Here is a 56,523-nt window from a genome sequence, read left to right as displayed (position 1 = left end):
GACATCGACCCGCCGCCGCTTCCGCCGACGCCCCGGGCGGCGGCCGGGCCGTACGGCGGCGCGTGGCCCTGGGCGTCGGCGGCACCGCGGTCCTGCTCGCCGCGCTGGACGCCTACGTCGTGGTCACCGTCCTCGTCGACATCGCCAAGGACGTCGACGTCCCGCTCAACCACATGGAGCGGGCCACGCCGATCGTCACGGGCTTCCTGCTCGGCTACGTCGCGGCCATGCCGCTCCTCGGCCAGCTCTCCGACCGGTACGGCAGGCGCCCGCTGATCCACCTCTGCCTGGCGGGCTTCGCGATCGGCTCGGTCGTCACCGCGCTCGGCGAGACGGTCCCCTGGCTGGTCGCGGGCCGTACGCTCCAGGGCCTGGCGGGCGGTGCCCTGCTGCCCATCACCATGGCGCTCGTCGGCGACCTGTGGGACGAGCGCGGCCGCCCGGTGGCGCTCGGCGCGGTCGGCGCCCTCCAGGAGCTCGGCAGCGTGCTCGGCCCCCTGTACGGCGCGGGTCTGGCCGCCCTGGTCCCGGTCACCCTGAGCCTGGGCGACGTCCCGCTCGGCGGCTGGCGCTCGATCTTCTGGCTGAACCTGCCCCTGGTGGCCGTCGCCGCGATCGCCGTCCAGCGCTCGGTGCCGCCGCCCCGGCGGGCGGCTCCCGCGGAGGGCGCGCCCGCGGAAGGCATGCCCGCGGCCCGGCCGCCCGGATCGACGCGGGCGGCCCCGGCCGCCCGGATCGACGTGGGCGGCGGCCTGCTGCTGGCCCTGGCGCTCGGCCTGCTCGTCGCCGGGCTCTACAACCCCGACCCGAGCACGTCCGTGCTGCCCTCCTGGGGCCTGCCCGCGATCGTCGCCGGGACCGTGGCGGGCGCCGCGTTCGTCGTCTGGGAGGCGCGGGCCCGCACCCGGCTGATCGACCTGGCCGGGGTGGCGCGCGGCCCGTTCTTCGCCACCCTCGCGGTCAGCTTCCTGGCCGGGTCCGCACTGCTGGTCACCCTCGTGGACGTGCAGCTGTCGGCGCAGACGCTGCTCGGCCTGGAGACGCTGGACAGCACGCTGGTGCTCTCCCGCTTCCTCATCGCGCTGTCCGTGGCCGCCCTGCTCGGCGGGGTCATGGCCCGCCGGTACGGCGAGCGCCTGGTCACGGTGCTCGGGATGGGGGTCGCCACGGCCGGTTACGTCCGCATCGGCCAGTGGCCGCTCGACCTGGCCTCCGCCGGCCACCGGATGGACGCCGACCTGATCACCGCCGGTCTGGGCCTCGGCCTGGTCATCGCGCCGGTCTCCTCCGCGGTGCTGCGCGCCGTACCGTCCGACCGGCACGGCGTGGCCTCGGCGGCGGTGGTCGTGGCCCGGATGATGGGCATGCTGCTGGGCGTGGCGGCCCTGTCCGCCTGGGGCTTCCACCGGTTCCAGTCGCTCACCGCCCACCTGGACACGCCGCTGCCGTTCGGCGTCGAGGCCGACGTCTACGCCCGGCGCCTGGCGGAGTACGAGGCGCGGGTGAAGGCCGCGCTGCACACCGAGTACAGCGAGATCTTCCTGATCACCGCGGTCCTGTGCGCCCTGGGCGCGCTCGCGGCGCTGTTCCTGCCGCACCGGCCGGGCGCGCAGGGGACGGGGTGACCCGGCCCTCCGCTCACCCCGGCGGCACCGGAACGGCCCCGCTCAGCAGGTCGAGCGCGGCCGCGGTGGCGTCGTCGGCCGGGAGGTGGACGACCAGCCTCTGCTCGTCGGTGCCGGGGATCTCCAGGCTCTCGTAGGCCAGCAGCAGTTCGCCCACCCGGGGGTGGGCCCACCGCTCGACGCCCGTACGGCCGGGCAGGGCGGCCGGCGCTCCGAAACGGTCGCTGAAACAGGAGCCGGCGGTGACGGCCAGTTCCTCGGCGAGGGCCGCGGCGTGCTGGTCGCCGAGGGCCGCTGCGGCCCGCAGGTCGGCGGCCCGCGCGTCGGCGACCCGGTCCCAGTCGGGGAAGACGGCCCGCGCGCGGACGTCGGTGAAGACGAACCGGGTGAGGTTCGGCGGGCGGGCGTCCAGCAGGCCGACGGGGCCGGCGAGCCGTTCGTAGCCGTCCGTGCGGGCGAGTATCTCGCCCAGCCGGTCGGCCACCAGCGCCGGGGCCGGCTCGAGCCGGTCGAGCAGCGCCCTCACCGTGGGGCGCACCGAGCGGACCTGCGGCGCCCCGCCCTGGCAGGCGCCGCCGGTCACCGCTTTGACCAGGCGGTGCAGATGGACCCGCTCGTCGGCGGAGAGGTTCAGCGCGTCGGCGAGCGCGGCGAGCACCTCGGCGGAGGGGCGGCGGTCGCGCCCCTGCTCCAGGCGGGTGAGGTACTCCACGCTGACTCCGGCGAGCGTGGCCAGCTCGGCCCGGCGCAGCCCGGGGGTACGGCGGCGCGGTCCTCCGGGGAGCCCCGCCTCGGCGGGGGTGACGGCCTCCCGCCGGGCGCGCAGGAACACACCCAGCTCGTTGTCGCCCATGAGGGGAGTCTACGCGGCGCACGCCGCCCCACCGCGATCATGGCCCTGCCGGGACCAGTCTCACCGCGGTCTCCCCGGACGGCGCCCGGCCCGGCAGGCTCGGATCCATGAGCGTATTCACCGACGATGAGGTCTCCTACCTGACCGGTCAGCCGCTGGGCCGTCTCGCCACGGTCGGCCGCGACGGCAGACCGGCGGTCAGGCCCGTGGGAGTCATCTACGACCCCGAGGCCGAGGCGATCGTGATCGGCGGGGTCGCCGGCTCCGGTATGGCGGGGAGCAAGAAGTTCCGCGACGCGCGGCACAACCCCGACGTGGCGTTCGTCGTCGACGACCTCGCGGCCGTGGATCCGTGGACGCCGCGCGGGATCGAGATCCGCGGGCACGCGGAGCCCCGCGCCGAGGGCGGGGAGCGGGTGGGCGAGCGCCTCGGCGCGCCGTTCCCGTTCGACCCCGCGTGGATCCTGATCCGCCCGCGGCGGATCCTGACCTGGGGCATCAGCACCGGCTCCTTCGAGATGTCGGCACGCGACGTGCCCTGAAAGCGCAGGCGCCCCGGAGCCCCGCCCGCCGGGACCGGCCACGGCGGTCCGGGGCGGCGGGGCCGGGGACCGCTCACCCCGAACACGACCGATCCTGAGAGGACCCTCCTTGCGTTACCGACTGCTGGGCCGGACCGGCCTGCGGGTGTCGGAGTTGTTCTTCGGCGCGATGACCTTCTACGAGCGCGGCGGCCCCGACGCCGCGCGGGAGTACCGCGCCATGCTCGACGCCTACGCCGGCGCCGGAGGCAACGTCATCGACACCGCCTCGGCGTACGGCGAGAGCGAGGACGTCCTCGGCGGGCTCCTCACCGGCCGCCGCGACCGCTTCGTCGTCTCCACCAAGTACACGCTCTCCCGCGACCGCACCGACCCGAACGCCGCAGGCAACCACCGCAAGAACCTCACCCTGTCGCTGGAGCGCAGTCTCCGGCGGCTGCGGACCGACCACATCGACCTGTACTGGGTGCACGTCTGGGACCGCCACACCCCGGTGGAGGAGACGATGCGGGCGCTGGACGACGCCGTGCGCGCCGGGAAGATCCTCTACGTGGGCGTCTCCGACGTCCCCGCCTGGCTGGTCGCCCGCGCCAACACGCTGGCGGAGTGGCGGGGCTGGACGTCCTTCGCGGGCCTGCAGGTGCCGTACAACCTGCTCAGGCGCGACATCGAGCGGGAACTGCTGCCGATGGCCGAGGCGTTCGGGATGAGCGTCGCCGCCTGGGGCCCGCTCGCCGGCGGGGTGCTGTCGGGGAAGTTCACCGGCCCGGAAGGAGCCGCCGGGACCGGCGGGGCCACCCGGGTCGACCCCGGCTCCCTCACCGCCCGCGAGCACGCGGTCGCGGGCGCCGTGCGGGAGGTCGCGGGCGAACTGGGCGCCACGGCGGCCCAGGTGGCGATCGCCTGGACCCGCGCCCGGTCCGCCGCCGTGCATCCGATCGTCGGCGCGCGCGACGCCGTGCAGCTCGAGGAGAACCTGGGCGCGGCCGATCTCCTCCTTCCCGGGGAGGCGGTGCGGCGGCTGGAGTCGGCCGCGGAGTTCGCCCTGGGGTTCCCCGGCGACTTCATCGCCGAGTGCGAGGCCGACCCGTGGGTGTTCGGCGAGGCGTACCCGGGAATCGCCGCCCGGTCGTAGGCCGCCTGGAGGCGCGGGAGCGCCGCGGCCGGGCGGGTCCCGGAACGCCGTACGGCCCGGCGGGCCGCCGGGCCGTACGGTGTCGCTCCCCGCGGCGTCACGCGCGCACCCGCCGGGTGCCCGCCGCGGCGCCGCCGCTCGCCGCTACTTCTTCTTCTGCGCCTGCTTCTTCTCCCGGATCCGCATCGTGACGTCGATGGGAGAGCCGGCGAACCCGAACTCCTCGCGGATCCGGCGCTCGATGAAGCGGCGGTAGGTCTCCTCCAGGAAGCCGGAGGTGAACAGCACGAACTTCGGCGGCTCCGTCGACGCCTGCGTGGCGAAGAGGATCTTGGGCTGCTTGCCGCCCCGCACCGGCGGCGGGGTCGCCGCGACCAGGTCGGACAGGAAGGCGTTCAGGCGGGCCGTCGGGACGCGGGTGGACCAGGAGTCCAGCGCCTTCTCGATCGCCGGGACCAGCCGGTCGACGTGCCAGCCGGTCTTGGCGGAGATGTTGACGCGCAGCGCCCACGGCACGCGGACGAGCTGCCGGTCGATCTCCTTCTCCAGGTAGTAGCGGCGGTCCTCGTCGAGCAGGTCCCACTTGTTGAACGCCACGACCATGGCCCGGCCGGACTCGATCACCAGCGAGATGATCCGCAGGTCCTGCTCGGTCAGCACCTCGCTGGCGTCGATGAGCACGACCGCCAGCTCCGAGCGCTCCAGGGCGCTCCGGGTCCGCATGCTGGCGTAGAAGTCGGCGCCCTTGAGCTCCCGGTCACGGCGGCGGATGCCCGCGGTGTCCACGAAACGCCAGGTCTTCCCGCCGAGCTCGATCAGCTCGTCGACCGGGTCGCGCGTGGTGCCGGCCATCGGGTCGACCAGGACGCGCTCGCTGCCCGCGAGCTTGTTCAGCAGCGAGGACTTGCCCACGTTGGGCTTGCCGAGCAGCGCGATCCGGCGCGGGCCCCGCTCGGCGCCGAAGCGCTGCGGCGGCGTCTCGGGCAGTTTGTCGAGCACCACGTCGAGCAGGTCGCCGCTGGAGCGGCCGTGCAGGGCCGAGACCGGCTGCGGCTCGCCCAGGCCGAGCGACCAGAGCGCGGCGGCCTCCAGCTCCATCTGCTGGTTGTCGACCTTGTTCGCGGCCAGGATGACCGGCTTGCCGGAGCCGCGCAGCACATGGCCGACGATCTCGTCGGAGTCGGTCACCCCCACCACGGCGTCCACCACGAACAGGATGACGTCGGCCAGCTCGGCGGCGATCTGCGCCTGCTCGGCGATCCGCTGCGCCATGCCGGTCGCGTCGGGGTCCCATCCGCCGGTGTCGACCACCGTGAACCGGCGCCCCCGCCAGGTGGCCTCGTAGGTCACCCGGTCGCGGGTCACGCCGGGCACGTCCTCCACGACCGCCTCCCGGCGGCCGATGATCCTGTTGACCAGGGTGGACTTGCCCACGTTGGGGCGGCCCACCACGGCCACCACCGGAAGCGGGCCGGAGTCCGGCGCCTCCTCCTGCGAGCTGTCGTCGGTACCCAGATCGGCGAGCTCTGCGTCGATCCAGCCGCGGTCTTCGTCGTGTTCCGTCACGCCTTTTCCTTGATCACGCGTAGTACCTCGGCGATGACCTCGTCGAGGTTCAGCGCCGTGGTGTCGAGTTCGACGGCGTCGGCCGCCATCGCCAGCGGGTCGGTCTTCCGCGTCGAGTCCAGGGTGTCGCGCCTGGCCAGCGCGGCCTTCTGCGCCTCCACCGTGGTGCCGGCCAGCTCCGCGCTCCGGCGGGCCGCCCGGGCGTCCGCGCTCGCGGTCAGGTAGATCTTGACCGGGGCGTCCGGCGTGACCACGGTGCCGATGTCCCGGCCCTCCACGACGATGCCGCCCGCCCCGATGATCTCCCGCTGCTCGGCGACGAGCCTGCGCCGCACCTCGGGCACGGCGCTGACCGCGGAGACGGCGGCGGTGACCTCGGCGGTGCGGATGGGGCCGGCGACGTCGGTCCCGTCCACGGCCACCGCGGGCGCCTCGGGGTCGGTCCCCATCGTCAGGACCGGCTCCAGCGCCCTGGCCGCGATCGCCGCCGGGTCGCCCAGGTCGACCTCCTGCCGGAGCATCCACCAGGTGACCGCCCGGTACATCGCACCGGTGTCGAGATAACGCAGCCCCAGCGTCCGGGCGACCCCGCGCGACACGCTCGACTTGCCCGAGCCCGAGGGCCCGTCCATTGCGACGACCAGCCCGGTCACCGTGTTCATCTGTGGCTCGCTCCGCTCCTGAACGCCCCGTCCGGGCCCGGTCCCGTGCCCCGGGGCGGCTCACCGCCCGCTTGAGTTGTCCGTACGAGGCTACCGGGAGTCGGGGACCGGCCGCGCACCGCGTCAGGGCAGATGCCACCCGTGGGCGCGCAGCGCCTGCGTCAGCGCCTCCACCGCCTCCGGCTGCACCGACAGGTCGGCGGCGCCCAGCGGCAGGCCGGGGGCGTGCTCCAGGCGGACGTCCTCGATGTTGACGCCGGCCGCCTGGGCCACCTGGAACAGCCTGGCCAGCTCGCCCGGCCGGTCGCCGATGATGACCTGGACGGTCGCGTAGGCACGCGCCGGGCCGCCGTGCTTGCCGGGGATCCGGCCGGTGCCCGCGACCCCGCGCTGGAGCAGGCCGGTCACCGTGCCCATCGCGGAGGATTCCGGCGCGGCGTCCCCCGCGGTCTCCGGCGCACCGCCCGGGGAGGTCGCGGCGCGCAGACCGGCCGCCGCGGCGGCCAGGTCGGCCGCCAGTTCCTCCAGGACCTCGGCCACCGGGAGCGCGTTGCCCGACAGGATCCCGGTCCACAGGTCCGGGTCCCCGGCGGCGATGCGCGTGACGTCGCGGACCCCCTGACCTGCCAGGCCCAGCGCGGCGGCGGGGGCGTCGGCGAGCCGGGCGGCCACCGCGGCGGCCGCCACGTGCGGGGCGTGCGAGACGAGCGCCACGGCCCTGTCGTGCTCGACGGCGTCCACCTCGACGGCCTCGCCGCCGCAGAGCTTGACCAGGGCGCGCAGGACCTCCACCGCGTCGGGCGAGGTCTCCTCCGCCGGGCACAGCGCCCACGGACGGCCGAGGAACAGGTCGGCCCGGGCCGCGGCGGGCCCGGAACGCTCCCGCCCCGCCAGGGGGTGCCCGGCGGCGTAGACGGACAGGTCGCAGCCCAGTTCCCTGGCCTGCCGGATCGGGAGCGCCTTGACGCTGGCCACGTCGGTGTAGAAGCGCGCGGCGCCGGCCCGCTGGAGCTCCGCGAGCCGTCCGGCGACCACGGGCGGCGGGACGGCGACGATCGCGAGGTCCACCGGCCGCCCGGGATGCCACACGGCGTCCGCCGGCAGGTCCGCGGGGCGTCCCGGGGTCCACTCGATGCCCGCCCCCAGCTCGCTGGCCAGCCGTACGGCCGCCGGGTCGCGGTCGGTCAGGTAGACCGTGACGCCGTGCTCGCGCAGGGCCAGGGCGATGGAGGTGCCGATCAGGCCCGTGCCGACGACGAGGACGGACTCCAGGCCGCTCATGTGTCCTCCCGGGACGTGCTCGCGCATGAGGGAATCATTGAGCGATGTCCACCCTCAGGGCCACCGCGCCACGCAGGTAGACGTGCTGGATCGCCTGGCGGGGCTTGTCGGTCTCCACGTGCGCCATCAGCCGCACGACGCGGGGCAGCGCGCCCGGGACGTCGATCTCGGTGCAGCAGATCAGCGGCACGTCGTGGAAGCCGAGCTTGCGGGCGGCCAGCGCGGGGAACTCCGCGGTCAGGTCGGGCGTGGCCGTGAAGATGACGCTGATCACGTCGTCGGTGGTGAGCCCGTTGCGCTCCATCACCTCGGTGACCAGCTCGGTGACCCCGGACAGGATCGCGTCCCGCTCGTTGCCCTCGACCTGGATCGCACCGCGGATCGCCCGCACCATCGTCGTTCCTCCGTACTGTTCACGCCGGATCGCCCGTCGCGACCCGGCGTGTCCCGAACGTCTGTATCCAGGAAGGTTACAGGCCGACGGCGGCGTACAGCTCTCCGACCTCCTTGGTCGTCAGCGCGCGGACGGTGCCCGGCTTGAGACGGCCCAGCTTGACCGGGCCGAACTCGATGCGGGCCAGGTCGATGACCGGGTGCCCGACCTCCTCCAGCAGACGCCGGACGATGTGCTTGCGCCCCTCGTGCAGGACGACCTCGACCAGGGCCTGCTGCCCGTGCTCCTGGACCACGGTGAAGGAGTCGACCTTGACGACGCCGTCCTCCAGCTCCACGCCCTTCTTCAGGCGGCGGACCAGGTCGGGCTTGATCCGGCCGGGAACCTTCGCCCAGTACTTCTTCTGCACGCCGTAGCTGGGGTGGGTCAGGCGGTTGGCCAGTTCCCCGTCGTTGGTGAGCAGGATCAGGCCCTCGGTCTCGGTGTCGAGCCGGCCCACGTGGAACAGGCGCTCGGTCCGGTCCGCCACGTAGTCGGCGAGCGACGGGCGCCCCTCGGGGTCGGACATGGTGCTGACCACGCCGATCGGCTTGTTGATGGCGAAGTAGACGAGGTCGGGCATGGTCGGCAGGCGCTTGCCGTCCACGTGGATGACCTGCTTCGACGGGTCGACGCGGGCGCCGAAGCGGCGGACCACCTGGCCGTCGACCGTCACCCGGCCCTGACCGATCATCTCCTCGCAGGCGCGGCGGCTGGCGACCCCGGCCTGGGCGAGCACCTTCTGCAGCCGGACGCCGTCCGGGACCTCGGTGGTGTCGCGCACGTCGGTGTAGTCGTCGCCGTAGAAGTCGAAGTCACGCTTGGGCTGGCGGGCGGTCTTGAACCTGTCGTTCTCGACCGTGCCCGGCCTGCGCCCGGGCTTCGCCGCGGGAGCCCGCTCCGGCGTGACGCGGCCCCGCTGGGGAGTGGCGCGGCCCCGCTCCGGACGGCCCTGGCCGTACCCGGAGCGTCCGCCGCCGATCGTCTGGACCCCGTCCCGGCCTCCGGAGCCCCTGCCGTACCGGCCGCGCGAGCCGCCCCGCTCGTCCCGGCGGGGGGCCTCGACGCGGAGGTCCTCACGGTCCTCACGACGCCCGGTCCCTCCGCGTCCGGCGCGGAAGCCGCCGCGCTCGCCGCCCCGCTCGGAGCGGAAACCACCGCGCTCGCCGCGGAAGCCGCCGCGCTCGTCACCCCGATCGTCACGGCGCTCGGGCCGATCGTCACGGCGCTCGGGCCGATCGTCACGGCGCTCGGAGCGGAACCCGCCGCGGTCCTCGCGGAAACCGCCCCGCTCGGCGCGGAAGCCGGAGTCCTCGCGGTCCTCCCCGGAGCGGAAACCCGCGCGCTCGTCCCCGGACGGCCTGCCGTACCGGCTGCGCGAGCCGCCGCGCTCGCCACCCGGCTCGGCGCGGAAGCCGCCGCGCTCGCCGCCCCGCTCGGCGCGGAAACCACCGCGCTCGTCACGGCGCTCGTCACGGAAGCCGCCGCGCTCGTCGCGGAAGCCGCCCCGATCATCGCGGAAGCCGCCGCGCTCGTCGCTCCGGTCGTCACGGCGCTCGGAGCGGAAACCGCTCCGGTCGTCGCGGCGCTCGGAGCGGAAACCGCCCCGGTCGTCGCGGCGGGGGCCGCCGGAGCGGAAACCACCCCGGTCCGCCCGGAAGCCGCCGGAGGACGAACCGCCTCGGGACCCGCCTCCGCGGGGGGCGCCGCCACGGCCTCGACCGCGTCCATCACCGGACGGGGTACCACGCCTGTCGTTCACTTCTGCTCCTCTAAGGTTTCCACGTCGTCGGGCAGGAAGGGCGCCAGTTCGGGGAGTTCGCTGAGATCCCGCAGGCCCATCCGCTCGAGGAAATACGAAGTTGTCCGGTAGAGCACCGCCTGGCTCTCCGGGTCGGTGCCGGCCTCCTCGACCAGGCCCCTGGTCACCAGGGTGCGCATGACACCGTCGCTGTTGACGCCTCGGATGGCCGCCACCCTCGCCCGGCTCACGGGCTGGCGGTAGGCGACCACGGCCAGGGTCTCCAGCGCGGCCTGGGTGAGCCGCGTCTGCTGGCCGTCGCGGACGAACCGCTCCACCACGGGCGCGTACTCGGCCCGCGTGTAGAACCGCCAGCCGCCCGCGACCTCTCTCAGATCGAAACCCCGCCCGGCTCCGGTGTATTCCGCCGACAGCTCGCGGAGCGCGGCGGAGACCTCGGGCACCGGCCGCTCCAGCACCTGGGCGAGGGTCATCTCGGTCACCGGCTCGTCGACCACCAGCAGGATCGCCTCCAGGTGCGCGCGCAGGTCGGATCCGGGCGGCACGTCAGCCATCGGCGGGCTCTTTCCTCGTTCGGTCGTCGTAGTCGTCGGCCACGGCGACGTCCCCCTCGTCGCTGCCGGTCCAGGTCACGTGCAGCTCTCCGAGAGGCTCCACCTGCTCGAAGGAGACCGCCGCCTCCCGGTAGAGCTCCAGGACGGCCAGGAACCGCGCGACCACCTCGAAGGTGCCGGCGCAATCAGAGGTGAGCGCCCGGAAGGTCGCCCGGCGCAGCCGTCGCAACCGCTCGACAAGGATAGCCGCCTGCTCGCGGACGTTGGCGAGCGGTTGGTAGATGTGGGCGACCGAGACCGTCGGCGGGGCCTTGGGGGCGAAGGCCCGCCGGGCGATCTCGGCGAGACGGTCGGGGCCGATACCGAGGACCAGCTCGGGCAGGAGACCGGCGAAGCGGGCCTCCATCGGCACGGTCCTGGGGAAGCGCAGCGCCTCGTCCGCCAGGCGCTGGGCGAGGACCTTCCCGACCTCCTTGTAGGCCCGGTACTGCAGCAGGCGGGCGAAGAGCAGGTCGCGGGCCTCCAGCAGGGCGAGGTCCTCCTCGTCGTCCACCTCTCCGGAGGGGAGCAGCCGGGCGGCCTTGAGGTCGAGCAGGGTCGCGGCGACGAGCAGGAAGTGGCTCGTCTGGTCGAGGTCCCACTCCGGGCCCCGCGCCCTGATGTAGGCGATGAACTCGTCGGTGACCTTGCTGAGCGAGACCTCGGTGATGTCGAGCTTGTGCTTGGCGATCAGGCCGAGCAACAGGTCGAAGGGGCCCTCGAAGACCTCCAGGTGCACCCTGAAGGCGTCGTCGCCCGCGCTCTGCGGCTCCTCGCTCATCCGGCCATTGTCCCGCACTCACGGCGGTCTCGGGCCGGGCGCGGGCCGGTACGCGCCGGTGCGGGCCTTCCCCGGGCCCAGGCCGGGTCAGGCCGGGGTCAGCCCTCCGCGTCCCAGCGGGCGAGGACCTCCCGGGCCAGCTCGCGGTAGGCGCTCGCGCCGAGCGAGGAGGAGTCGAAGGTGGTGATGGGCTCACCGGCCACGGTCGCGTCGGGGAAGCGGACCGTCCGGTTGATCACCGTGTGGTAGACCTTGTCGCCGAACGCCTCGACCACCCGGGCCAGCACCTCGCGGCCGTGCAGGGTGCGCGCGTCGTACATCGTGGCCAGCAGGCCCTCGATGACCAGCTGGTCGTTGATGCGCTCCTGGACCTTGGTGATGGTGTCCATCAGCAGGGCGACGCCGCGCAGCGCGAAGAACTCGCACTCCAGCGGGATCATCACGCCGTGCGCGCAGGCCAGGGCGTTGATCGTGAGCAGGCCCAGGGAGGGCTGGCAGTCGATCAGGCAGACGTCGTAGTCGGGCAGGAGGGGCTTGATCACCCGGCCGAGCACCTGCTCGCGGGCGACCTCCGTGACGAGCTGGACCTCGGCCGCGGACAGGTCGATGTTGCTGGGCAGCAGGTGCATGTTCTCGACGCCGGTGTCCAGCAGCACCTCCTCGGCGGTGACCTGGCGGTCCATGAGGAGGTTGTAGACCGTCAGGTCGAGCTGGAGCGGGTTGATGCCGAGGCCCACGGAGAGGGCGCCCTGGGGGTCGAAGTCGACCAGCAGCACCCTCAGCCCGGCCTCGGCCAGGGCCGCGCCGAGGTTGATGGTGGTGGTCGTCTTGCCGACGCCGCCCTTCTGGTTGACCATGGCGACGACGCGGGCCGGTCCGTGGACCGTCCGCGGGCGCGGCTCGGGGAAGACCGGCCGGGGACGACCGGTCGGACCGAGGGCTCCCCCCACGACGGGAGTGCCGGCGGTCTTGGTGTCGCCCCAAGGGTTCTCGGGGGTGCCGGGCGCCCCCGCCCGGATGGAACCGTCGGTGGTCGCAGTCACCAGTCGAACCTCCCTGACGGCCTCGGACCGGACCGTCCGGACGGAAACTATGGCATGAACCCCCCGGACTGGAAAGTCGGGGCCTTCTCCCGTGTCCGCCTCGGCAGGCCACGGCGCGGACCTTGCTGTGTCCTGCCCCCTCCCCGCGGACGGGGCGCCGGTTCCCGCTGAGCGTGTCACTACGGCGGTGACCGCGGCGACACTCGTGACAGTATCTCAGGAGGCGCGGCCCGTCGCACTACTCCGTGTCCCGCCGCCCGACTTCCATCCCGCCGCGTCCAGGTTCATCCCGTTCTGCCCCATTTTGCGAAGGCGGCGTGCTCCGCCGAGGCGCCCCGCTCCGTGGAGGCGGGCCCGCATCGTGGAGGCGCGACCGCGCGGCGGACCGCTCTGCCGGTACGGCGTGCCGCACGGGGCCGCACGGGGCCGGGCCCCGCTCAGCGCCGGGCGCGCGGATGGGCCGCGGTGTACGCCTCCCGCACTCCGCCGCCGGTCACGCCCCGGCGGCCGCCCGAGGCGCCCGCCGAGGCGTGGCCGAGCAGCTCCTGCACCAGCCGGGCGTCCGCGCCGCCCGCCAGCAGGTGGGCGGCGAACGAGTGCCGCAGCACGTGCGGCGAGACCCCGTCCAGCCCGGCCCGCTCGGCCGCGGCGTGGAGGACCTCCCAGGCGCCCTGCCGGGTGAGCCGGCCGCCGCGGGCGTTGAGGAACAGCCCGCCAGTGCCCCGGCCGGAGGCGGCGATGCCCGGCCACGCCCCGGTGACGTAGGCCTCCAGCGCGTCCCGGGCGGGGTCGCCGAGCGGCACCACGCGGATCCGCCCGGCGTTGCCGGAGAGTCTCACCTGGGGGCTCCGCGGGGACAGGTCGACGTCGTCCACGGCGAGGCCGACGGCCTCGGAGATGCGCGCGCCGGTGCCGTACAGCAGTTCCAGCAGGGCCCGGTTGCGCAGGGTGAGCGGCGCGCGCTCGGGGCCGGAGGCGGCGATCAGCCGCTCCACCTCGCCGACGGCCAGCGCCCGGGGCTGGTGGCGGAGCCGGCGCGGCGACCGGACCCGGCCGGCGGGGTCGTGCCCGGCGACGCCCTCGCGCAGCGCGAAGCGGTGCAGGCCGCGCACGGCGGAGACGGCCCGCGCCGCCGAGCCCGCGGCGAGGGCGGCGTGCTCGGCGTCGCCCTCGCTCAGCACCGTCAGGAACGCCGTGACGTCGGCCTCCGCGACCTCGCCGAAGGTGACGCGCCCCCGGTTCTTCAGATGGCCCACGTAGCGCGTCAGGTCACGGCGGTAGGAGGCCAGGGTGTTGGCTGCCAGCCCCCGCTCCACCGCCAGGTGGGCGAGGTACCGGCCGAGCACGGCCTCCGTCTCGCTCAGGATGCCCTCCCGTCATGCCTCCGGCGCGTCGGCGGGCCGGAGTGAGGCGAAACCGTCCGCCGAGGCGGCGTACGCGGCGAGGATACCCGTCACGGCCTGGGAATTGTGGATCATTCCCGCCAGGGCGCGCCGGACCGCGTCGGCCAGGGGGACCCAGACCACCGGCATGTCGGCCTCCTCGTGCCGGCGCACGTAGGACAGCTCCCCCGCGGGGATCGGGCCGACGTCCCGGGCCAGGAAGATCCGCGTCCGCTCGTTGCTCATCCCCGGCGAGACGAGGGTGTCGACGAGGGTGTGCCAGGTCGCGGCCCGGTAGCCCGTCTCCTCGGCCAGCTCGCGGGCGGCCCCGAGGTGCAGCGGCTCGCCCTCGACGTCCCGCAGCCCCGCGGGCAGCTCCCACAGCAGGCGCCGGGCGGGGTGGCGGTACTGCCGCAGGAGCAGCACCCGTTCCCGGTCGTCCAGCGCGACCACGGCCACCGACCCCGGGTGCAGGACGTAGTCGCGGTCGACGACCTCGCCGTCCGGCATGGTGACGGCGTCGGTGACGGCGGTGATGACCCGGGCCTGGAAGTGGCGGGCGCTGGAGACGACCTTCCACTCCTCGGGGACGTCCTCGACGTCCCCGAAGCCGAGGGCGCTCACTTGCCCCGTCCCGCCCTGGCGACGGTGCCGCGGCCGTCGGCGTAGACCAGGGCGGCGTTGATCAGTCCCTTGAACAGCGGGTGCGAGCGGGTCGGCCGGGAGCGGAACTCCGGGTGCGCCTGGGTGCCGATGAAGAACGGGTGCACGTCGGTGGGGAGCTCGGCGTACTCCACCAGGCGGCCGTCGGGCGACAGGCCCGAGAAGACCAGGCCGGCCTTCTCCAGCTGCTCGCGGTAGGTGTTGTTGACCTCGTACCGGTGCCGGTGGCGCTCGTCCGCCTTCGCCTTGCCGTACAGCTGGCGGGCGAGTGAGCCCTCGGCGAGCTTGGCGGGGTACAGGCCCAGCCGCATGGTGCCGCCCATGTCCCGCTCGCCGGAGACCACGTCCTTCTGGTCGGCCATGGTCGAGATGACCGGGTCCGGGGTCTCCGGGTCGAACTCGGTGCTGCCGGCGCCCTCGACGCCGGCGAGGTTGCGGGCCGCCTCGATGACCATGCACTGCAGGCCCAGGCAGATGCCGAGCAGCGGGACGCGGTTCTCGCGGGCGTGCCGGATCGCGCCGACCTTGCCCTCGATGCCGCGCACGCCGAAGCCGCCGGGGATGAGCACGCCGTCGACGCCGTCCAGCTCGCGGGCGGCGCCCTCGGCGGTCTCGCAGTCGTCGCTCTTGACCCAGCGGATGTTGACGCGCGCGTCGCAGGCGAAGCCGCCGGCGCGCAGCGCCTCGGTCACCGACAGGTAGGCGTCGGGCAGGTCGATGTACTTGCCGACGAGCGCGATGGTGACCTCCTTGGCCGGGTGGTGCACCCGGCGCAGGAGCTGCTCCCACTCCTTCCAGACCACGTCGCGGAAGGGCAGGCCGAGGCGGCGCACGACGTAGGCGTCCAGGCCCTCGGAGTGCAGCACCTTGGGGATGTCGTAGATGCTCGCCGCGTCGACGGCGGAGACCACGGCGTCCTCGTCGACGTCGCACATGAGGCTGATCTTGCGCTTGATCGAGGCTCCGACCGGCCGGTCGGAGCGGAGCACGATCGCGTCGGGCTGGATGCCGATGCTGCGCAGGGCGGCCACCGAGTGCTGGGTCGGCTTGGTCTTCAGCTCGCCGCTCGGCCCGATGTACGGCAGGAGCGAGACGTGCAGGAAGAAGACGTTGTCGCGGCCGACCTCGTGGCGGACCTGGCGGACGGCCTCCAGGAAGGGCAGCGACTCGATGTCGCCGACCGTGCCGCCGACCTCGGTGATGACCACGTCGACGTCGGGGCCGGCCATGGACCGGATGCGGTCCTTGATCTCGTTGGTGATGTGCGGGATGACCTGGACGGTGTCGCCGAGGTACTCGCCGCGGCGCTCCTTGGCGATGACGTTCGAGTAGACCTGGCCGGTGGTGACGTTCGCCGAGCCGTGCAGCTCGGTGTCCAGGAACCGCTCGTAGTGGCCGACGTCGAGGTCGGTCTCGGCCCCGTCGTCGGTGACGAAGACCTCGCCGTGCTGGAACGGGTTCATCGTCCCGGGGTCGACGTTGAGGTAGGGGTCGAGTTTCTGCATGGTGACCCGGAGGCCGCGCAGCTTGAGCAGGCGCCCCAGGCTCGACGCCGTCAGCCCCTTCCCCAGACTGGAGGCGACGCCGCCGGTGACGAACAGATGCTTGGTTTGTGCGGCGCTGCGCAAGGAGTCTCCCGTGGTCGTGACAGATCAGCCGGCTCCGCCCTGGTGGGGGGCCTACAGGTCCACGGGCTCTCAGAATATCAAAGCCCGCCCGCCGGTCTCCCGGCGGTCCCTCCCGCGTTCCATACCCGTGTGACCAAGCGGTAACTTTGCCTCTTATGTCGCTTCGTGGCGTGGTACGGCGTGCCGCCGGCACCCTCATCCACCGTGGCTGGAACGCGATCCGCGCGGCCGGCACGGTCAGTTCGGCCAGTCCGGCCGGTTACCGCTTCCGCCGGCTCGGCGAGGGCGCCTGCCTCGCGTTCCCCGTGGGGGCGATCTTCGGCGAGGCCTGGATCGAGATCGGCGACCACACCCTGGTCGGCGAGCGCGTGTCCATCTCGGCGGGCATGGGCCCGGGGGTGGACCTGGGGCCGGACTCGATCGTGCGGATCGGCGGCGGCTGCTCGATCGGCCGCGGCAGCCACATCGTCGGGCACCAGTCGATCGACATCGGCGACCACGTCTTCACCGGCCCGTACGTCTACATCACCGACCAGAACCACGTCTACGACGATCCGGAGACGCCGATCGGCCGGCAGTGGCCGCGCAACAACCCGGTCTCGATCGGCGCGGGCTCCTGGCTCGGCACCGGCGCGATCATCCTGCCGGGCACCAGGATCGGCCGCCAGAGCGTGGTCGCGGGCGGCGCCGTGGTCCGCGGCGAGTTCCCCGACCACAGCGTCATCGCGGGCGTGCCCGCCCGGGTCGTGCGCCGGTACACCCCGGGCGAGGGCTGGCAGCCGCCGCAGCTCGCCGGGACGGCGCACCCGGCCGCTCCCGGACCTCTCGCCGGACCCGGTGGGGAGCCTGTCGGCGTCCCTCTCGGCGAGGCGCTCGGCGAGATCGCCCACCCAGAACAGAACGGGATTCGGCAGCCCCTGGACCGAGCGTCGTTCGGGGAACTAGGGTCGCGGCATGCGGACCGCGATCTGTGACAGATTCGGCATCGACCTCCCCCTGTTCGCCTTCAGTCACTGCCGCGACGTGGTCGCCGCGGTGACCAACGCGGGCGGGTTCGGCGTGCTCGGCGCCGTCGCCTACTCCCCCGAGCAGCTCGACACCGAGCTGACCTGGATCGACGAGCACGTCGGCGGCAGGCCGTACGGCGTGGACGTGCTCGTGCCCGGCAAGATCGACGTCTCGGCCGCCGGGCGGGGCGCCCGCCTGGCCGACGCCGTCCCCGACCGGCACCGCGACTTCGTGGCCCACCTGTTCGCCAAGTACGGCGTCGGCGGCGGGGAGGCGGTCTCCGCCTTCGCCGAGGGAGTGGGACGGCGGGTGACGGCCGAGGGCGCGACCGGGCTCGTCGACGTGGCGCTGAAGCACCCGATCGGCCTGATCGCCAGCGCGCTCGGCCCGCCTCCGCCCGAGATGGTGGGCAAGGCCAGGCAGGCCGGGGTGCCGGTCGCCGCGCTCGTCGGGACCGTCGAGCACGCCCGGCGCCAGGTCGCCGCCGGGGCCGACCTGATCGTGGCCCAGGGCTCGGAGGCCGGCGGGCACACCGGCGAGATCTCCACCATGGTCCTCGTCCCCCAGGTGGTGGACGCCGTGGACGTCCCGGTGCTGGCCGCGGGCGGCATCGCCGACGGGCGACAGATGGCCGCGGCACTGGCCCTGGGCGCCGAGGGCGTGTGGTGCGGCTCGGTCTGGCTCACCACGCAGGAGGCCGAGACCCCGCCCGTCATCCGGGAGAAGATGCTGGCGGCCACCTCCTCCGACACCGTGCGCTCCCGGACGCGGACCGGCAAACCCGCCCGGCAGCTCAGGTCCGCCTGGACCCAGGAGTGGGAGAGCGCGCCGGAGAGCCCCGGCCCGCTCCCGATGCCGCTGCAGATGATGCTCTCCGAGGGGGCCCTGGCCCGGATCGGCCGGGCGGCGGAGAGCGGCAACCCCGGGGCGCGGGAGCTCGCCACCTACTTCGTGGGCCAGGTCGTCGGCCAGCTGAACCAGGTCAAGCCCGCCCGGCAGGTCGTCTACGACATGGCCGAGGAGCTCGCCGCCGCCGTCGAACGCCTCCGGGCCGTCACCTCGGACGAGCCGCGCGGCTGAGTCCTCGCCGCTCCCCGGGACGCCGCGCCGTCCGGGATCCATTCCCGGCCCCCGGTCGTTGGAGGACGTGGGAACGGTGACGGAGGTGCGATGCTCGCGGCGATGACCGGCCTGGGCCTGTCCACGGCGGCCGGGCTGAACGCCTACATACCCCTGCTCGTCGTCGGCCTGCTCGCGAACCTCACCGACCACGTACGGCTGCCGCAGGAGTTCGCCTGGCTCTCCGACGGGTGGGTGCTGGCGATCATCGGGGTGCTGTTCCTGGCCGAGGTCGTGCTCGACAAGGTCCCGGTGGTGGACAGCGTCAACGACATGGTGCAGACCGTGGTCCGGCCCGCCTCCGGTGGCGTGGTCTTCAGCGCCACGGAGGCCGCGGCCCGGCTCGACGGCTCCGACTGGATGGCCCGGCAGCCCTGGGTCGGCTGGGCGCTCGGCATCGGGATCGCGCTGGCCGTGCACGTGATGAAGTCGGCCGCCCGGCCCGCGGTCAACGCTTCGACCGCCGGGGTGGGCGCGCCGGTGGTGAGCACGCTGGAGGACGCCGGGTCCCTCGGCATGAGCCTGGCCGCGGTCTTCCTCCCGGTCCTGGCCGCCGCGGCGGCGGTCGTCCTGGCGCTGCTCTCCTGGCGGCTCGTGCGCCGGCTGCGCCGGCTTCGCCGCAGCCGTCCACCCGGGCGACCGGGATATGCTCGAAGAATCCGAACATCCCCGCGAGGAGGTGGCTCCGATCGGTGAGTTTCTCGCCATCGTCATGGTGATCCTGCTGTTCCTCCTCCTGCTGGGGGCGGCCGGCGTCTACCTGCTGGTCAAGGCCGGCAAGAAGGCCACGAAGAAGGCCCGGAAGGTGACCAAGCGGGTCGTCTCCCACGTGGCCGCCATGGATCCCGGCGCGGCCGGGGAGGCCGAGCGCCTCCGGCTGGACCTGCGCCGCGAGGTCTCCATCACCCGCCAGGCCGTCGACGCGGCGCTGCGGGACCGCTGGGGCCTGGGCGAGCTGCCCCAGCTGGTGGCCGAGATCGCCGCGCACGCCGAGCAGCTCGACGGCCAGCTCGGCATGTACGCCCAGCAGAGCCGCGTGTCGGCCTACGTCGACCACGCCTCGCTGGCCCGGCTCCGCGAGCACCAGGCCAAGCTGACCACGGCCTGCGCCCGCATCCGCGCCGACCTGATCAACGACCAGATGGCGCACTCGGCGACCGGCATCGAGGAGATCCAGGGCCGTACCGACCTGGAGATCGAGGCCCGCCGCCAGGCGCCCGCCCTCGACCCGCTGGATCAGATCGACGAGCTCTACCGGCGCACGATGATCGACCGGGCCCGCCCCGAAGAGCCCCGCTGACCCCTCACCCGCTGTGTCATCATGAACACGTCGCGTTGATCCCCGTTCACGTCACCAAGGAGGCCGAGGATGACCACGGCGCTTCCCGAGTGGTTCTACCCGGGCCCGCCCGGCGGATGGACGGCCGACATGCTCGACCATCTCCCCGCCGACGCGCCCCGGCACGTCGAGTTGATCGACGGAGCACTCATCATGATGCCGCCGCAGACAGCGTTCCACATGCTGGTCATCAACCTGCTGATCGACAAGGAGCACGGGATCAGGCCTCCCTCGGACCTCATGGTCGCGCGGGAGATGACGGTGACCCTCGGACTGCGGCAACGCCCCGAACCTGATGTCATGCTCGTCAAGAAGGCCGCCCTGACGAGCCTTCTCACGACCTCCTTCAAACCTGAGGACGTACATCTCGTCGTCGAGGTGGTCTCCCCCGAATCCGTTGAGAGAGACCGGACCACCAAACCGAGCAAATACTCCGACGCGGGAATCAAGTACCTCTGGCGGGTCGAGCAGGAGGACGAGCGGCCCGTCGTCTACACCTTCGAGCTCGAACCGGCGGTGAGGGCCTACGTCCCCACCGGGATCCACCGGGGGCGGCTGCGCACGCACATCGGCTTCGACGTGGACGTCGACCTCGACCTGAGCACGTTCATCCGCGGCTGAGATCCCCGAACTCCCCGGCCGGCTCCTCGTAGTCAGCCGGTCCAGCGCGCCGTCCACGACCCGCCAGTCGTGCCGCTCCGGCTCGTCGGCGACCATCGCGGCGATCGCCGCCTCCTCCCCGGCGGACCGCTCCGCCGGGCCGAACTCGCGGCGCAGGAACGCGCGCCAGCCCTGGCCGACGAGGTCGTCGACCAGGGCACGGCACCGGGCGCACTCCGGCGCCCCGCCGTACTCCCAGCACCCGCACGCGGAACACCTGCGCATCCGGCCCCCCTCCGTTCCGCGGGCCGCCCGGCCCGACCGATCAGGACCGGGTCAGGAGACGCCGGCCTCTCGCATGTCGCGGACCTCGCGCTTGAGCTCCTTGATCTCGTCGCGGAGCCGGGCCGCGACCTCGAACTGCAGGTCGGCCGCGGCCTGGTGCATCTGCTCGGTGAGCGACTCGACCAGCTCCTCCAGCTGGGCGCGGGGCATCTCCCCCGCGATCGCCTTGGCGTGCTGCCCCGCCGCCGTGCCGGAGGCGCGGCTGCCGAAGCCGGGGACCGGGGCCTTGCCCCGCGACTGCTGGCGGCCGCCTCCGCCGAGCAGCTGGGCCGTGTCGGCGTCCTCCCGGTTGAGCGAGTCGAGGATGTCGGCGATCTTCTTGCGGAGCGGCTGCGGGTCGATGCCGTGCGCCTCGTTGTAGGCGATCTGCTTGGCCCGGCGCCGGCTGGTCTCCTCGATCGCCCGCTCCATCGAGGGGGTGATCTTGTCGGCGTACATGTGGACCTGGCCGGAGACGTTGCGGGCGGCGCGGCCGATGGTCTGGATCAGGGAGGTCTCCGAGCGCAGGAAGCCCTCCTTGTCCGCGTCGAGGATGGCCACCAGCGACACCTCGGGCAGGTCCAGGCCCTCCCGCAGGAGGTTGATGCCGACCAGGACGTCGAACTCGCCCATCCTCAGCTCCCGCAGCAGCTCGATGCGGCGCAGGGTGTCGACCTCGCTGTGCAGGTAGCGGACCCGGATGCCGAGCTCCAGGAGGTAGTCGGTGAGGTCCTCGGCCATCTTCTTGGTCAGCGTGGTGACCAGGACCCGCTCGTCCTTCTCGGCGCGGGTGCGGATCTCGTGGACCAGGTCGTCGATCTGCGACGTCGTCGGCTTGACGACGACCTCGGGGTCGACCAGCCCGGTCGGGCGGATGACCTGCTCGACGACCTCGCCCTTGACCCTGCCCAGCTCGTACGTGCCGGGGGTGGCGGACAGGTAGACGGTCTGGCCGATCCGCTCCAGGAACTCCTCCCACTTCAGCGGGCGGTTGTCCAGCGCCGACGGGAGCCGGAAGCCGTGGTCGACGAGGGTGCGCTTGCGCGAGGCGTCGCCCTCGTACATCGCGCCGATCTGCGGGACGGTCTGGTGCGACTCGTCCAGGACCAGCAGGAAGTCCTCGGGGAAGTAGTCGAGCAGCGTGTGGGGCGGGGTGCCGGCGGCCCGGCCGTCCATGTGCCGGGAGTAGTTCTCCACGCCGGAGCAGGTGCCGATCTGCTGCAGCATCTCCAGGTCGTAGGTGGTGCGCATGCGCAGCCGCTGGGCCTCCAGGAGCCTGCCCTGCCGCTCCAGCTCCGCCAGCCGCTCGGCGAGCTCGGCCTCGATGCCGCCGACCGCGGAGGCCATGCGCTCGGGACCGGCGACGTAGTGGGAGGCCGGGAAGATGAAGACCTCCTCGTCCTCCCCGAGCACCTCGCCGGTGAGCGGGTGCATGGTGGACAGGCGCTCGATCTCGTCGCCGAACAGCTCGATCCGGACGGCGAGCTCCTCGTACTTCGGGATGATCTCGATGGTGTCGCCGCGCACCCGGAACGTGCCCCGGGTGAAGGCCAGGTCGTTGCGGGTGTACTGCATGTCGACCAGGCGGCGCAGCAGCCGGTCGCGCTCGATCTCCTCGCCCACCTTCAGGCGGGTCATGCGGTCGACGTACTCCTGCGGGGTGCCCAGGCCGTAGATGCAGGAGACCGAGGCGACCACGATCACGTCGCGCCGGGTGAGCAGGGAGTTGGTCGCCGAGTGGCGCAGCCGCTCGACCTCGTCGTTGATCGAGGAGTCCTTCTCGATGTAGGTGTCGCTCTGCGGGACGTACGCCTCGGGCTGGTAGTAGTCGTAGTAGGAGACGAAGTACTCGACCGCGTTGTTCGGCATCATCTCGCGCAGCTCGTTGGCGAACTGCGCGGCGAGCGTCTTGTTGGGCTGCATGACCAGGGTGGGCCGCTGCAGCCGCTCGATCAGCCAGGCCACCGTGGCGGTCTTGCCCGTGCCCGTGGCGCCGAGCAGGACGCTGTCCTTCTCCCCCGCCCTGATCCGCCGCTCCAGCTCGGCGATCGCGGTCGGCTGGTCACCCGAGGGCGTCATCTCTGTGACGACCTTGAAGGGCGCCACCTTGCGCTGCAAATCTGTTACCGGCCTCACCTGTCCCACTGTAGGCGGGGTCACCGACAATCCTTGTTCAACCGTTCGGCAAGCGGGCCGCAAGGCGACCGGCGTTGACTGTCCGGAGCGCCCACACCTGCACGGCATGATGTGAATATGTCCGATTTTTCCTAATCAACTCCCCTCGGAGGTGTGATGTCCCGGCCAAGAGAGGCCGTCAGGCAGGCCGCCATGACGGCCGCCCAGACGATCAGGCAGGGAGGCGACCTGCGCCAGGCCGCCGGGCAGGCCGTGGGCCAGTTCGCCGGCCAGGTGGCCGGGCAGGACCCCGGGGGGCAGGGCTTCGCGCTCGATCCGGGCGACTTCATGGCCGCCCGCGACCAGGGCATGTCCGTCGGCACGGTCATCGAGGCCCGCGGCTCGTCGCTGAACGAGGCCGGCGAGGTCGTCAACCGCAGCTTCAGCGAGCGCGGCCCGAACGGCGAGGCCGTCCACGTCATCTCCCCCGTCGTGATCCCCAAAGGGACCACGGCCCGGGTCGTCCTCCCGCTGGTCCTGCTGGCCGGGCTCGGCCTGGTCGGCCTGGTCGCCACCGGGCTCCCGGAGGGCGCCCGGGTGCTGTTCGGCGTCCACTACTGGGTCGTGCTGGCCCTGGCCGCGGCGTTCCTGTGGTGGCGGCGGAGCGTGGTCATGGTGCCCGAGGGCTGCAAGGCCCTGATCACGAAGTTCGGCAAGCTCGTGCAGATCGCCGAGCCCGGCCGGGTGACGCTGCTCAACCCGTGGAAGCGGGTCAGCTACATCGTCAACACCACCCGCGAGTACCCGTTCAACGCGCCCATCCGCGAGGCCCCGACCCAGCAGGGCGTCAAGGCCAGCGTGGACCTGTTCCTGCAGTTCCGGATCGAGGACCCGGCCGAGTTCATCTTCGTGCTCGGCTCGGTCGGCGGCTTCCAGGCCAAGCTGCAGAACGCCATCAGCGAGGTCACCCGCTCCCTCATCTACGCCCAGCGCGCCGAGGACATCTACGACCTGGTGGGCGAGAGCACGCTCGGCATGCTGGAGAGCCTCAACCAGCAGTTCCTGCCCGCCGTGCGGCTGACCGACGTGAACATCACCCACGCCGAGCCGTCCAGCCAGGAGTACCGGATGGACCTGGCCGCCCCGGAGATGATCCGGGTCGCCAAGGAGGCCTACACCTACGAGTACGAGCTGCAGCTCCGCAAGGAGCAGAACGAGGGCGACCTGGTCCGGGAGCTCGCCGGACTGCAGGAGCAGCTCTCGGCCATCCAGGCGGAGATCGCCGGCTACCAGGCCCAGATGGACACCGCGCTGGAGCGCGCCAGCCACCAGGCCAAGGCCCAGGCGAGCCAGCGGCTGGTCGAGGCGGAGTCCACCGCCAAGGCCAACGCCGCGCTGCTGGAGGCGCAGGCCCTGGACATCCGGGCGCTGAGCGCCGCCGAGGCCCCGGAGATCCTCGACTACCGCTTCCAGCAGGACCTGCTCGACAAGCTGGAGGCCGTCGCCGCCCACCTGCCCCGCGTGGTGCAGGTCGGCGAGCGGGTCGACATCGACCTGCTCGCCCTGGCCCAGCAGCTCGTCGGCGGGCGCGAGACCGCGCTGTTCTCCCCCGAGGACATGGCCGCCATCCGCGCCCGCATCACCGAGATCGGCCGCCGGATCGGCGAGCGGGAGGCGGAGATCTCCGCCCTGCTCAACCCCGCCCCGCGGGGAGCCGCCGCCCAGGCCGCGCCGCCCGCCGCGGCACAGCCCGCCCCGCAGGCCGTCCCGCAGGCCGTCCCGCAGGCCGCGCCGCCCGCCGTACCGCACGTTGAGGAAGAGGTCTGACATGAGCCGTGAGTTCTCCAAGATCAAGGAGTCGCTGGCGGCCTGGTCGGAGATCCGCCAGCTGCTGCGCGGCGGCGAGTCCGGCCAGCTCGTGCCGGTGGTCATCCCCAAGGACCGCCGGGGCTTCGCCTGGGTGACGCTGCTGTTCGTCGCGCTCTACCTGGCCGGGACGGCGGTCTTCGCCGGCGGGGCGTTCGGCCTGCTGGCCGCGCTCGGCGCCGCGTCCTTCCTGCTCCTGGCCGCGCTCTGGCTCTGGCGCCGGGCGATCATCGAGATCGAGGAGGGCACCACCGGCGTGCGCAGCCGCTGGGGCGCGATCACCGGCACCCTGCCCCCGGGCCGCCACTACCTGTGGCTGCCGTGGGACCGGGTCGACGCGGTGGTGGACACCTCCACCGAGATCCCCTACTCCGCGCCGATCGTGGCCTGCCCGACCGCCGAGAACGTGCCGCTGAAGTCCATCGAGTTCTTCCTGAAGTTCCGCATCGTCGACCCGGTGGCCTTCGTCCGGACGATCGGGGCGGGCAACTTCGACCTCGTGCTGAGCAGCGCCGTGCAGGACGCCATCCGCCAGCGCAGCCGCAGGGTGCACACCGAGCGCGCCTACGACCTGCGCGGCTCCGACGTGGGCGACATGCAGGACGCCCTCAACCGCCAGCTCGGCCGGTACGGCGTGCGGATCACCGGCGCCAACATCCCCGACGTGCAGTTGCCCGACGCCTACCAGCAGCACCTGGCGACCCGCGAGAAGGTCGCCAAGGAGATGTCGGCCTTCGAGCGGGAGTGGGAGCTGACCCGCAAGCGGCGGATCGACACGCTGCTCATGGAGATCGAACGGGCCAAGAAGACGCGGGACGCGCGTATCGTCGAGGTGCGAGCAGCCGCCAACACCGCACGCAAGGACGTGGCCCGCATGCTGGAGGAGCACGAGACCGAGGCCCAGCGGGTGCGCTGGGAGATCGAGGCCCGGGGCCGGGCCGAGCTCACCTCGGCGGAGAACGAGGCCAAGGCGCTGCGCCGCCTCGCCGAGTCCTACCGCGACAACCGGGCCGTCCTCCAGTACGAGCTGGCCCGCCGCCGCCTGGACGTGGGCGCCCGGCTCGCCGAGAGCGCCCCGCGCCCCGTCGTGGTCCGCACCACCGGCGGATCCGGCGACTCCTCCGCGCTGTCCACCCTGCTCATGGCCCAGCTCCTGCCGCAGCTCGGCGCCGGGAACGGCCAAGTCAAGCCGTCCGTTGTGCTCAGCGGTGGCACCGGTGACCCCACCGGCACCACCGCCCACTGACAACACTCGACGAACACGCAAACCGTCTACCCTGGGGAGTCTCCCGATGGTGTTCCGCAAGCTGAAGGCCGCGTTCGGTGCAGGTGTCGAGGTCGACACGATCCTGCAGAACTCCAACGTCCGCCCCGGCGAGGTCCTGCGCGGGCAGGTCAACTTCCGCAGCAGCAGCAACGAGTACCGGGTCGAGGGCATCTCCATCGACTTCACCGCGGTGGTGGAGGTGGAGAGCGGCGACGAGGAGTACAAGACGACCTACAGCTTCCTGCGCCACCAGGTCTCCGGGCCGTTCCACCTCGCCGCGGGCGCCGCCCACATGGTCCCCTTCGAGATCGAGGTCCCGTGGGAGACCCCGATCAGCGCCATCGGCGGCCACCCGCTCCACGGCATGAAGCTGGGCGTCGCCACCGAGCTGGCCCTGGCCGGCGCGCTCGACAAGGGCGACCTCGACCCGCTGTTCGTCAACCCGCTGCCCGCCCAGGAGCACGTGCTGGCCGCCCTGGACCGCATGGGCTTCCGCTTCAAGAAGGCCGACCTGGAGCGCGGCACCCTGCACGGCTCCACCATGCCGTTCTTCCAGGAGATCGAGTACTACGCGGGCCCCGAGTACAGCCGCCACTTCAACGAGCTGGAGCTGACCTTCATCGCCAGGCCGCACGCGATGGACGTCATCCTGGAGGCCGACACCCGGGGCGGCTTCCTGACCTCCAGCCACGACACCTACAACCGCTTCACCGTGCACTACACCGACCACCCCGGCCAGGTGGAGCAGTCGCTGCGCGCGGGCCTGCACGCCATGGCCCAGAAGCGCGGCTGGTTCTAGGCCCGTCCCGGCGGCCTCCCCGCCTCCCGGAGGGCTCCCCGCCCTTCGCCGGCGGGGCTCTCACGGCCTTCTCCGGTACGGCCTTGTACGGCCTTCTCCGGTACGGCCCGCGGCGCCCGCCGCGGGCCGTACCGCGTCGGGGCCGGGGCCGTGGCCGCGCCCGGCGAGGCCGTCTCCCGGGCCGTGCCCACCTGCCACGATCCGGCGGGGACCACGCCCGGTCCGCGTCCATCCTCGGGACCCGGTGGGGTCACGCCCGGGCGGACAGCTCCGCCCAGACCTCGTCCACCCGCGCGTCGAGGTCCTCCAGCGACCCCTCGTTGGGGATCACGATGTCCGCGACCGCCAGCCGGTCCTCCCGGCCCACCTGGGCGGCGATGCGCGCACGGGCGTCCTGCTCCGACATGCCCCGCACCCCGGTCAGCCGGGCCAGGCGCGTCCTGTCGGACGCGTCGACGACGACCACCACGTCGTACATCGGGGCGAGCTTGTTCTCCACCAGCAGCGGCACGTCGTAGACGACGATCGCGCCGGGGTCGGCCTGCTCCTGCAGTTCGGCGACCCGTGCCCCGACCAGCGGGTGGACGATGGCGTTGAGCGCGGCGAGCTTCTCGGAGTCGGAGAAGACGATCGAGCCGAGCCGCTCCCGGTCCAGCGTCCCGTCCGGGCGGAGCACCTCGCCGCCGAAGAAGCCGACGACCCGGGCCAGCCCCTCGGTCCCCGGTTCGACCACCTCACGAGCGATCTTGTCGGCGTCGATGACCACGGCTCCCCGGTCCGACAGCCGCCGCGACACCTCGCTCTTGCCCGACCCGATCCCGCCGGTAAGCCCCACTTTCAGCACGGTCCGCAGCATACGGGCAAGCCCCGGCGCCGGTCTCCCCGGCCCGGTCTCCCGCCCCTCGCGGCCGTGCCCGCCCCGGGCGGCGCCCAGGCCCGGCGCAGAGGCCCGCGGAGAGACCCTCCGCCCGGGGGCGCCTCCTGGCAGGGAAGAGGGCCGCAGAGAGCCGCTCAGACCTCCCTGCGCATGTACACGAAGGTGAGGTGGTCGTCCATGCGCTCCCTGCGGGTCTCCCGGTAGCCGTGACGGCGGTAGAGCCGCAGGTTGCCCTCCGACAGGTGCCCGGTGAACAGGTCGAACGCCCGCGCTCCGGCGACCTCCTCGTGCAGGGCCCCCAGCAGCGCGCTCCCGATCCCCCGGCCCTGCAGGTCGGGGACGACCACCAGCCGCCCGACCAGGCACGTCGTCTCCACCAGCCGGCCGCGGACCGCGCCGACGAGCCGTCCGCCGTCCCGGGCGACGAGCACGGTGCCGGCCTCGACGGCCTGGCGGATCTGCTCGGCCGACTCCACCAGCGGCGGGATGAACGGGTCCCCGTAGAGCTGGGCCTCGCTCACGTACGCCGCGCGCTGCACGGTGAGGATCTCGCCCGCGTCCCCGGCCCTCGCCCGTTCGATCACCGCCATGGCGTCACCTTACGGGAAAAGCGGAAGGGCCCCGCCGGAGCGGGGCCCTTCCTCACGGATCCTCACGGAGCCGTCATGCCTGCGGCGTCAGCTCTGGCCGCCCGCGAGCTTCTCGCGCAGAGCCGCGAGAGCCTCGTCGGAGGCGAGGGCGCCACCCGCCGGAGCGGAGGAACCGCTCGAGGACGGGGTCTCGCCGGAGTAGGACGTGGGGGCCGCCTCGCCCGCCTCGGCCTCGGCCCGGCGGGCCTCCTCGATCTGCTTCTTGTGCGCCTCGAAGCGGGTCTGGGCCTCGGCGTACTGCCGCTCCCACTCCTCACGCTGCTTCTCGAAGCCCTCGAGCCACTCGCCGGTCTCCGAGTCGAAGCCCTCGGGGTAGACGTAGTTGCCCTGCTCGTCGTAGGTCGCCGCCATGCCGTACAGCGTGGGGTCGAACTCGACCTCGGTGCCGACGCCCTCGTTGGCCTGCTTGAGCGACAGGGAGATCCGGCGGCGGTCGAGGTCGATGTCGATGATCTTCACGAAGATCTCGTCGCCGACCTGGACGACCTGCTCGGGGATCTCCACGTGGCGCTCGGCCAGCTCGGAGATGTGGACCAGGCCCTCGATGCCCTCCTCGACCCGGACGAACGCGCCGAACGGCACCAGCTTGGTGACGCGGCCCGGCACGACCTGGCCGATCTGGTGGGTGCGGGCGAACTGCTGCCACGGGTCTTCCTGCGTCGCCTTGAGCGACAGGGAGACGCGCTCGCGCTCCATGTCCACGTCGAGAACCTCGACGGTGACCTCCTGGCCGACCTCGACGACCTCGGAGGGGTGGTCGATGTGCTTCCAGGAGAGCTCGGAGACGTGGACCAGACCGTCGACGCCGCCGAGGTCCACGAACGCACCGAAGTTGACGATCGAGGAGACGACGCCCTTGCGGACCTGACCCTTCTGCAGGGTGTTGAGGAACGTCTGGCGAACCTCGGACTGGGTCTGCTCCAGCCAGGCGCGGCGGGAGAGGACCACGTTGTTGCGGTTCTTGTCGAGCTCGATGATCTTCGCCTCGAGCTCGCGGCCGACGTACGGCTGCAGGTCGCGGACGCGGCGCATCTCGACCAGGGAGGCCGGCAGGAAGCCGCGCAGTCCGATGTCGAGGATGAGGCCGCCCTTGACGACCTCGATGACGGTGCCGGTGACGATGCCGTCCTCGTCCTTGATCTTCTCGATCGTGCCCCAGGCGCGCTCGTACTGGGCGCGCTTCTTGGACAGGATCAGACGGCCTTCCTTGTCCTCCTTCTGGAGAACCAGGGCCTCGACGTGCTCACCGACCTCGACGACGTCCGCCGGGTCGACATCGTGCTTGATCGAGAGCTCACGCGAGGGGATGACACCCTCGGTCTTGTAGCCGATGTCGAGCAAGACCTCGTCTCGATCGACCTTGACGACGGTGCCCTCGACGATGTCGCCGTCGTTGAAGTACTTGATGGTCTCGTCGATCGCGGCGAGGAAGGCCTCCTCGGAACCGATGTCGTTGACCGCTACCTGCGGGGTGGAGGTGGCCTCAGTGCTGCTCGTCATGTGTGGAATTGCTCCGAACGCGGACAGATGTCGATGTGGCGGACGCGCAGCAGGCCTGGTATCCGGTCAAGCCGAGTGATTTTCATCCGACGTGATCGAGCGCGAGCCCACTCCGTCCGAGGCGCACGCGAGCCCACAGCGCAGCGATCAGCATATGAGACCAGAGCAGCCTGGTCAATCCGGGAGGACCGCCCACCAGAAGGTGCGTAAAGACCGCAACGACGACAGGGGCGGCTAATACGCGTTGACCTGCCCGCTCCGCTTGGAGGTGATATTACCCCGAAGTTCCCGCGGGATGGAGATCCGTTCGGGATCCCCGTCGGCGGTGTAGCGCCGCTCGGGGTGCTTCGCGAGCCACTCCAGCCAGTACTGCGAGCACCACCGGCGGCACTCGCCCTTCTTGCCGTTGCTCTGGATGCGCTGGATGGAGCGCCAGTCGTAGTCCTTGGTGAACGGCGACTCCGACGGCTGGGCGCCGGCCAGGAAGACGCCCCTGAAGGAGAACTCCGTCCCGTCCCAGGAGCCCTTCTGCACGGTGGAGCGCCTGCGCGGCATCGCCCCGAACGGCAGCGCGAGCGTCTCGGAGGGGCCGGCGCCGAGCTCGGCGAGCATCCGCTCGGTCCGGACGAGCTGCTCGGCGACGCCCTGCTTCGACAGGCCCGGCAGGTAGGGGTGGCTCCAGGTGTGGTTGGCCACCTCGAAGCCGTGCGAGGTCAGCCACCGCACGGCGCGCTCCTGCTCGGCCCGCGTCCGGAGGCCGAACGGCTGCCGGTTGACCCAGAAGGTCGCGACCGGCCGGAAGTCCGGGTACTTCTTCGCGACCTGGTAGATGATCCCGACCGCGGTGTCCTTCACCGGCAGGCCGGACTCGTCCAGCGCGAAGTGGCTGGGATGGCCGTCGTCGAAGGTCAGCACGACCGGGTGCCTGCCGGCCGGGATGTCCATCCGCCCGGCGGCGAACTCCCGGGCGGTGACCGGCACGTAGCCCTCCCTGGCCAGCCTCTCCATCTCCTGGCGGACCTGGCCCGGGGTGCGGTCGATGGAGGCCCGCCGCTTCTTCACGATCCGGTGGTACATGATCACGGGGACCAGGCCCGCCTCGTTCGCCTTGACCTGCCGGGCGGACTCCGGGGTCGCGGCGACCGGCTCGGGCAGGTCCGCCGAGGGCAGCTCGTGCTCCGGCGACGGCGACGGCGGGACGGAGGGCTCACCCCCCTTGGCCGACCCCGCCTGGTGGGCGGGGGCCGGCGGCGCGGGCTCGGGGTCCGACAGCTGGAGCACTCCGGTGGCGACGACCACGACCACCGCGTTGGCGAGCATGATGATCCGCGTGAGGAGGGGGATTTGAGTCCGCACAGAACTCCCGTGCCCGTCGAGGTTTCGGCCTGGCTTGTCCAACCCTAGAACAGACTTGGACAAGCCGGGACACACTCCACGGAAGGGAGCAGGGATCGCCGGTCAGCCGCCGCGGGCCGGCGGGCGCCCCGCAGCCCACCGCGGACGACCCGCCGCCGGTGCGGCCGTCAGCGGGACCGGCGGTGGGATCGATGGCGGGACCGGCGGGGCCGGCCGTCAGTGGCCGGCGTCCTGCCAGGTGCGGCCGGCGCCCACCGAGACCTCCAGCGGGACGCGCAGCTCGTAGGCGGCGTTCATCCGCGCGCGGACCAGCTCGCGCAGCGGCTCGAGCTCGCCCGGCGCCGCCTCGAAGACGAGCTCGTCGTGGACCTGGAGCAGCATCCGCGAGGCCAGGCCGGACTCGCGGAGCCCCTCCCGCACCCGCAGCATGGCGATCTTGATGATGTCGGCGGCCGAACCCTGGATCGGCGCGTTGAGCGCCATCCGCTCGGCCATCTCGCGGCGCTGCCGGTTGTCGCTGTTGAGGTCGGGCAGGTAGCGGCGGCGGCCCAGGATGGTCTCGGTGTAGCCGTCCTGCCGGGCGCGGGCGACGATCGCGTTGAGGAAGTCGCGGACGCCGCCGAACTCCTCGAAGTAGCCCTCCTTGAGGGTCCGGGCCTCGGCCACCGGGATGTTGAGCTGCGCCGACAGGCCGAAGTCGGACAGTCCGTAGGCCAGGCCGTAGTTCATCGCCTTGATCTTGGCGCGCATCTCGCCGGTCACCTCGCCCGGCTCGACCCCGAAGACCCGCGCGGCCGTCGCCTGGTGGAAGTCGTGGCCGGACTCGAACGCGGAGATCAGCGCCTCGTCGCCGGACAGGTGCGCCATGATGCGCAGCTCGATCTGGCTGTAGTCGGCGGTCAGCAGCGTCTCGTAACCGGAGCCGACCATGAAGCCCTGCCGGATCCGGCGGCCCTCGGCGGTGCGGATGGGGATGTTCTGCAGGTTGGGCTTCTCCGAGCTGAGCCGTCCGGTCGCCGCCACCGTCTGCCGGAACGTCGTGTGGATCCGGCCGTCGTCGGCGACCTCCTTGATCAGGCCTTCGACGGTGACCCTGAGCTTCTCCTGGTCGCGGTGGCGCAGCATGATCGTCGGCAGCTCGTGCTCGGTCTGCGTGGCCAGCCAGGCCAGCTGGTCGGCGTCGGTGCTGTAGCCCGTCTTGATCTTCTTGGTCTTGGGCAGCCCCAGCTTGACGAAGAGGATCTCCTGCAGCTGCTTGGGCGAGCCCAGGTTGAACTGCTCCCCCACCGCGGCGTGCGCGGCCTCGACCGCCTGCTTCACCGCGGCCCGGAACTCCGCCTCCAGGGCGTCGAGGTGGTCGCGGTCGGCGGCGATGCCCGTCCGCTCCATCTCGGCCAGCACGGTCACCAGCGGCAGCTCCACCTCCCTCAGCAGCCGGACGCCCCCGCGCGGCTCCAGGAACGCCTCCAGCGCCTCGGCGAGGTCGCGGACGGCCAGGGCCTTCAGCGCCAGGTCCCGCCTCTCGTCGGCCTCCTGGTCGTCGAAGAGGGAGGCCTGGCCGTCGGGCGGGGTCGCACCGCGCAGCTCCCGGCCGAGGTAGACCCTGACCAGGTCCTCCAGGACGAACGAGCGCTGCCCCGGCGCCGCCAGGTAGGCCGCCAGCGCCGTGTCGCAGGACAGCCCGCGCAGGTCCATGCCCTGCGCCCAGAGCCCCAGCATCGGGCCCTTGGCGTCGTGCACGGCCTTGGCCCTCGCCTCGTCGCCCAGCCAGGCGCGCAGCGCCGCCTCGTCGGCCTCGGTCAGCGCCGCCGGGTCGACGAACGCCACCGCGGCTCCCCCGCCGGCCCCTCCCGCGGCGGGCCCGGCGATTGCGATGCCGTCGACGCGGCCGGCGCCTCTGCCGTACTCCCCGGTGAAGGCCAGGCCCGCCCGGCCCTCCGGCAGCGCCGCCAGCCACCCGGCCACCTCGTCGGCCCCGAGGGAGACGACCTCGGCCTCGAACCCGTCGCCCCCGCCGGCGGCCTCGGGCTCGGCCGAGCCGAGGGTCTTGAAGAGCCGGTCGCGGATCTCGCCCCGGAACTCCAGCGCGTCGAGGATCTTGTCGACCTCGCCGCGGTCCCACTGGCCGACCCTGAGCCCGGAGACCTCGTGCTCCAGCGGCACGTCGCGCACCAGCTGGGTGAGGCGGCGGTTCATCAGCACCTGGTCCAGGTGCTCGCGGAGCTTGTCGCCCACCTTGCCCTTGACCTCGTCGACCCGGTTGACCAGCTCCTCCAGGGAGCCGAACTCGCGGATCCACTTGGCGGCGGTCTTCTCGCCCACGCCGGGGATGTTGAGCAGGTTGTCGCTGACGTCGCCCCGGATGGCGGCGAAGTCGGGGTACTGGACCGGGGTGAGGCCGTACTTCTCGACGACGGCCTCGGGTGTGAAGCGCGTCATGTTGCTGATCCCGACCCGGGTCATCAGCACCGTGATCCGCTCGTCGACGAGCTGCAGCGCGTCGCGGTCGCCGGTGACGACCAGCACCTGCATGTCCTGGGCGGCGGCCCGGGTGGCGAGCGTGGCGATCAGGTCGTCGGCCTCGTAGCCCGGCAGCGACAGGTGCGGCACGCGCAGCGCGTCGAGCATCTCGTGGATCAGGCTCATCTGGCTGCGGAAGCTGTCGGGGCTGGCGCTGCGGGTGGCCTTGTAGCCTTCGTACTCCTCGTGCCGGAAGGTGGGCTCCGACCGGTCGAAGCAGACCGCCACGTGGGTCGGCCGCTCGTCGCGGAGCACGTTGACCAGCATCGAGGTGAACCCGTAGATCGCGTTCGTCTTCTGCCCGGTCGAGGTGGAGAAGTTCTCCTCGGGCAGCGCGTAGAACGCCCGGTAGGCCAGGGAGTGGCCATCGAGCAGCAGCAGGCACGGGCGAGCAGGGGTCGATTCACTCTTCGGCACGGCAGAAGCCTAGTCTCCTGGTGCGACAGAAAACCCGACCCGCGCGACAGGAGACCTCCCTTGACCGTCACCGGCCCCGCCGAGCCGCCCCCGATCGAGACGATGAACGGCATGCACGTGGACACCCTCGTCGAGCGCATGGGCATCGAGATCCTGGAGGCGAGCGCCGAGCGCGTCGTCGGAACGATGCCCGTCGAGGGCAACACCCAGCCGTACGGCCTGCTGCACGGCGGCGCGTCCTGTGTGCTCGCCGAGACGCTCGGCTCCGTCGGCTCGGCCCTCCACGCCGGCCCCGGCCGCATCGCCGTCGGCATCGAGATCAACGCCACCCATCACCGGTCGGCCACCTCCGGCCTGGTCACCGGCGTGGCCACCCGCCTGCACGGCGGGCGGACGGTCGCCGCCTACGAGATCGTGATCACCGACGAGCAGGGCCGGCGCGTCTGCACCTCCCGCCTCACCTGCATGCTCCGCGACGCCTGAGCGCCGGGCGCCCGAAGGTCAAGACACGCGTCCGGGCCCCGGGCATCGCCGCATATCTTTGCGCGCCCGGCTCCGATGGCGTTACGGTGGGTGACATCGACGCCCGCGGGGAGGCTGAGTAGAAAACGTGCGGAGTCGGGGAAGCTCCACACGGCGCCAAAGGCCTCCTCGCGGGCTCGTTCCTTCTCCGGGCCGCCCCCGCCCGCACCCTTCCCGTCCTCCCTCCGCTCCCGTCCGCCGCGGACGGGCCGTACGGGCACGGCGGCACGGACGGGCCGCGGAGCCTCCCGCGAGGTCCGGAGACCGGGGGGCTACGTGATCGTCGCATGCCCGGGCACGAGCGCCGCGGCGCCTCCCACGAGGGTCCGGAGACGCCTGCGGCCCGCGCTCCCGGAAGGAAGCACGGGCCGCTCGTCCACGCCGCCCGGGGCGGTCAGACGTCGGTGTGCGTGGGGTCCAGCACGCGGCGCAGGAACGACTTGGTCCGCTCCTCCCGCGGCGCGCCGATGACCTGCTCGGCGGGCCCGTCCTCGACGATGACGCCGCCGTCCATGAAGACCACCCGGTCGGCCACGTCCCGGGCGAAGGCCATCTCGTGGGTGACGACCAGCATGGTCATGCCCTCCTCGGCCAGCTTGCGCATGACCGTGAGCACGTCGCCGACCAGCTCCGGGTCGAGCGCCGAGGTGGGCTCGTCGAAGAGCATCAGCGCCGGGCTCATGGCCAGCGCGCGGGCGATCGCCACCCGCTGCTGCTGGCCGCCGGAGAGCTGGGCCGGGTAGGAGTCGCGCTTGTCCGCGACGCCCACCTTCTCCAGGTTCTCCATGGCGATCCGCTCCGCCTCCGCCCGGCCGCGCTTCAGCACCCGGCGCTGGGCGATCATGACGTTCTCCAGGACCGTCATGTGCGGGAACAGGTTGAACTGCTGGAAGACCATGCCGACCCGGCGCCGGGCGGCGTCGAGGTCGGCGTCCGGGTCGGTCAGGTCGACGCCCTCTACGACGACCCTGCCCGAGGTCGGCTGCTCCAGCAGGTTGACGCAGCGCAGCAGCGTCGACTTGCCCGAGCCGGAGGGGCCGATGACGCAGACCACCTGGCCGGCGTCGACGGTGAAGTCGATGCCCTTGAGGACCTCGAGCTTCCCGAACCGCTTGTGCAGGTCACGGATCTCGACCGCGTGGCTCACCGGGGTCACCGTCCCTTCCCCTGACGCCGCTCCAGCCGGGTCGCGAGGTAGCCCAGCGGGATCGTGACGAGCAGGTAGGTCACGCCGACGACCAGGATGGGCGTGGCGTTCGCGTGCGTGGAGGCCAGATCGTTGCCGAACTTCGTCAGCTCCACGTACTCGCCGGACACGCCGAGGAACAGCACCAGCGACGAGTCCTTGAGCAGGGCCACGAACTGGTTGGTCGTCGGCGGGATCACGATGCGCACGGCCTGCGGGATGACGATGCTCAGCATCGCCCGGCCGTGCGACATGCCCAGCGAGCGGGCCGCCTCCATCTGCCCCTTGGGCACCGCCTGCAGGCCCGCGCGGAGCGTCTCGGCCATGTAGGCCGAGCCGACCACGGTCAGGCCCAGGATGCCCTGGCCGTACAGGCCGCCGGGCACCTCGAAGCCGGGCAGCGCCAGCGGCAGGAAGAGGATCATCAGGAAGATCAGCAGCGCCGGCAGGCCGCGGAAGATCTCAATGTAGACCAGGGAGATCCACCGGTACGGCCCGACGGGCGAGAGCCGCATCAGGGCCAGCAGCAGGCCGAACAGGAACGCGAAGACGAACCCGCCGACCGAGTAGATGAGCGTGTTCTTCAGCGCGACCGTGAACAGCTCCGGAAGCGTCTCCTGCGCCACTTCCGGCTTGGCGAAGTTCTGCGCGAGACTCGCCCAGTCGGTGAACCAGACGAGCGCGGCGGCCGCGACGACCAGGAGGGCGTACTGCACGGCCCGGCTGATGCGCTGCTTCTTGCGGGGGCTGAGGCGGGCCCTGCCGGGAGTGGTCCCGGCGGGGCCCGAGGGCTCAGCCTTCGTTGGCTGGTCGGTCATGGATCAGCCGAGCTCTCCGGGCTTCTTGCCGAACCACTTGACGTAGATCTGCTCGTAGGTGCCGTCGGCCTTGGCCTCGGTGATCGCGTCGTTGACCGCCTTGAGCACGACCGGGTCGGCGCCCTTCTTCAGGCCGACGCCGTACTGCTCGCCGGTGTCCAGGCTGGCGACCAGCTCGAACTTCTCGGCGACCTCGGGCTTCTTCAGCCAGGTGAGCACGACCGGCAGGTCCTGGATGATCACGTCGACCTGGCCGGACTGCAGGCCCAGGAGCTCCTTGGGCGAGTCGGCGAACTCACGCGGGTCGAAGCCGTTCTTCTTGGCGTGGTCCAGGCCGGTGGTGGAGGCCTGGGCGCCGAGCTTGAGGTTCTTGGCCTTGACGTCCTCCAGGGAGGTCACGCCGGTGCCCTTCTTGGCCAGCAGCGCCTGGGTGGCGTCGAAGTAGGGCACGGAGAAGTCGATGTTCGCCTTGCGCTCCTCCGTGATGGTCATGCCCGCGGCGGCGACGTCGCACTTGCCGGCGGCCATGGCGGCGCCGCTCTTGATGACGGCGAAGTCGATGTCGACGATCTCCTGCGTCACGCCGAGCTTCTTGGCGGCCAGGTCGACGATGTCGACGTCGAAGCCGACGACCTTGCCGCCCTCCTTGAACTGGAAGGGCTCGTACGGCAGGTTCGTGCAGGTGGTCAGCTTGCCGGGGGTGACCAGCTTGGCGCCGCCGGCGGCGGCGCTGGACGAGGCACCCTCGCTCGGGCTCGCGGTGGTGCTCTCGCCCCCGCCGCAGGCCGCCAGGCCGAGCACGCCGGCGACGACCATGGCGCCCGCCGCGAGTGTCCGGCGGGGAATGAAACTCAGGCCCATGACGGCCTCCTTCTCGGTCAACGTCGCTTTCCGCATGGATACCTCAATGCCGGTGATGCTGCCTCACCCGCACGGCGAGGCAGGTCACCGCTGTGACACGATTCGGACAATAAGCGCGATCATATGTATGAATCCGCCCGCCGATCTGGCGTGACCCCCGTGCGGAATCTAGCGTGATCCGCATGCAGCGCCGCATCATGCCCGTCGCCGCCGCACTCATCGTCATGTCATTGGCCGGCTGCTCAGGTGACGCCGGAACGCCGGCCGCCACCCCCACTCCCCCGTACGACCTCGCGCCCCGGCCGGTGCGCGACTTCGAGGTGCCCGTCAGGGCCTCGCCCGCCGCGGTCGGCAAACTCAAGATCACTCCGATCGGGCTCCGCACCGGCATGTGCTGCGTCGTGGGCACCCACGCCGAGTGGCCCGCCAAGGGAGAGTACGTCCACGTGCGCGTGCAGATACAGAACATCGACCGGGACCGGCAGAAGTTCGACGCCCTCGAGCAGTTCCTGGTCACGTCGGACGGCCGGGCCCACCGGGTCGACGTCAACGCGATGAACATCAAGCGCCAGGACCACCGGGTCACCCTGGGCGCGGGCAACGTGCTGGAGATGGACCTGATCTACGACGTCCCCAAGGGCACGGCCGTCAAGGCGATCCGGTTCACCGGCACGGTCACCACCGCCATCGGCGGCCTCAAGGTGGACACCCAGCGCCAGGACGTCCCCCTGCCGCCCACCTCCCGCTGAAACCCGTTCCTCTGAGCTCTCGGGAGCAGACCTCACCCTGCGGCGAGCGCCCGCACCTCCTCGGCCTCGGGCGATCCGAGATCTGCCAGCACCGCCAGGGCCTCGTTCCAGCACCGCCGGGCGGAGCCGGCGTCACCGGCGCTCCGGTAGATTTCCCCGAGCAATCTCAGGGCACGGCCTCTGCCGTAGTGATCGGAGGTGTCGTTGAAGATGTCGAGAGCTTTGGTGAGCGCGGCGATCGCGTTCGGGACATCGCCCGCGGCCAGATGCGTCTCCCCGATCTCTCGGAGAAGGTTCGCCGCACGCGTCACATATCCGACTCGATTCGCGATCTCGATTGCCTCCTCGAGGGCCGCGAGCGACTCGCCGAACCGGCAGGCCGCGCGGTGGGTGGTGGCCAGGTCGTCCAGCGCGTCGATCCTGCCGGGGTTGTCGCCGAGTTCCCGGCAGATCTCCACCGCCGCGGCATTGCACGCGCCCGCCCTGTCATAACGCCCCGCCTCCCGGTGAGCGGCCGCGAGGTTGGACAGGGCGTACCCCTGCGCCAACCGGTCGCCGATCCGCTCCGCCATCGCCAGAGCCGCCTCGTACTGGTGAACGGCCTCATCCACGGAACCGCTCAGGTGGTGGGCGACTCCCAGGTTGATACGTCCCCGCACCTCCCCCTTCGGTTCCCCGATCTCCTGCCGGACCCCGAGGCACTCCCTGGCGTAGGCCAGCGCCGCGGCGAGGTCCCCCCGCTCCCTCCTGAGCTTGCCGAGCTCGTCCAGAGTGTCCGCCACCAGCGCGGTGTTCCCCCGACGCCGCCCGACCGGCAGCACGGCGTCGTTGACACGGGCCCATTCGTCGGTGGAGCCGCGGAATCTGAACAGCCACGTCAACGCGCGGGTCGTCTCGGCGGCCGACTCCTCGCACTCCGGCCACCGCAGGCCGGCCCTGATCGCCGCGAGCAGATTCGCGCGCTCGGTGTCGAACCATCCGAGAGCGTCCTCGGCTCCCGCGAACGGCCGCGGCGAGGAGGCTGCCGCGGAGTGCTCCTCTGTCAGTACCCGTACCGCCTGCTCGGCCAGGAAACGATACTCGCCGAGCAAGCGGCTGACAGCCGGGACGAACTCTCTCGGCGCCTCGGCCTCGGCCCTGTGAGCCGCGTACAACCGCACGAGGTCATGCATCCGGTACCGGCCCGGCTGGTACGGCTCGAGAAGCTGTGTCCGGACCAGGTGGAGCAGGGCCGTCTCCGCGGCGGCGGGGGTGGTGCCCAGCAGCGCGGCCGCGCTCGCGACGGTTATGTCCGGCCCATCGAGCAGTCCCAGGAGACGGAACGCCCGAGCCGCCTCCGGCCGGTTTCCGAGCAGATCGTAGCTCAGTTCGAAACTCGAGCTCACCGACAGATCGTCCAGTTCGAGCTCCGCCAGCCGGCGTCGATGATCGGCGAGACGCTCGGCGAGCACGGAGAGGGACGAACCCATCAGGCTTTCAGCACGGGCTCCCGCGATCCGGAGCGCGAGGGGGAGGCGATCGCAGAGCCTGGCCACCTCTGCCGCCGCGATCTCCGCGTCCTTCCCACCACCTCGGCCGTTCACCATCCCGCCGAGGAACTCGACCGCCTCGTCTTCGGTGAACGGCCCGAGACGGAGACGGCGCGTGACCGGCAACGTGGCCAGGGAGTTCCTCCCGGTGATGACGGTCGCGCAGGAGGGCCCCGCCGCCAGCAGGGGCTTCACTTGGAGGATGTCGACGGCGTTGTCCAGCACGACGAGGACCCGGCGGCGCGCCAGGACACTACGGTAGAGAGCGGCTCGTTCCGCTTCGGAGGCCGGCATCGGCCGGGTGTGCCCGAGCGCGTGGAGGAAACTTGCGAGCACGTCGGCCGGGCGTTCGGGTGTCCGCTGAGCCCCCCCGAGATCGACGTAGAGCTGGCCGTCCGGGTACCGCTCCCGCAATCGGTGCGCGACGTGTACGGCGAGCACCGTCTTCCCCACGCCTGCCGGTCCGACGATGAGCAGGACAGCGGATTCGGCACTCGCCGCCTCGACCAGTTCGGCCACCGCGTCGCCCCGCCCGGTGAAGTCAGCGACATCGGCGGGCAGTTGGGCGGGCTTCAGGGCGTCTTCCCCGTCACCTGTAGGCGATGCAGTGGGCCGCGCCACGGAACCTTCAAGGATTTCGTGGTGCAGTCGCTGCAGTTCCGTCCCCGGCTCGATGCCGAGTTCCTCGACCAGGCATCGCCGGGCCCGGGCATAGGCCGCGACCGCCTCGCCCCTGCGCCCCGCCCGCCACAGCACCGTCATCAGAGAGCACCACAGCGACTCGGAAAGAGGGTACTCGCACACCAGGCGTTCGAGTTCCGGTACCAGTTCGCCGCCGCAGCCGAGCTCCAGCTCGCCCCGGACATACCTCTCCAGAGCGGTCAGTCTCATCGACTCGTACCGGGTCCGCTCATCGATCACCCGCTGCACGTCGATGTCGGCGAGAAGCGGTCCGCGCCACTCGTTCAGGGCAGCCTGCAGGTACGAGACGGACCGGTGCGCGTCACGGGTGGCGGAGGCCGCGGCGACACCCTGATCGAAGCGGTCGACGTCCCGGCTCCCGGGCTCGACGGTCAGCCGGTAGCTGTCACCGTCCCTTCGCAGGGCGACGCCCGCAATGTCGCTGAGCGCCTTGCGGAGCCGGTACACGTAGGACTGCAGGCTCTCTCGCGCCGCCGAGGGCGGGCACCCGTTCCATAGATCGTCGATCAGCCGTTCCTCGGCCACCAGTTGGTTGGCGTCCAGCAGCAGCAGCGCCAGCAGAGCCCGCTGTTTCGGAGCGGTTATGCGGACCGGCTGGCCGTTCCCGTAGATCTCCAACGGGCCCAGCATCCGGAAATCCACCAGGTTTCCCGTGCCCGCTCCGCGGGCGGCACCCATGTCCGAATATCGCTCCATTCAGACGCCCGCACCTGCCGTTCATCCTTCGAGTAGGGCAACAAAGGAAAACATTCCATAAACGATCATGGTTCACAAGTCACCGGCGATCCGGTGCCCGTCCTTCCTCCGCCGGCGGCATGAACCGGACGCCAGCAATGCACCAGCGGCGCGCCAGCGGTGACGGCGATGATGACGCCTGCCTGCGGCCGAGCAGGCGATCACGATCCGGAAGCCGGTTGGACGCCGGTCCCGGGAAGCGTCAAACGGAGGCTGAATGGAATTCCGTATCCTGGGTGCCCTGGAGGCGGTACACGAGGGCGAGGTCGTCCCTCTCGGTGGGGCACGGCGGCACGCCTTGCTGGCCTCTCTGCTGCTGCGGGCGAACGACGTGGTCAGCGTCGGCCACCTCGCCGAGTCAATCTGGGAGCGGCCGCCCGCCTCCATGCGCTCCAACGTCCGCACCCACATCGCAGGGTTGCGCCGCACACTCGCTCCGGCAGGTGTACGGCTGACGACGGAGCCGTCGGGCTACCGCCTGAGCATCGAGAACCACAACCTGGACCTTCACCGGTTCGAGAGGACAGCCACGCGCGGCACAGAGCTCATGGACAGGGGCGAGTTCGAGGCCGCAGCGGACCTACTCGGTACCGCACTGCGGATCTGGCGCGGCACGCCCTTCGAGGGGCAACCGCTCGGGCCGCTGCTCCAGGCGGAGGCCGTCCGGCTGGAGGAGCGACGCCTGGCAGTGGCCGAGAAATGGCTCACCGCGCAGCGTGCATGCGGCGCGCACGGCGACGCCGTGGGTGAGCTACGGCGCCTTGTCATCGCCCATCCCTTCAGGGAGAGCCTGTGGCTGCATCTGATGACGTCACTGCACGAGGCTGGGCGCACGGCCGAGGCTCTCCGCGCCTACCATGAGGCGCGCTCCCTGCTCCAGAACCAACTGGGGATCGACCCATGCCTCGATCTTCAGGGAGCCCACCAGCAGATCCTGCACGGACGGGCGGCCGTCCTGCCGCTGAATCGGCACTCAGAGAGCCGACCCGCTCCGGTCCCGTAATCGGCGTACCACGGCAGACCGGCGCCCGGTCGCACGGGAGGCGCGGAGAGCGCAGCAGTCGGCACGTCCCGGGGAACGGCGGGCACCGGTGGATCCCGCACCCAGGAGCCGGGTGATCCAAGCCGCTCGGAACGACACCGCGGCCTGTGCCCGCCGTGTGCGTTCCCTGTGCACACAGGTGCACATCATGACTCCACACCGGACTTCCGGTGAATTTCCCTCGAAAAGGAGAGGTACATGGGTCTGGTCAACCGGCTGAGTGACGCCCTGCTCTCAGCGATCCTGCCCGAGCAGAAGGCCCAGGCAAGCGGGTGCATCCAGTGCGCTGGGGCTCACTACATGTTCTGCTGGGCGGAGATCGACCGCAACGGCGTGAGGACCAAGTGCAGCTCCTGCGGCAGCTGCTGAACCCGGTAACGCCGTAGAAAACCCCGCCGGAGGCGTCCCGCTCCCGTAACCGCTTCGTCGCGGGATACGGACGCCTCCGGCTCAGAAACCGATCCCGCTCAACTCACCAGGAATCTCTTATGGCGATATTGGTGGCCGCCGTCTCGCTCATCGGGGCCCTCTGCCTCCTCAACCTCTTGCTGGCGATCGGAATCATCCGCAGGTTGCGCGGGCAGTCCGGTCCTCCACCGAGTGCCGAACTGCCACCCGCGAAGATCGTCCCGGTCGGCTCCACCCCCGCCCCCTTCGCGGTGAAATTGACGAACGGCGACACGTTCTCCTCCGATGACCTCCGAGAGTGGACCATCGTGGCCTTCTTCTCGGACACATGTCCGGCATGCAAAGAAGGACTTCCCGCCTTCAGCAGAATGGCGAAGACGCTCCACCGCGACGATCAGACGATCGTCAGCGTCGTCGTTGGTGAAGACGAGACCTCCGCAGACCTCGTGAGAGCCCTGGAGACGGTGGGAGCCGTCGCGGTCGAACCGCTCGACGGGCCTCTGGCCAGAGCGTTCCAGGCCCAGCAGTTCCCCTCTCTCTGCCTCCTCAACGCATCGGGCACCGTCGTCGCCACTGGATGGGATCTCGACTCGCTGCTGAAGCCGCGGCCGGAGGACATCCGGTTACCGGTATAGCGGAACGGCGAAATCACCCCATAGGAAAAATCGTGACTTCCTGGATGCTTCTAACAGTGGGCTGCGCGGTTCTCATTCTTCTCTTCCTCTCGGCCCGCCTCCTGCGACGGGAATTCCGCGTGGTAACCGTTTTCGGAGAGAGCATGGTGCCGTCCCTGGCCAACGGTGAGAGAGTCCTGATACGCCGCTGCGGGGTTTCGGGACTCTCACGGGGGGACATCGTGGTGCTCCACGCCGACCGGCCCCTCGGCTGGCCGAAAGGACGCCCCGTCCTCCTCGGAGAGGGGGTCGTCATACCGCTGATAAAACGGGTCGTCGCGCTTCCGGGAGAGCGCATACCCGAGGACTTGGACGCGGCTCCCGGCGTGTTCTCCGGTCCTGTCGTCCCACCGGACAGCGTGGTGGTGGTCGGCGACAACGCGAGGGTGAGCCGGGACTCCCGCCAGTACGGCCATCTCCCCGCTGAATGGGTCACCGGCAAGATGATCCGCAAGCTGAGCAGCAAGGAGGACCGTGCGATCGCCGACTGAGCGTACGGGCACTCGCAGATCCGCGCTGACCGGCATCGCGCCGGCCCTGGCACTCGCCTTTCAAGCGGCCCCGGGCACGGTGTCGCTGCTTGTCCTGACCGCCCTCGCGTCGTCCTCCGCCCCCGTGGCCGTCGCATGGCTGACCAAGCTCGTGCTGGACCGCATCACCGTGGTCGACAGCGATCTGTTCGCGATCGCCGGTTGTCTGGCCGCCCTGGGTCTCGTGATGGGGACACTGCCCGACGCCGTACGGTACCTGCACGGTGAACTGGACCGAGCGACCGGTCTGCTCGCCAGGGATCGCCTCTTCAGCGCGGTCAACCGGCTCCCCGGTCTGGCGCGCTTCGAGGATCCGGCGTTCCTGGACAGACTCCGCCTGGCCGGACAGAGCGGTGGGATCACTCCGAGCCAGGTCGTCCAGGGCGGCCTGGCATTGGGCGGCGGAGCCCTCACGATCGGCGGATTCCTCGGCTCCCTGACCGTGATCAACCCAGTCATGGCGGCAATGGTGCTGCTCAGCGCGATTCCCGCGTTGGCGGCAGAGATCGCGCTGTCGCGCAGACGTGCCGCGATGATGTGGAGAATCGGTCCCGCGGAACGCCGGGAGCTCTTCTACAGTCAGTTGCTCTTCGGCCTGGAGGCCGTCAAGGAGGTGCGGCTGTTCGGCCTCGCCGGTTTTCTGCACGGACGCATGCTCACCGAACGGATCAGAACCGATGGGGAACGCCGTCGGATGGACCGCCGCGAACTCCGCGTGCAGATCATCCTCGGGACGGTCTCGGCCGGGGTTGCGGGTGGAGGACTGATCTGGGTCATCGCCTCGGCCGGCGCCAGGAACCTGAGCATCGGGGACGTGTCGATGTTCATCGCCTCCATGGCCGGGGTGCAGAACAGTCTGGGCAGCCTCGTGGGACACATCGCCACCGCTCACCAGCAGCTCCTGCTCTTCCAGCACTTCCGGGAGATCGAGGCGGTGGAACCGGACATCCCCGTGGTCCGGCAGCCAGCTCCCCTGGGACCGCTGGGAAAGGGAATCGAGTTCCGCGACGTCTGGTTCCGCTACAGTCCCGCGCATCCATGGACGTTGCGCGGCGCGAGCTTCACCATCCCCTTCGGACAGACCGTGGGGCTCGTCGGTCGCAACGGCTCCGGGAAGAGCACCCTCGTGAAGCTGCTGTGCCGTTTCTACGATCCCGAACGCGGCAGCATCACCTGGGACGGAATCGATCTCCGGGAGACCGACCCCGCCGAGCTGCGGGACCGGATCAGCGCCGTGTTCCAGGACTTCATGGTCTACGAGCTCTCCGCCGCGGAGAACATCGGGGTGGGATCCGTCTCCTCCCTGGATGACCGGGGCCTGATCAAGGAAGCCGCCTCCCACGCGGGCGTGCACGATGAGCTCCTCGCGTTACCGCGCGGATACGACACCTTACTGACAAGGATCTTCTTCGACGGGGAGGACACCACGAGCCCGATGTCAGGCGTCTTCCTCTCCGGCGGGCAGTCGCAGCGGGTGGCTGTGGCGCGTGGAGTGTTCCGGGGTGACCGTGACCTGCTGATCCTCGACGAACCCAGCTCCGGCCTGGACGCCGAGGCGGAGCACGAGATCCACTCACGTCTGAAGGAGCATCGCGCAGGAAGGACGAGCCTGCTGATATCCCACCGTCTGGGAGCGGTCCGGGACGCCGACAGCCTGGTCGTGCTGGACGGAGGCCGTGTCGTGGAACAGGGCTCGCACGAGAGCCTGATCAGGCAGGGCGGAGTGTACGCCCGGCTGTTCGGCCTCCAGGCATCCGGATACCGCGAAGAGGGATGACGGGCGCAAGCTTCGTTGGGAACAGGACGGTGGTACATCGATGGAATACGTGGCGATCGCCTGCGGGGCCCTGCTCTCGACGGTCTTCGGCGTCTCCGGGGCCGGGAAGATCCGCCGGCCGGTGGAGTTCGCCGCCTCGGTCGGAGCACTCCGACTGCTGCCCCCGCGCGCCTCCGGTCTTGCCGCTTCCCTGCTCACAGCAGCGGAGTTGCTGGTGGCGGTCCTTCTCCCGGTATCGCTCCTCCTCAGCGCAGAGGTCGCGCTCGCCGGGTTCGCCGGTAGTGCCGCGCTCTCCGCCCTGTTCTGCGCGGTCATCGTGATCACGCTGAAGCGCGGCATCCGGGCCACGTGCAACTGCTTCGGGCGGGCAGCAGCGGAGTACTCGACTCGTCATGTGGTCCGCAACGCCGCACTCGTCCTCATCGCACTGGGCGGTGCAGGGTCCTCCCTCGCAGCCGGCCCCGTCCACACGCCGGCCACGATCCTCGCCATCGCCGTTGGACTGGTTCTCGGCATTCTCGTGGTCGCCATGGACGACCTGGTGGCCCTGTTCCACGGGTGAGCCGGTCCGGAATCCCCGTCGCTCCGGCTGATCGGACGTCACCTCCGGGCGCGGTCTGCCCTGCACCCATCCGGCGGGCACGTCGCCCCTCCGACACGGTGGCGTTGGAGGGGCGACGTGCCGCAGCGGAGGGAGGACCCGGCCACCGCGCCGGTCCTCCCTCCGTGCCGCTCAGTGCTCGAGCCCCGCCCCCAGGTAGGCGGCCTGGACCGCGGGGTCGTTGAGGAGCTCCGCGGCCGGAGCGCTCTTCACGATCCTGCCGGTCTCCAGGATGTAGGCCCGGTCCGCGATCTGCAGCGCCTGCGCGGCGTTCTGCTCGATCAGCAGCACCGTCGTGCCGCGCTCGTTGATCTTCTTGATGATCTCGAAGATCTGCGCCACGATCATCGGTGCCAGTCCCATGGACGGCTCGTCCAGCAGCAGGACCTTCGGCTTCGTCATCAGCGCCCGGCCGATGGCGACCATCTGCTGCTCACCGCCCGACATCGTGCCGCCCAGCTGGGTGCGGCGCTCGGCCAGGCGGGGGAACAGCTCGTACACCTCGGCGAGGTCCGCGCCGAAGTCGCCCTTGCGGGCGTACGCGCCCATGAGCAGGTTCTCGTGCACGGTCATGCCCGGGAACACGCCGCGCCCCTCGGGAGCCTGGCCGATGCCCGCGATCACCCGCTTGTGCCCGGGCATCTTGGAGATGTCCTGGCCGTCGAAGACGATGTTCCCCGACGTCAGCGGCCGCACCCCGGAGATCGTGCGCAGCGTCGTCGTCTTGCCCGCGCCGTTGGCGCCGATCAGCGTGACGATCTCTCCCTGGTCGACCCCGATCGAGACGCCGTGGAGCGCCTGGATCTTTCCGTAGTGGACGTTGATGTCCTTGACCTCAAGAAGCATCTGCGGGAGCCCCCAAGTACGCCTCGATGACCTTCGGGTCCCGCTGCACGTCGGCGGGGAGACCCTCGGCGATCTTCTGTCCGAAGTCGACCACCGCGACGCGGTCGCTGATGCCCATCACCAGGCTCATGTCGTGCTCGATGAGCAGGACCGTACGGCCGGCGTCCCGGATCTTGCGGATCAGTCCCTGGAGCGCGACCTTCTCCGCCGGGTTCATGCCGGCCGCCGGCTCGTCCAGGAGCAGCAGCTTCGGGTTGGTCGCCAGCGCCCGCGCGATCTCCAGGCGGCGCTGGTCACCGTACGGCAGGTTCTTCGCGAACTCGTGGGAGCGCCCCGAGATGCCGACGAAGTCCAGCAGTTCCTCGGCCAGCGCGCGGCCGGCGCGCTCCTCGCGCCGGTACAGCGGAAGGCCGAGGCCCGCGCTGATCGCGCCCGCCCTGTGGTGCGCGTCCGCGCCCACCATGACGTTCTCCAGCGCCGACATGTTGTGGAACAGCCGGATGTTCTGGAACGTGCGGGCGATGCCCCGCTTTGTGATCTTGAAGCGCTTCGTCCCGTCGATCCGGGTGCCGTCGAAGAGCACCTGACCGCTCGTCGGCCGGTAGACGCCGGTGATCACGTTGAAGACCGTCGTCTTGCCCGCGCCGTTCGGGCCGATCAGCGCGAAGATCTCACCCTCGCGCACGGTCAGCTCGATCTCCCGCAGGGCGGTCACGCCGCCGAACTGCATCAGGACCTTGTCGAGCTTGAGGAGTTCCCTGGCCTCGCTCACTTCGCCACCTCCGCGGCCTCGACGCTGTCCGGGCCGCCGACCTCGCCGCCCAGGCTGCCCATGCCGCCCGTTCCTTCCTTGAGCTCGGCCTTGCGCTGCCGCGACGGGATCAGGCCCTCCGGCCGGACGGCCATCATGAGCACGAGCACCGCGCCGAAGACCATGATCCGGTACTCCTCGAGGCCGCGGAAGCGCTCCGGCAGCCACGCCACCAGGAACGCGCCGAGCATCACGCCGGGGATGTTCCCCGAACCGCCGAGCACCACCGCGGCCAGGATCGTCGCCGAGAGCATGAACGGGAAGTCCTGCGGCACGATCGAGACGACCTTGCCCGCCCAGAACACGCCCGTGGCGCCGCCGAAGGCCGCACCGGTCGCGAACGCCAGCAGCTTGAACCGGAAGGTCGGCACGCCCATGACCTCCGCGGCGTCCTCGTCCTCCCGGATGGCGGCCCAGGCCCGGCCCACCCGGCTGTGGTCCCAGCGGACCGTAAGAATGATCATGGCGGTGCACAGGAGCACCAGCAGGTAGTAGTACGGCTTCGCGTCCAGCAGGCCGTACTTGAAGATCTCCTCGCCGAAGGGGGCCACGCCCTCGATGTTCGGCGGGTGCGGGATGCCGGCGATGCCGTTCGTGCCGCCGATCTCCTCGGTGTTCACCGCGACGATGCGGACGATCTCACCGAAGCCGAGCGTGACGATCGCCAGGTAGTCGCCGCGCAGCCGCAGCGTCGGGGCGCCCAGGATGATGCCGGAGACGCCGGCCATCAGCACCGCGATCGGCAGGACCGCCCAGAAGCTCCACTCGGTCTTCGTGCCGATGTACGCCAGGTGGTAGGCGCCGATCGCGAAGAAGGCGACGAAGCCCAGGTCCAGCAGGCCCGCCTTGCCCACCACGATGTTGAGGCCGAGCGCGAGCAGGACGTAGACGCCGACCGGGAAGAACAGCAGCTCCGCCCAGGCCACGTGCGGCGACATGACGGACTCGACCGGCAGCGACGGGAGCGCCAGCGCCAGGACGAACAGTCCGACGTAGACGATCGCCCGCTGCCAGCCGGGCATGTTGGCCCAGCGGTCGTGGACCGAGTCGAAGAAGGTGGAGGAACTCTCTCGGAGCTTGTTCATGCGCGGGCCACCTGGAGGGATTCGCCGAGGATGCCGGTGGGACGGAACATGAGCACCAAGACCAGGATGGCGAACGCCACCACGTCCAGCCAGGCGCTGCCGAAGAAGGACGCGCCGTAGTTCTCGACCAGTCCCAGGACGAACCCGCCGACGAGCGCGCCGCGGACGTTGCCGATGCCGCCGAGCACGGCTGCGGTGAAGGCCTTGATGCCCAGCAGGAAGCCGATGTTGAACCGGGTGTTCTCGTACTTCAGCAGCCACAGCATGCCGGCCACGCCCGCCATCGCGCCGCCGATGAGGAACGTCGTCCGGATCACCCGGTCGATGTTCACTCCCATCAGCACCGCGGTCTGCGGGTCCTGCGCGGTCGCGCGGATACCCCGGCCGATCTTGGTGCGGTTCACCAGGAGGTCGAGGAGGATCATCATCATCACCGCGGCACCCAGGACGATGAGCTGGTCGTTGGTCACCGTGAGGTCTCCGATGGAGAACACCACCTCGCGGTCCATGAAGCGCTTGACGCCGATGATGTTCCGGCCCTGCCCCTCCCGGTCGAACAGCCAGGGGATGGCGACGAGGGCGAAGAACTCCATCAGGAACAGCGAGGCGCCGATGGCGGAGATCAGGGCCGCCAGCTTGGAGGAGCCGTGCCTGCGCAGCGGCCGGTAGGCGATCCGCTCCAGCAGCACGGCCGTGCCGCCCGAGGCGAGCATTCCGGCCACCGCCATGAGCATCAGCAGCCCGATCAGGGCCACGCCGCTGACCGGAGAGCTGATGCCGATGGTCGTCAGCACCGTCAGCGAGGCCATGGTGCCGATCATGAAGATCTCGGAGTGCGCGAAGTTGATCAACCGCAGGACGCCGTAGACCATCGTGTAGCCGAGGGCGACCAGAGCATAGATCGAGCCCTTGATGAGGCCGTCGACCGTCTGCGGCCAGAACTGGGTGACGAGGTTGTCGAAGTTATCTAGCACATTCGTCGCTTTCAGGAGGAAGTGACGACCCCGCGGACGCGAGGAGCGAGGGCGCCGCGGCGCCCTCGCTCCAGCGCGTGCACGATGACCGCCAGGGTCCGGACTAGCTCAGAGACGCGTCCTTGGAGTTGCCCACGGACACGATCGAACCGCCCTTGACCTGGTAGATGTAGACGTTGGTGTCCGCCACCTCGCCCTTCTCGGTGAACTTCACCTGCTTGCCCAGGCCCGCGAAGTCAACGGTCTTCAGGAACTCGTTGATCTTCTCAGGGGTGGTGTTGCCGGCCTCGATGGCCTTGATGAAGCCGCTCGCCGCGTCGTAGCCCTCAGTGGCGTAGATCTCGGGGAGCTGACCGGAGAACTTGCTCTTGAAGGTCTCGGTGAACTTCTTGGCGTTCTCGTCCTGCTCCGCCCAGGCGTAAGCGATCTTGCAGGGGCAGGAGAGCAGCGTGCCCTCGGCCTGCTCGGCGCCGGCGCCCTCGATCAGCTGGGTGTGGAGCGCGCCGTCACCCGACATGAAGCGGGCCTTGACGCCCTTGTCCCGGAGCTGCTTGATCAGCGGGCCGCCCTGGGCGTAGTAGCCGCCGAAGAAGATGAAGTCGGGGTTGAAGGCGGCGGCCTTGTTGACCGTCGAGGAGAAGTCGGTCGCGGTCGCCTCGAACGAGTCGGTCTGGACCTCGGCCTTGCCCTCCAGCGCCTTCTGCACCGCCTGGGCCAGGCCCTGGCCGTACGCCGACTTGTCGTCGATCACGAAGGCCTTCTTCGGCGCGACCGCGCGCGCCACGAACTCGGCCGCGGCCGGGCCCTGCACGTCGTCGTTGGCCACGACCCGGTGCCAGTAGGAAGCGCCGGCGTCGGCCAGCGCCGTGCGGGTCGCCGACGGCGAGATGCTCGGGATCTTCGCCTCTTCCAGGATCGGCTGCACCTGCTGCGACTCGCCGGAGAACGCCGGGCCGATGATGCCGACGACCTTGTGCTCGGTGACCGCGGTCTTCGCCAGGTTCGCCGCCGTGGACGGGTCCGCCTTGGAGTCCAGCGGGACGAGCTCGATCTTGGTCTTCGGGTTCTTCGCGTTGTACTCGTCGATCGCGAGCTGGGCACCGTTCCGCGGCGGGATGACGATCGCGGCGTTGTCACCGGTCAGGTCGCCGATGAAACCGATCTTCACCGTGCTCGGAGCCGCACCCGCGTCGCCTCCGTCGGACGAAGTCCCCGTGTCGCCCCCACCACAGGCGGCAAGGGTAAGAGAGAGCGCCAGACCGGCGGCGAGCGCTCCACCGAGGCGAGCAGTCTTGGACCGCAAGGTTGCCTTCCTTTCACCCAGTCCTTCGTCAGGACGGAGTTCACAGATGCCCACCCCTGACGGGGTGGCCAGGGGGTCGTATCGGCTAGTACAGCCAGCAGATGTCACAGGTCGGTACATGAAGGCCCACCGTTACCTGTTCGTTACGGCACCGATCCTAACCATCTACCTGGGGAAAGGCCGTGGTCACCGGCGACCTGCGATCTTTCCCGTCCCACCTTGTGGACATGCGAGAGCCCGCACGGCCGCCCCCCGGGGAGGGGGTCGTGCGGGCTCTCGCGGAGACGATGCCGGGGCGGGGCGGGACGGGCGGATCTGACAGCCCGCGTCAGGCCTCCTGCTCCCCTTGCGGGTCCCGCTCCGGGCCGGAGGCCCCGTCGACCACGATCTGCGCGACCTGCCGCATGCTCAGCCGCCGGTCCATCGACGCCTTCTGGATCCACCGGAACGCCTGCGGTTCGGTCCAGCCGTGCTCGGCCATGAGCAGGCCCTTGGCCCGCTCCACCAGCTTGCGCGTCTCCAGCCGCTCCGAGAGGGTCCCGACCTCCCGCTCCAGGGCCGCGATCTCCTCGTGCCGGCTCACCGCCATCTCGATCGCCGGGACCAGGTCCGACTTCGTGAACGGCTTCACCAGATAGGCCATCGCCCCCGCGTCACGGGCGCGCTCCACCAGATCCCGCTGCGAGAAGGCCGTCAGGATCAGGCACGGCGCGATCCGCTGCGAGACGATCTGCTCGGCGGCCGAGATGCCGTCCAGGACGGGCATCTTCACGTCCAGGATGACCAGGTCGGGCTTGAGATCCGCCGCCAGCTTGACCGCCGTCTCCCCGTCTCCGGCCTCCCCGACGACGGCGTATCCGTCCTCTTCCAGCATCTCCTTGAGGTCGAGGCGGATCAGCGCCTCGTCTTCCGCGATCACCACTCGCCGCTGCGTACTCACGAGCAAGAGCGTACCGAGGTCCGCTAGATTAGAACCACGCCGGTACCTGCGATTGATCTACTCATGTACTAAGATCACAGCCGCCAGGTACAATCTGGACAAATTGGCAAATATGCCCCGATATCCCAATGGCAGAGGAAGTGGTCTCAAACACCACCTAGTGTGGGTTCGAATCCCACTCGGGGCACCAGGCGACGCCTCAGGGCATCGGAGCCCCCGGACCCTCAGGTCCGGGGGCTCCGCCGTTCCCGCCCCGGCGCCTCCCCGGGACCGGCCGCCGACCCGCAGCGCCCTCCGGTGCCGCAAAAGGACCCCAGAAGGGCACAGATGGCCACAGAGGGGTACAGAGGGCGCAGATGGCTGCAGAGCCCTCCGGTGCCGCGCGCCCGTCCGCGGCGGACTCCCCGCACCCCCGCACCCCCGCACCAGCGGCGGAGGCCTCCAGAACTCCGAAACGGCCACATCCCGTGCCGGGTTCGATCCGGTTAATACATAGAACATCACGTATGGGGTATTCCGGGGCGATGGAGAGGCCCGCCGTGCCGACGGGCCTGCCGTACGCCAGCACAGGAGGCCCCACATGGCCGCTCCCATCGGTTTGGGCGTCACCGGCGCCCGGGTGCCGCTCTTCTCCGTCCGCAAGCTCGTCATGTTCCTGGCGCTCCTGGGGGTGAGCTGGGCCATCGCCAGGCTGCTGGGCGAGGAGACCGGCACCGACAGGAGCGGGGAGGCCGCCTACGGCCGCGGCCACGCGGACGCCGACCCGTCCGTGGCCGCACGGGAGCCCGCCCCCTCACCCGAGCCGTGCGACGCCCCGCACCCCTCCGGCGAGGGGGTGCTGCACTCCACTCCGGGCCCGCACTCCCGGCAGACGCCCCCGTCGCGGGGGTGACGCGAGAGCGGGCGGAAGACCCGGCGTCCGGCCCCGGGCCCCGGGACCAGGTGCCCCTCCCCCGGGGCACGGAGAAGGGGACGGGGCCCCGCCCCGTCCCCTTCTCATGCGGGTCCCGCCACCTCAGACGGCCGCGCCGATGGTGTGGACCCGCAGGGAGTTGGTGGTGCCGGCGTGGCCGGGCGGGGAGCCGGAGACGATGACGACCTTGTCGCCCTTCTCCAGCCGGGCCTGGGTGAGCAGGGCCGCCTCGACCTGGCGGACCATGTCGTCGGTGTGGTGGACGAAGGGCACCTCGAAGGTCTCCACGCCCCAGACGAGGGCGAGCTGGTTGCGGACCTGCGGGGCCGAGGTGAAGGCCAGCAGCGGGATCGGCGAGCGGTAGCGGGCCAGGCGCCGGGCGGTCTCACCCGACATGGTGAAGGCGACCAGGGCCTTGGCCCCGACGATCGCGCCTACCTCGGCGGCGGCCCGGGCGATGGCGCCGCCGGTGGTCTCCGGCAGCCGCGTCAGGCGGTGGGTGGCCTCCAGCACGGACCGCTCGGCGGCGGTGGCGATGCGGCTCATCGTCTCGACCGACTGGATCGGGTAGGTGCCGACCGAGGTCTCCCCGGACAGCATGACGGCGTCGGCGCCGTCCATGACGGCGTAGGCGACGTCGGAGGCCTCCGCCCGGGTCGGGCGCGGGGCGTTCATCATCGAGTCGAGCATCTGGGTGGCGACGATGACCGGGTGCGCCTTCTCCCGGCAGAGTTCGATGGCGCGCTGCTGGACGATCGGCACCTCCTCCAGCGGCAGCTCCACGCCGAGGTCGCCGCGGGCGACCATGATGCCGTCGAAGGCGTCGACGATCTCGGGGAGGCAGGCGACCGCCTCCGGCTTCTCGATCTTGGCGAGGAGCGGGACGCGGACGGCCTCCTGCTCCATGATGTTGCGCACGACGTGGGCGTCGGAGGGGCGGCGCACGAACGAGAGCGCGATCATGTCGAAGCCGGTGCGCAGCGCCCAGCGGAGGTCGGCCTCGTCCTTGTCGGTGAGGGCCGGGGCGCTGACCTTGACGCCGGGCAGGTTGAGGCCCTTGTTGTCGGAGATCATGCCGCCGATGACGACCCGGGTGACGACGCGGGGGCCGTCGACCCCGGTCACCTCGAGGTGGAGGCGGCCGTCGTCGACGAGGATGGTGTCGCCGGCCCGGACGTCCTTGGGCAGGCCCGTGTAGGTCGTGGAGACCTGCTCGCGGTCGCCGGGGACCTCTTCGGTGGTGATCGTGAAGACGTCTCCGAAGCCGAGGCGGACCGGGCCCTCCTCGAACTTGCCGACGCGGATCTTGGGCCCCTGCAGGTCCGCGAGCACGCCCACGCCGCGGCCGAGCTCGGCGGCGGCCTCCCTCACCCTGTCGTAGACCTCCTTGTGCAGCTCGTGGCTGCCGTGGCTGAGGTTGAAGCGGGCCACGTCCATGCCTGCGGCGATGAGTTCGCGGAGGCGTTCCGGGGAGGAGGTGGCTGGGCCGAGAGTGCAGACGATTTTCGCGCGACGAGTCACGGGTCCTAGCCTAATTGGTACAGACCACTCGGATGTGGCGGTGGTCATAGCGTCGGAGAAAAAATCGATGACGAAACGCTACCTCGGGGTGACCGGAGGTGGTGAACCGACCCCTTCGTGTCCCGATGGCGCCGTTCGTACTTTTCGGCGGCGGACGAGCCGGAGATAGCCCAGCCAGGAGACGAGGACGAGGAACGCGACGCCCAGCCGGGCGTGGGTCGTGTACTCCTCCGGATAGATCACTCCCTCGATGTAGTGGTCGATGAACCCGCTGGACGGAAGACCCAGCTCGCCCGCGTTGCGCCGCCCCCAGTCCTCGGCGACGGTCAGGGGGCACTCCACCCCGGTGACGACGGAGACGATGCCCCAGGCGGCCACGGCGAGGTGGGCCGCGATCAGGCGGGGCCAGCGCCAGGCGAGGAACCCGCCGACCGCCATGAAGACGAGGAAGAGGAAGTGCACGATCATCGCGGCTTCCCCGAGGAGGCGATACGCCATGCTTCACGATAAGCCGGATCCGCCCCCGGGGCCATCGGGCGGGCCTCCGGGGAACGGCCCGGGGCCATCGGGCGGGCCTCGGAGGACGCCGGAGTGCCCACCCGCCGGCGGCCACCGCCGGGGGTCCGCCGGACGGCCTGCTCCCGGATCCGGTCAGGACGCTCCGGGGCCGCCGGGTCAGCCCCGCGGGACGGTGGCGGCCCGGGCGGCGTCGACGACGCCCCGGCCGTAGAAGCCGTTGCGGGACTTCTTCCCCTCGCAGGTGTGGGTCTCCTTGCGTCCCTCGTAGCGGTAGACGTGCGCGCGGGGCGAGGGGCAGGCCCTGGCGGTGGCGCTGGCGTACAGCAGGCGCTCGACCTCGGCGGGGGGCATGGTGAGCCCTCCCGTGCCGGAGGGCTCCGGCACGCCGAAGCGGCTGACCAGGAGCGCGGCGACGCCGGTGGCGTGCGGGGCCGCCATGGAGGTGCCCGCGAGGTACTGGTAGTAGGCGCAGGCGCCGTTCCGGCAGTCGCGCACCACGCCGGGGTCGGCGGGCCTGCCGTCCCGCGCGATCGCGCCCCGGGCGCGCAGGACGTGCTCCGGCGCGGCCGCCAGGACCGTCCTGGTGACGTCGTACCCCCCGCCGCCGCCGTACTCGTCGCCACCGGGGGCGGACAGGTCGGTCTGCTCGATCCCGTAGTCGGAGTAGTAGGCCTTCTGCCCGCCGGGGCCGACCGCGGAGACCGAGATGACGCCCTCGGACTCGGCGGGGACGCTGAGGCAGGAGTTGTCGATCTTCCGCACCCGCGCGGCGTCGGCGGGGTGGTCGGGGCTGGTCGTGTCGGTCCTGGGCCTGCCGAGGTCGGTGGCCCCGTTGCCGAGGGCGCCGACGAGGGTGACGCCGCGCGCCCGGGCGTAGTCCAAGGCGCGCTGCATGCCGGTGATGACGCCGCGCTGCTCGAGCCGCTCGGCCTTGGAGTCGGCGGGGTTGGCGGCGCAGTTGAACAGCCACGGGTCGACGTAGTAGCTCATGTTGACCACGTCGATGCCGGTGTCGGCGGCGTAGGTGAGCGCGTCGAGGCTGGGCTTGAGGAAGAACAGGCCCGAGTCCTGCCCGGCGCGCAGGTTGACCAGGGTCACCCGGGGGGCCACCCCGGCGACGCCGAGACCGTTGACCGGGGAGGCGATGGTGCTGGCCACGTGGGTGCCGTGGCCGTCGTCGTCCCAGTCGGCGGGGTCCTTGCAGCCGGAGAACTCGCACGGTCCGTCGAGCTCGGCCCCGGTCGGGTCCGTGGGCCGGTCGGTGACGAAGTTGCGGCTGCGCCCGCGGTCGAAGTTCGGCGCGATGTCGGGGTGCCTGCCGTCGACACCGGTGTCGATGACGCCGACCAGGACCCGCCGGTCGCCGGGGACGGTGGCGTGGGAGCCCGCGGCGGTGGCGCCGATCATCTTCATGTCCCACTGGCGGGTGGCGAGCGGCTCGGCGGCCTGCCGGTGGAGCGCGCCGCCGTCGGGAAGGAGGGCTCCTGCGGGGGCCGCTCCGGCGGGCCGGGCGGGCCGGGCGGTGGCGGCGCCGATCCGGCGGTCGGAGGAGACGCCCGCGACGGAGGCGTCGGCGGCGAGGTGCTCGGCGAAGCGGTCGCCGGGGCCGGTGGCGATGACGTAGCCGAGCCTGGGCTCGGTGGACAGGACCGTGCCCCCGGCCTCGGTGACGGCGCGCAGCGCCCGTGTCCGGGCTCCCGGGGTGTAGAAGACCAGGTACTCGCGGGAGTCGCCGGTGACGGTGGCGGCAGGGGCGGGGACGGCGGTGGGG

General features: G+C 71.4%; 51 protein-coding genes and 1 tRNA gene (1 of these 52 running past the window's edge). 21 read left to right on the top strand and 31 right to left on the bottom strand.

Annotated elements, in window-relative coordinates; all coding sequences use genetic code 11:
• A protein-coding gene (locus ACFOWE_RS16995; protein ID WP_377288759.1) for an MFS transporter crosses the window boundary here: on the top strand, positions 1-1,625 show its 3' portion. Its footprint begins 10 nt before the window's first position; 1,625 of the gene's 1,635 nt are visible here — the last part of the coding sequence; its start codon lies beyond the left edge, outside the window; the stop codon is at positions 1,623-1,625.
• Between the two features lie 13 nt (positions 1,626-1,638).
• Here the strand turns inward: ACFOWE_RS16995 and ACFOWE_RS16990 are convergent, their stop codons facing one another.
• The gene (locus ACFOWE_RS16990) at positions 1,639-2,478 is read right to left on the bottom strand and encodes a helix-turn-helix domain-containing protein (RefSeq protein WP_377288757.1); all 840 of its coding nucleotides are present in this window, start codon (positions 2,476-2,478) and stop codon (positions 1,639-1,641) included.
• A 107-nt stretch (positions 2,479-2,585) separates the two neighbouring features.
• Between ACFOWE_RS16990 and ACFOWE_RS16985 the strand changes: the two genes are divergently transcribed.
• Both ACFOWE_RS16985 and ACFOWE_RS16980 read left to right on the top strand, forming a co-directional pair.
• Complete coding sequence (locus ACFOWE_RS16985; RefSeq protein ID WP_377288755.1) at positions 2,586-3,020, top strand: PPOX class F420-dependent oxidoreductase; 435 nt, start codon at positions 2,586-2,588, stop codon at positions 3,018-3,020.
• Between the two features lie 109 nt (positions 3,021-3,129).
• Positions 3,130-4,155 carry an aldo/keto reductase gene (locus ACFOWE_RS16980; protein ID WP_377288753.1) on the top strand — a complete coding sequence of 342 codons (1,026 nt, stop codon included), beginning with the start codon at positions 3,130-3,132 and terminating at the stop codon, positions 4,153-4,155.
• 144 nt (positions 4,156-4,299) lie between these two features.
• Here ACFOWE_RS16980 and der read toward each other — a convergent pair whose 3' ends face one another.
• From der to ACFOWE_RS16925, 11 genes are all read right to left on the bottom strand, one after another.
• Entirely contained in the window at positions 4,300-5,721 is a 1,422-nt protein-coding gene (gene der / locus ACFOWE_RS16975) for a ribosome biogenesis GTPase Der (RefSeq protein WP_377288751.1), read from the bottom strand.
• Positions 5,718-6,383: a (d)CMP kinase gene (gene cmk / locus ACFOWE_RS16970; RefSeq protein ID WP_377288750.1), complete on the bottom strand. Its 666-nt coding sequence runs from the start codon at positions 6,381-6,383 to the stop codon at positions 5,718-5,720. The genes der and cmk overlap by 4 nt, the downstream gene beginning before the upstream one ends.
• 123 nt (positions 6,384-6,506) lie before the next feature.
• A complete protein-coding gene (locus ACFOWE_RS16965; protein WP_377288748.1) occupies positions 6,507-7,691 on the bottom strand; it encodes a prephenate dehydrogenase in 1,185 nt (394 codons plus the stop codon).
• A 7-nt stretch (positions 7,692-7,698) separates the two neighbouring features.
• A complete protein-coding gene (gene aroH / locus ACFOWE_RS16960; RefSeq protein WP_377288746.1) occupies positions 7,699-8,058 on the bottom strand; it encodes a chorismate mutase in 360 nt (119 codons plus the stop codon).
• A gap of 76 nt (positions 8,059-8,134) precedes the next feature.
• Complete coding sequence (locus tag ACFOWE_RS16955; RefSeq protein ID WP_377288744.1) at positions 8,135-9,859, bottom strand: pseudouridine synthase; 1,725 nt, start codon at positions 9,857-9,859, stop codon at positions 8,135-8,137.
• On the bottom strand, positions 9,856-10,413 hold the full coding sequence (gene scpB / locus ACFOWE_RS16950; protein ID WP_377288742.1) for an SMC-Scp complex subunit ScpB: 558 nt from the start codon (positions 10,411-10,413) through the stop codon (positions 9,856-9,858). The genes ACFOWE_RS16955 and scpB overlap by 4 nt, the downstream gene beginning before the upstream one ends.
• Positions 10,406-11,233 carry a segregation and condensation protein A gene (locus ACFOWE_RS16945; protein WP_377288740.1) on the bottom strand — a complete coding sequence of 276 codons (828 nt, stop codon included), beginning with the start codon at positions 11,231-11,233 and terminating at the stop codon, positions 10,406-10,408. The genes scpB and ACFOWE_RS16945 overlap by 8 nt, the downstream gene beginning before the upstream one ends.
• A 98-nt stretch (positions 11,234-11,331) precedes the next feature.
• Positions 11,332-12,276, bottom strand: a complete 945-nt coding sequence (locus ACFOWE_RS16940) for a ParA family protein (RefSeq protein WP_377288738.1) — start codon at positions 12,274-12,276, stop codon at positions 11,332-11,334.
• A gap of 437 nt (positions 12,277-12,713) precedes the next feature.
• On the bottom strand, positions 12,714-13,622 hold the full coding sequence (locus tag ACFOWE_RS16935) for a tyrosine recombinase (RefSeq protein ID WP_377288736.1): 909 nt from the start codon (positions 13,620-13,622) through the stop codon (positions 12,714-12,716).
• 30 nt (positions 13,623-13,652) lie between these two features.
• A complete protein-coding gene (locus tag ACFOWE_RS16930; RefSeq protein ID WP_377288734.1) occupies positions 13,653-14,282 on the bottom strand; it encodes an NUDIX domain-containing protein in 630 nt (209 codons plus the stop codon).
• On the bottom strand, positions 14,279-15,949 hold the full coding sequence (locus ACFOWE_RS16925; protein ID WP_377288732.1) for a CTP synthase: 1,671 nt from the start codon (positions 15,947-15,949) through the stop codon (positions 14,279-14,281). The genes ACFOWE_RS16930 and ACFOWE_RS16925 overlap by 4 nt, the downstream gene beginning before the upstream one ends.
• Before the next feature lie 155 nt (positions 15,950-16,104).
• On the opposite strand from ACFOWE_RS16925, the gene ACFOWE_RS16920 reads away from it, so the two are divergent.
• The 5 genes from ACFOWE_RS16920 (at position 16,105) to ACFOWE_RS16900 (ending at position 20,036) form a co-directional block, all read left to right on the top strand.
• Positions 16,105-16,923: an acyltransferase gene (locus ACFOWE_RS16920; RefSeq protein WP_377288730.1), complete on the top strand. Its 819-nt coding sequence runs from the start codon at positions 16,105-16,107 to the stop codon at positions 16,921-16,923.
• Positions 16,904-18,037, top strand: coding sequence for an NAD(P)H-dependent flavin oxidoreductase (locus tag ACFOWE_RS16915; protein ID WP_377288728.1), 1,134 nt, complete (start codon positions 16,904-16,906; stop codon positions 18,035-18,037). Before ACFOWE_RS16920 ends, ACFOWE_RS16915 begins: the two co-directional genes overlap by 20 nt.
• Positions 18,038-18,127: 90 nt before the next feature.
• On the top strand, positions 18,128-18,772 hold the full coding sequence (locus tag ACFOWE_RS16910; protein WP_377288726.1) for a DUF4126 domain-containing protein: 645 nt from the start codon (positions 18,128-18,130) through the stop codon (positions 18,770-18,772).
• Complete coding sequence (locus ACFOWE_RS16905) at positions 18,756-19,376, top strand: hypothetical protein (protein WP_377288724.1); 621 nt, start codon at positions 18,756-18,758, stop codon at positions 19,374-19,376. Before ACFOWE_RS16910 ends, ACFOWE_RS16905 begins: the two co-directional genes overlap by 17 nt.
• 69 nt (positions 19,377-19,445) lie before the next feature.
• Positions 19,446-20,036, top strand: a complete 591-nt coding sequence (locus ACFOWE_RS16900) for a Uma2 family endonuclease (protein WP_377288722.1) — start codon at positions 19,446-19,448, stop codon at positions 20,034-20,036.
• A gap of 315 nt (positions 20,037-20,351) precedes the next feature.
• Here ACFOWE_RS16900 and uvrB read toward each other — a convergent pair whose 3' ends face one another.
• A complete protein-coding gene (gene uvrB, locus ACFOWE_RS16895; RefSeq protein ID WP_377288720.1) occupies positions 20,352-22,475 on the bottom strand; it encodes an excinuclease ABC subunit UvrB in 2,124 nt (707 codons plus the stop codon).
• A gap of 156 nt (positions 22,476-22,631) precedes the next feature.
• On the opposite strand from uvrB, the gene ACFOWE_RS16890 reads away from it, so the two are divergent.
• Genes ACFOWE_RS16890 through ACFOWE_RS16880 form a run of 3 tightly spaced genes read left to right on the top strand, consistent with a single transcriptional unit; the run spans position 22,632 to position 26,386 of the window.
• A complete protein-coding gene (locus ACFOWE_RS16890) occupies positions 22,632-24,281 on the top strand; it encodes an SPFH domain-containing protein (protein ID WP_377288718.1) in 1,650 nt (549 codons plus the stop codon).
• Position 24,282: 1 nt separating this feature from the next.
• Positions 24,283-25,566, top strand: coding sequence for an SPFH domain-containing protein (locus ACFOWE_RS16885; RefSeq protein WP_377288716.1), 1,284 nt, complete (start codon positions 24,283-24,285; stop codon positions 25,564-25,566).
• Between the two features lie 46 nt (positions 25,567-25,612).
• Complete coding sequence (locus ACFOWE_RS16880) at positions 25,613-26,386, top strand: sporulation protein (RefSeq protein ID WP_377288714.1); 774 nt, start codon at positions 25,613-25,615, stop codon at positions 26,384-26,386.
• Between the two features lie 250 nt (positions 26,387-26,636).
• Here the strand turns inward: ACFOWE_RS16880 and coaE are convergent, their stop codons facing one another.
• The 5 genes from coaE to polA form a co-directional block, all read right to left on the bottom strand.
• Positions 26,637-27,230: a dephospho-CoA kinase gene (coaE, locus tag ACFOWE_RS16875; protein WP_377288712.1), complete on the bottom strand. Its 594-nt coding sequence runs from the start codon at positions 27,228-27,230 to the stop codon at positions 26,637-26,639.
• 167 nt (positions 27,231-27,397) lie between these two features.
• Complete coding sequence (locus ACFOWE_RS16870; protein WP_377288710.1) at positions 27,398-27,853, bottom strand: GNAT family N-acetyltransferase; 456 nt, start codon at positions 27,851-27,853, stop codon at positions 27,398-27,400.
• A gap of 87 nt (positions 27,854-27,940) precedes the next feature.
• On the bottom strand, positions 27,941-29,413 hold the full coding sequence (gene rpsA / locus ACFOWE_RS16865; RefSeq protein WP_377288708.1) for a 30S ribosomal protein S1: 1,473 nt from the start codon (positions 29,411-29,413) through the stop codon (positions 27,941-27,943).
• 234 nt (positions 29,414-29,647) lie between these two features.
• Positions 29,648-30,733, bottom strand: coding sequence for a polysaccharide deacetylase family protein (locus ACFOWE_RS16860; protein WP_377288706.1), 1,086 nt, complete (start codon positions 30,731-30,733; stop codon positions 29,648-29,650).
• Between the two features lie 252 nt (positions 30,734-30,985).
• Positions 30,986-33,706 (bottom strand): DNA polymerase I, encoded by a 2,721-nt coding sequence (gene polA / locus ACFOWE_RS16855; protein ID WP_377288704.1) that lies wholly within the window; start codon positions 33,704-33,706, stop codon positions 30,986-30,988.
• Between the two features lie 102 nt (positions 33,707-33,808).
• Here polA and ACFOWE_RS16850 point away from each other — a divergent pair, with 102 nt between their 5' ends.
• Positions 33,809-34,189, top strand: coding sequence for a hotdog fold thioesterase (locus ACFOWE_RS16850; RefSeq protein WP_377289177.1), 381 nt, complete (start codon positions 33,809-33,811; stop codon positions 34,187-34,189).
• A gap of 433 nt (positions 34,190-34,622) precedes the next feature.
• On the opposite strand, the gene ACFOWE_RS16845 is transcribed toward ACFOWE_RS16850, so the two are convergent.
• From ACFOWE_RS16845 to ACFOWE_RS16835, 3 genes are read right to left on the bottom strand one after another with little or no spacing between them, the layout of a single operon-like run.
• Entirely contained in the window at positions 34,623-35,384 is a 762-nt protein-coding gene (locus ACFOWE_RS16845; protein WP_377288702.1) for an amino acid ABC transporter ATP-binding protein, read from the bottom strand.
• On the bottom strand, positions 35,381-36,232 hold the full coding sequence (locus tag ACFOWE_RS16840; protein ID WP_377288700.1) for an amino acid ABC transporter permease: 852 nt from the start codon (positions 36,230-36,232) through the stop codon (positions 35,381-35,383). Before ACFOWE_RS16840 ends, ACFOWE_RS16845 begins: the two co-directional genes overlap by 4 nt.
• A gap of 3 nt (positions 36,233-36,235) precedes the next feature.
• Positions 36,236-37,093: an ABC transporter substrate-binding protein gene (locus ACFOWE_RS16835; protein ID WP_377288698.1), complete on the bottom strand. Its 858-nt coding sequence runs from the start codon at positions 37,091-37,093 to the stop codon at positions 36,236-36,238.
• A gap of 182 nt (positions 37,094-37,275) precedes the next feature.
• Between ACFOWE_RS16835 and ACFOWE_RS16830 the strand changes: the two genes are divergently transcribed.
• Positions 37,276-37,842 carry a DUF4352 domain-containing protein gene (locus tag ACFOWE_RS16830; RefSeq protein ID WP_377288696.1) on the top strand — a complete coding sequence of 189 codons (567 nt, stop codon included), beginning with the start codon at positions 37,276-37,278 and terminating at the stop codon, positions 37,840-37,842.
• Positions 37,843-37,874: 32 nt separating this feature from the next.
• On the opposite strand, the gene ACFOWE_RS16825 is transcribed toward ACFOWE_RS16830, so the two are convergent.
• Positions 37,875-40,751, bottom strand: a complete 2,877-nt coding sequence (locus tag ACFOWE_RS16825) for an AfsR/SARP family transcriptional regulator (protein WP_377288694.1) — start codon at positions 40,749-40,751, stop codon at positions 37,875-37,877.
• Positions 40,752-41,025: 274 nt separating this feature from the next.
• Between ACFOWE_RS16825 and ACFOWE_RS16820 the strand changes: the two genes are divergently transcribed.
• The 6 genes from ACFOWE_RS16820 to ACFOWE_RS16795 all read left to right on the top strand — a co-directional run bounded on the left by ACFOWE_RS16820 (position 41,026) and on the right by ACFOWE_RS16795 (position 45,801).
• The gene (locus tag ACFOWE_RS16820; RefSeq protein ID WP_377288692.1) at positions 41,026-41,811 is read left to right on the top strand and encodes an AfsR/SARP family transcriptional regulator; all 786 of its coding nucleotides are present in this window, start codon (positions 41,026-41,028) and stop codon (positions 41,809-41,811) included.
• Positions 41,812-42,048: 237 nt separating this feature from the next.
• Positions 42,049-42,219 (top strand): hypothetical protein, encoded by a 171-nt coding sequence (locus ACFOWE_RS16815; RefSeq protein ID WP_377288690.1) that lies wholly within the window; start codon positions 42,049-42,051, stop codon positions 42,217-42,219.
• Between the two features lie 119 nt (positions 42,220-42,338).
• Positions 42,339-42,893 (top strand): peroxiredoxin family protein, encoded by a 555-nt coding sequence (locus ACFOWE_RS16810; protein WP_377288688.1) that lies wholly within the window; start codon positions 42,339-42,341, stop codon positions 42,891-42,893.
• 32 nt (positions 42,894-42,925) lie between these two features.
• Positions 42,926-43,423 (top strand): S26 family signal peptidase, encoded by a 498-nt coding sequence (locus ACFOWE_RS16805; RefSeq protein ID WP_377288686.1) that lies wholly within the window; start codon positions 42,926-42,928, stop codon positions 43,421-43,423.
• On the top strand, positions 43,407-45,239 hold the full coding sequence (locus ACFOWE_RS16800) for an ABC transporter ATP-binding protein (protein ID WP_377288684.1): 1,833 nt from the start codon (positions 43,407-43,409) through the stop codon (positions 45,237-45,239). Before ACFOWE_RS16805 ends, ACFOWE_RS16800 begins: the two co-directional genes overlap by 17 nt.
• A gap of 40 nt (positions 45,240-45,279) precedes the next feature.
• Positions 45,280-45,801, top strand: coding sequence for a MauE/DoxX family redox-associated membrane protein (locus ACFOWE_RS16795; RefSeq protein ID WP_377288682.1), 522 nt, complete (start codon positions 45,280-45,282; stop codon positions 45,799-45,801).
• A 171-nt stretch (positions 45,802-45,972) separates the two neighbouring features.
• Here the strand turns inward: ACFOWE_RS16795 and ACFOWE_RS16790 are convergent, their stop codons facing one another.
• The 6 genes from ACFOWE_RS16790 to ACFOWE_RS16765 all read right to left on the bottom strand — a co-directional run bounded on the left by ACFOWE_RS16790 (position 45,973) and on the right by ACFOWE_RS16765 (position 51,799).
• Positions 45,973-46,686, bottom strand: coding sequence for an ABC transporter ATP-binding protein (locus ACFOWE_RS16790; protein ID WP_377288680.1), 714 nt, complete (start codon positions 46,684-46,686; stop codon positions 45,973-45,975).
• The gene (locus tag ACFOWE_RS16785; protein ID WP_377289175.1) at positions 46,676-47,416 is read right to left on the bottom strand and encodes an ABC transporter ATP-binding protein; all 741 of its coding nucleotides are present in this window, start codon (positions 47,414-47,416) and stop codon (positions 46,676-46,678) included. The genes ACFOWE_RS16790 and ACFOWE_RS16785 overlap by 11 nt, the downstream gene beginning before the upstream one ends.
• Before the next feature lie 38 nt (positions 47,417-47,454).
• On the bottom strand, positions 47,455-48,582 hold the full coding sequence (locus tag ACFOWE_RS16780; RefSeq protein ID WP_377288678.1) for a branched-chain amino acid ABC transporter permease: 1,128 nt from the start codon (positions 48,580-48,582) through the stop codon (positions 47,455-47,457).
• Positions 48,579-49,556, bottom strand: coding sequence for a branched-chain amino acid ABC transporter permease (locus ACFOWE_RS16775; protein ID WP_449301213.1), 978 nt, complete (start codon positions 49,554-49,556; stop codon positions 48,579-48,581). The genes ACFOWE_RS16780 and ACFOWE_RS16775 overlap by 4 nt, the downstream gene beginning before the upstream one ends.
• 103 nt (positions 49,557-49,659) lie before the next feature.
• Positions 49,660-50,724 carry a branched-chain amino acid ABC transporter substrate-binding protein gene (locus tag ACFOWE_RS16770; protein ID WP_377288676.1) on the bottom strand — a complete coding sequence of 355 codons (1,065 nt, stop codon included), beginning with the start codon at positions 50,722-50,724 and terminating at the stop codon, positions 49,660-49,662.
• A 463-nt stretch (positions 50,725-51,187) separates the two neighbouring features.
• The gene (locus tag ACFOWE_RS16765) at positions 51,188-51,799 is read right to left on the bottom strand and encodes an ANTAR domain-containing response regulator (RefSeq protein ID WP_377288674.1); all 612 of its coding nucleotides are present in this window, start codon (positions 51,797-51,799) and stop codon (positions 51,188-51,190) included.
• A 114-nt stretch (positions 51,800-51,913) separates the two neighbouring features.
• Between ACFOWE_RS16765 and ACFOWE_RS16760 the strand changes: the two genes are divergently transcribed.
• Positions 51,914-51,989 (top strand) — tRNA-Leu (locus tag ACFOWE_RS16760).
• Between the two features lie 390 nt (positions 51,990-52,379).
• The gene (locus ACFOWE_RS16755; RefSeq protein WP_377288673.1) at positions 52,380-52,691 is read left to right on the top strand and encodes a hypothetical protein; all 312 of its coding nucleotides are present in this window, start codon (positions 52,380-52,382) and stop codon (positions 52,689-52,691) included.
• A gap of 123 nt (positions 52,692-52,814) precedes the next feature.
• Here the strand turns inward: ACFOWE_RS16755 and pyk are convergent, their stop codons facing one another.
• The 3 genes from pyk to ACFOWE_RS16740 form a co-directional block, all read right to left on the bottom strand.
• Positions 52,815-54,233 carry a pyruvate kinase gene (gene pyk / locus ACFOWE_RS16750; protein WP_377288671.1) on the bottom strand — a complete coding sequence of 473 codons (1,419 nt, stop codon included), beginning with the start codon at positions 54,231-54,233 and terminating at the stop codon, positions 52,815-52,817.
• Between the two features lie 78 nt (positions 54,234-54,311).
• The gene (locus tag ACFOWE_RS16745; RefSeq protein WP_377288669.1) at positions 54,312-54,731 is read right to left on the bottom strand and encodes a DUF2784 domain-containing protein; all 420 of its coding nucleotides are present in this window, start codon (positions 54,729-54,731) and stop codon (positions 54,312-54,314) included.
• Positions 54,732-54,908: 177 nt separating this feature from the next.
• Positions 54,909-56,523 (bottom strand): S8 family peptidase (locus ACFOWE_RS16740; protein WP_377288667.1); only part of this gene is annotated, 1,615 nt, incomplete at its 5' end.

The sequence above is a fragment of the Planomonospora corallina genome, assembly GCF_042650625.1.
Lineage (GTDB): Bacteria > Actinomycetota > Actinomycetes > Streptosporangiales > Streptosporangiaceae > Planomonospora_B > Planomonospora_B corallina.
This window is presented reverse-complemented; position numbering and strand designations above follow the sequence as displayed.

Bases quoted from the DNA above. Each gene is read 5' to 3' on its own strand.
- ACFOWE_RS16990 (WP_377288757.1), bottom strand. From the start codon at position 2,478: ATGGGCGACAACGAGCTGGGTGTGTTCCTGCGCGCCCGGCGGGAGGCC.
- ACFOWE_RS16985 (WP_377288755.1), top strand. From the start codon at position 2,586: ATGAGCGTATTCACCGACGATGAGGTCTCCTACCTGACCGGTCAGCCG.
- cmk (WP_377288750.1), bottom strand. From the start codon at position 6,383: ATGAACACGGTGACCGGGCTGGTCGTCGCAATGGACGGGCCCTCGGGC.
- ACFOWE_RS16965 (WP_377288748.1), bottom strand. From the start codon at position 7,691: ATGCGCGAGCACGTCCCGGGAGGACACATGAGCGGCCTGGAGTCCGTC.
- aroH (WP_377288746.1), bottom strand. From the start codon at position 8,058: ATGGTGCGGGCGATCCGCGGTGCGATCCAGGTCGAGGGCAACGAGCGG.
- scpB (WP_377288742.1), bottom strand. From the start codon at position 10,413: ATGGCTGACGTGCCGCCCGGATCCGACCTGCGCGCGCACCTGGAGGCG.
- ACFOWE_RS16945 (WP_377288740.1), bottom strand. From the start codon at position 11,233: ATGAGCGAGGAGCCGCAGAGCGCGGGCGACGACGCCTTCAGGGTGCAC.
- ACFOWE_RS16920 (WP_377288730.1), top strand. From the start codon at position 16,105: ATGTCGCTTCGTGGCGTGGTACGGCGTGCCGCCGGCACCCTCATCCAC.
- ACFOWE_RS16915 (WP_377288728.1), top strand. From the start codon at position 16,904: ATGCGGACCGCGATCTGTGACAGATTCGGCATCGACCTCCCCCTGTTC.
- ACFOWE_RS16910 (WP_377288726.1), top strand. From the start codon at position 18,128: ATGCTCGCGGCGATGACCGGCCTGGGCCTGTCCACGGCGGCCGGGCTG.
- ACFOWE_RS16900 (WP_377288722.1), top strand. From the start codon at position 19,446: ATGACCACGGCGCTTCCCGAGTGGTTCTACCCGGGCCCGCCCGGCGGA.
- ACFOWE_RS16890 (WP_377288718.1), top strand. From the start codon at position 22,632: ATGTCCCGGCCAAGAGAGGCCGTCAGGCAGGCCGCCATGACGGCCGCC.
- ACFOWE_RS16885 (WP_377288716.1), top strand. From the start codon at position 24,283: ATGAGCCGTGAGTTCTCCAAGATCAAGGAGTCGCTGGCGGCCTGGTCG.
- ACFOWE_RS16880 (WP_377288714.1), top strand. From the start codon at position 25,613: ATGGTGTTCCGCAAGCTGAAGGCCGCGTTCGGTGCAGGTGTCGAGGTC.
- ACFOWE_RS16870 (WP_377288710.1), bottom strand. From the start codon at position 27,853: ATGGCGGTGATCGAACGGGCGAGGGCCGGGGACGCGGGCGAGATCCTC.
- rpsA (WP_377288708.1), bottom strand. From the start codon at position 29,413: ATGACGAGCAGCACTGAGGCCACCTCCACCCCGCAGGTAGCGGTCAAC.
- ACFOWE_RS16860 (WP_377288706.1), bottom strand. From the start codon at position 30,733: ATGCTCGCCAACGCGGTGGTCGTGGTCGTCGCCACCGGAGTGCTCCAG.
- ACFOWE_RS16850 (WP_377289177.1), top strand. From the start codon at position 33,809: ATGAACGGCATGCACGTGGACACCCTCGTCGAGCGCATGGGCATCGAG.
- ACFOWE_RS16840 (WP_377288700.1), bottom strand. From the start codon at position 36,232: ATGACCGACCAGCCAACGAAGGCTGAGCCCTCGGGCCCCGCCGGGACC.
- ACFOWE_RS16835 (WP_377288698.1), bottom strand. From the start codon at position 37,093: ATGGGCCTGAGTTTCATTCCCCGCCGGACACTCGCGGCGGGCGCCATG.
- ACFOWE_RS16830 (WP_377288696.1), top strand. From the start codon at position 37,276: ATGCAGCGCCGCATCATGCCCGTCGCCGCCGCACTCATCGTCATGTCA.
- ACFOWE_RS16825 (WP_377288694.1), bottom strand. From the start codon at position 40,751: ATGGGTGCCGCCCGCGGAGCGGGCACGGGAAACCTGGTGGATTTCCGG.
- ACFOWE_RS16820 (WP_377288692.1), top strand. From the start codon at position 41,026: ATGGAATTCCGTATCCTGGGTGCCCTGGAGGCGGTACACGAGGGCGAG.
- ACFOWE_RS16815 (WP_377288690.1), top strand. From the start codon at position 42,049: ATGGGTCTGGTCAACCGGCTGAGTGACGCCCTGCTCTCAGCGATCCTG.
- ACFOWE_RS16810 (WP_377288688.1), top strand. From the start codon at position 42,339: ATGGCGATATTGGTGGCCGCCGTCTCGCTCATCGGGGCCCTCTGCCTC.
- ACFOWE_RS16795 (WP_377288682.1), top strand. From the start codon at position 45,280: ATGGAATACGTGGCGATCGCCTGCGGGGCCCTGCTCTCGACGGTCTTC.
- ACFOWE_RS16790 (WP_377288680.1), bottom strand. From the start codon at position 46,686: ATGCTTCTTGAGGTCAAGGACATCAACGTCCACTACGGAAAGATCCAG.
- ACFOWE_RS16785 (WP_377289175.1), bottom strand. From the start codon at position 47,416: ATGCAGTTCGGCGGCGTGACCGCCCTGCGGGAGATCGAGCTGACCGTG.
- ACFOWE_RS16780 (WP_377288678.1), bottom strand. From the start codon at position 48,582: ATGAACAAGCTCCGAGAGAGTTCCTCCACCTTCTTCGACTCGGTCCAC.
- ACFOWE_RS16755 (WP_377288673.1), top strand. From the start codon at position 52,380: ATGGCCGCTCCCATCGGTTTGGGCGTCACCGGCGCCCGGGTGCCGCTC.
- ACFOWE_RS16745 (WP_377288669.1), bottom strand. From the start codon at position 54,731: ATGGCGTATCGCCTCCTCGGGGAAGCCGCGATGATCGTGCACTTCCTC.